The sequence below is a fragment of the Variovorax sp. GW821-FHT10C12 genome, assembly GCF_059415405.1.
Window position 1 is genome coordinate 1 of the sequence record NZ_JBWKNE010000015.1, and the last position, 54,447, is coordinate 54,447.

A 54,447-nucleotide genomic window follows, 5' to 3' on the forward strand; every position below is an offset into this window, starting at 1 on the left:
TCGCAGCAGAAGAAACGGACAGCGTGCGCGGCATCGACGACTTCCTTGGGAGGAAAACAGGTCGCGCAGTTTGCGAGTCGCCTCGCGATCACACTGATAACAATCGTCAAACTCCACGCATCGCCTTCGCCATGCGTGGGATTTTTCTCAGAGCGTCCCGGGTTTCGTTGCAGGCGCCGCCTGCCCCTGAATCAGCGCCATCTCCACGTTGGCAGCTTGCACCACCGCAATCTCCTCATAGCCCCTGCGAATCTATTGCCCCGCGCGCAAGGCATTCCCGCCGATGCCGAACCCCACCGACACGACGACAGAGAGCACGTTGAGCAATCCATCCGTGGCCGCCGTTCCGATGGCGTCTTCTCCAACGACGATGAGCGTCGCCACGCCCAATAGGCCCAGCCCCACCCACCACATGCGATGGAAAAGGGCCCAGAACGCCCCGAAGAAAAAACCCGGCCAACACCATCCGTCCTTGACGGCCTGCACATTGCCGAGGGGGTCCTTGAATATCTTGTAGGTCTTCATTGCGTGACTGTCTTTCCGATAGAGATCGTCGTTGTCAGATGCGGGCTCTCGCCCCATCCTCTCCCCGACGAGCAGCGCACAACGCACGAAGCCGCCCACAAGAGCGCCTTCGACGACAGCAGCCTTCACACGGAAAGAGGTCGCGCAGTGTGGAAGCCACCACGCGTTTGCATTGACAACAATGGTCGCCCGCCGCGACCTGCGTTCAGATACCCGCGCAAAGCGAGTGATTTGTCATGGGCACGGCCTGCGCGGGCCGTGCCTCAGCGGGATGCGCTCGACGCCTTGAGCGCCTCCACCTGCGCCGCATACGCCTTCTCGATCCGCTGCAGCCGCTGCTCCCGCGCCGCATCGTTGACCCACGCCGCCGACAACGCGCGCTGCCGCCCCAACTGGTATTCCAGCTTCGCTTCCGCCAGCAGCGCGCTGTCGTCCGCCGCGACGTAGCCGTACGCTGCGCGCAGGTTCTTCAGCACCTCGCGCTCGGCATCGGCACGCGTCCCCTTGCCTTTGCCGTAGCCGATCAGGAAGGCTTGCAGCTTCGCCTGGAACTCGGGCGGGTAGTCGCGACGCACCACCATCGGCGCGCCGGGCGGTGGCTCGGATTCCCAGATCACCTGCAGCCGCGCGGCCTCGACCGGGAACTGCTGGCGAAAGCGTTCGAGATCGGTGGTGTTGTTGGTGGCCACGTCGGCGTCGCCGTTGGCCACGGCCAGCGCGGTGGCCTGGTGGGTGCCGACGAACTCGCTGCGAAAACGCGTTTCCATCTCGATCTGGTTCGGCAGGAAGAGCTGGCTCTGCGGCACGATGAAGCCGGTGACCGAGCGGCTGTCGCCGCGCGCGAGCCGCCAGCGTTCGGGCTGGGCCAGCAGGCCTTCGAGCGTGTTGAGCGGACCGGTCTTGCGCGCGAGCAGCACGGCGCGGTGCTCGGGCATGCCGTCGCGGCGCGCGATCTGCGCCACCACCTTCATGCGCCGCTGCATGACGGCGTCCAGCGCCATCTTGGCCGAGAGAAAGGCCATGTCGATCTCGTCGCGGCCGATGGCACGGTCGAGCTCTTCGTACGACGGCACCGAGTACGCGCTGACGGGCAAGCCCAGTGCGCGGCTCATGTCGGCCATGAGCGGCGTCCACAACGCGCGCGACTCGACGGTGCCGCCCAGCGGCAGCACGCCGAAGCGCACCTCCTTGATCACCAGCGGGCCCTTCGCGGAGGGCGTCGGCGCAGGCTGCGCGCCCGCCAGCCATGGCGCCATCAGCGACGACACGGCCAGCGCGAGCATCGTGCGGCGGTTCAAGGGCTCACATCCTTCAAGACAGCCAACTGGTCGGCATAGCCGTTCTCCAGCCGCTGCAGCCGCGCCTGCCGCGCCGCGTCGTTGACCCACTGCGCGGTCTTCGCGTTCTGCATCGCGAGCTGGTAGGCGAGCTTGGCGGCGGGCAGCAGCGAGCTGTTGTCGGCAGCGACGAAGCCCGCCAGGTCGTGCAGCGACTTGAGCACCACGCGTTCGGCGTCGCCGCGCGCTCCCTTGCCGCGGCCGTAGGCAACCAGGAAGGCCTGCACGCGCAAACGCAGCTCGGACGCGTACTCGCGACGCACGACGATCTGCGCGTGCGGGATCAGCTCCGACTCCCACAGCACCTGCAGCCGCTGCGCCTCGGCCGGAAAGCGCAGCTTGAAGCGCTCGAAATCGGCCGAGTTGTTGGTGGCCACGTCGGCCTCGTTGTTGGCCACGGCCAGCGCATTGGCCTGGTGCGTGCCGACGACCTCGCTCAGGAAGCGCGTCTCCATGACGATGTGGTTCGGCAGGAAGAACTGCAGCTGCGGCACGATGAAGCCCGACACCGACTGCCGCTCGCCGCGCGCCAGGCGCCAGCGCTCGGGCTGGTCGATCAATTCCTTCAGCGTGTTGAAAGGTGGCGCCTTGCGCGTGAGCAGCAGCCCGCGGTAGCCGGGCAGGCCGTCGTGCCGCACGACCTGGGCCACGACCTTCATGCGCTGCTGGGTCACGGCGTCGAGCGCCATCTTTCCCGAGAGGAACGCCATGTCGACTTCTCCGCGCTGGATGGCCTGCTCCAGCGCTTCGTACGAATTGACGGACAGCACGCTCACCGGCCGCTGGATGGCGCGGCTGAGTTCGGCCAGCAGCGGGTCCCAGTCGCTGCGCGACTCGAAGGCACCGCCCAGCGGCAGGATGCCGAAGCGCACCGGTGCGTCCGCTGCGGGGGCCGGCGCCTGGGCTGCGGCCAGCAGCGGCAGCCCCACGGCAAAGGCCAGGGCCGCACGGCGGCCGGTCTGGAGGAATTTGCCGAAACGACGCAAGAAAGCCTGCATGAAGAAACCGGAAGACAAGGGCCCGCGGCGAACCGGCGGGGTCTGGCATGGGCAACGCGGACGCCATTACATCGCAAATGCCGCCGTCTTTCGTGCTGTTTTCCGCTCTTCCCTGTTCCGGGCCGCGGCCCTAAGCTCGCCCCCCATGTGCTCAAGGCCTTCATGAACTTGAACTTCCGCCTCCTGCGCGGGCTGGCCCGCCTCACCTTCGCCCAGCAGCTGATCCTGCTGGCGTTGCTGCCGGCCACGGCGGCCACGCTGGTGGCCATCGCGGTGCTCACGCGCCAGCACCTGGGCAACCTGACCGAGCTGATGCGCGCCAATGCGCAGACGGTGGCGCTGCAGGTGGCCACGGTGGCGCAGGCGCCGCTGTCGCGCATGGACCGCCGCGCGCTGGCGCGCACCGCGCAAACGGGCACCTACCAGCCGCACGTGCAGCAGGTGCAGATCTGGACGGAAGACGGCGAGATCGTCGCCAACTCCGAAACCGTCGACCGCCGCCGCGGCGAGGGCCTGCAGGTGGTGGTGCCGATCGTCAGCGACGACGGCCGGCACAACGGCAAGGTGATGGTCGAGATCGGGCTGGACGCCGTGCAGAGCGCGCGCCGCGCGGTCTGGCTCAACGTGGCGCTGGTGCTGGCCGTGAGCCTGCTGGGCGTGGGGCTGGCGGGCTGGTGGGCGGCGCGCCGCATCAGCGAGCCGATCCGCGCACTGGGCGAGGCGGTCGACCGGCTCGGCGCGGGCGAGGCCGCCAGCGTGGCGATCGAAGGCACCTCGGAGGTGCGCCACCTGCAGCACGGCTTCAACCAGGCGGCGCGCGCGCTCGCCGAAAGCCACCGGCTGCTGCAAAGCCGCATCAACGAGGCCACGGCCGAGCTGGCGCGCAAGAACCAGCTGCTCGAGGTGGCCAGCCAGGCCAAGACGCGGCTGCTGGCCGCCGCCAGCCACGACCTGCGCCAGCCGCTGCATGCGCTCACGCTCTTCTCGGACGGGCTGGCCAACGGCGAGACCGACCCGGTGAAGCTGCAGCGCATCGGCCACATCCGCGAATGCGTGGATTCGCTCGACCGGCTGTTCTCGGAGCTGCTGAACCTGTCGCAGCTCGACGCCGGCGTGCTGCAGCCGCAGTGGGCCGACTTTCCGCTGGACCGGCTGTTCGACGAGATCAGCCGCAACTTCCGCCCCGTGGCCGAGCAGCAGGGCCTGCGGCTGGTGGTGCGCAAGACCGAGCTGTGGGTGCGCTGCGACTACGTGATGCTCTCGCGCATCCTGAACAACCTGGTGTCGAACTCGCTGCGCCACACGGTCGAGGGCGGCGTGCTGATCGGTGCGCGCGCCCGCGGCAAGGGCGTGCGCATCGACGTGGTCGACACCGGCGTGGGCATTGCCGCGCAGCACCAGGCGCGGGTGTTCGAGGAGTTCTACCAGGTCGAGCCGGCCAGCCGCAGCAACGCGCCCGGCGGCGCGCGCGGCATGGGCCTGGGGCTGGCCACGGTGCAGCGGCTGGCCGAGCTGCTGAACACGCGCGTCGAACTCAGCTCGCGCCTGCACAAGGGCACCTGCGTGCGCGTGCAGGTGCGCGCCGCGCCCGCCGCGTTGCCGGCACCGGTGGCACCGGCGCCCACAGTGGTCACCGCCGCCGACGACAACGGCGCCAGCCTGGCGGACCTGCGCATCCTCGTCATCGACGACGAGCGCACGATCCTCGAAGGCCTGAGTGTGGTGCTCGGCAACTGGGGCGCCACGGTGCTGGCCGCGCAGACCCGCGCCGAAGCGCTGGCGCTGGCCGACGGCTGGGACACGCCGCCCGACGTGGTGGTCAGCGACCTGCTGCTGCAGGGCGGCGACAACGGCCTCGATGTGATCGCCGCGCTCGAGCGCCATCCGCGCGGCATCGGCGCCGGCACCGCGCGCCTGCTGGTCACCGGCGAAACCAAGCCCGACCGCCTGCGCGAGGTGGCCGCCGCCGGCATCGCCGTGCTCTACAAGCCGGTGTCGCCGCGCGTGCTGCGCCAGGCGATCCAGGCACAGCGCACCGCCGCGCTGATGATCGCGGCGGGCCTCTGACAGCCCTGCCCTCGGGGTAGGGGCCCGGGTAGACCGTCAGGCATAGACCAAGCAGCCTCCGCACTGTGATCTTCCTCACAGGTGCGGGCCGTCGCATGCGCGGACATAAGCCCTCTGCCTTATCGCGGGAAACAGGGCGCGTCTTTACATTGGACCATTGCCTCTCGCTGCACAAAGCAGTCCATGTCCGTCGCTGAGAACCTCCCCATTCCGCTTTTCTTCGGAAGAGTGCACCGTGCTGTCCACGCCCTGCTGGCCTGCGGCCTCGTGCTGTGCCTCGCCGCGGCGCCGCGCGGTGCATCGGCGGCCACGCTGACGGTGCTGGTCGGCGACGACCAGGCCGCGTCGGCGGAGTTCGTGCAGCAGCTGCGCACCGACCAGGCGGCCTCCGGCAAGTTCGAGCTGGTGCGCATCGGGCCGGGCACGGCCACGGCGGCTGCGGAACCCGCTGGCACCGACACCGAACCCGCCGCCAACGCCGGTGTGCGCACCCGCAGCCTGCGCACCGCGAGCGATGCGGGCCTCACCGTGGCGGTGGGCACCGCCGCCGCGCGCGCCGCCCTCGAGCGGCCCAGTACGGAGCCGCTGGTGCTGGCGATGCTGAGCCGGCTCGACTACGAGACCCTCAAGGCCGCCAGCCCCGTCGCCCTGCGGCGCGGCGACCGGCGCGTGGGCGTGCTGCTGCGCGACCCGGCCATGGCCGACCAGCTCGCGCTGGTGAACGCCGTGCTGCCGCAGAAGCGCCGCCTGGGCGTCATCGCCACGCCCGAATCCGAACCGCTGGTGCGCGAGCTGCAGCGCGCCGCGCAGAATGCCAACCCGCCCTGGGACCTGCAGGTCGAGATCGCGCCCGACGCCCGCTCGCTGGCCGCCGCGCTGCGCGCCCTCGTGCCGCGCAGCGACGCCCTCATGGTGCTGCCCGACCTCATCGGCGACAGCCAGGCCGCCACGCTCTCGGTGCTGCACGCCGGCGCCGGCGCGGGCCTGCCGGTGTTCGGCGCCAGCGAAGGGCTGGTGCGCTCGGGCGGCCTGGCGGCGGCGGTCTCCACGCCCGGCCAGCTGGCCCAGCAGGCGCGCCAGCTCGGACAGAAGGTGGCCAGCGCCGGCAGCACCGGCAGCGGCCCGCTGGTGGAGGCGGCCACGCCGGCCACCGTGCGGATCAACGCGACCGTGGCACGCGGGCTCGGCCTGCGTCCGCCGGAGGAACGGGAGCTCACCGAACGACTCGCAGCCCCGCGATGAGCACCACGCCGGTCCCCCCGAGCCCGCTGTCCCGCCCGACGGCGGCGGGAGCGGTCACGGCGACCGAATCCCCATCGCCCCCTCCACCACCGGCCACCACGTCGCTGGTGGTGCGCGGCAACCTGCAGCGCGACCTGTTCCGCCTGGGCGTCGTGCCCTGCGCGGCGGTGGCGTTGGCGCTCACCGGCTGGTTCACGCACAACCGGCTGCAGACACTCGAAGCCGCCTTCGATGCCGAAGGCCAGGCCGTGGCGAAACAGGTGGCGGCGATGTCCGACCTGAGCCTCTACGCGGGCGACCTGCCGGCGCTGCAGAACGTGGCTTCGGCGGCGCTGCGCGGCGGGCAGGTGACGCGGGTGGAGATCAGCAACAGCGCCGGCGTGTACGTCACGGCCGGGCCGAAGAACGAATCGCTCGCGCAGTTGCGCATGTTCAGCGCGCCGGTCACCTTGCGCGAAGCTTCGCGCGCCAGCGCCTTCGCGCCGGCCGGCTCCACCGCGGCGGGCGACACGCCCATCGGGCTGGTGCAGACCTTCCGCGACACCACCGCCTACACGCACGAGCGCAGCCGCTCGCTCATCGCCGGCATCGGCATCGCACTGGTCGCGCTGCTGGCGGCGTGGGCCTCGGTGCGCCACATGGCGCGCACGGTGGCGCGGCCGCTGCGGCGCGTGTCGCGCACGGTGGCGGCACTGGAGGCCGGCCACTTCGAAGTGCGCTGCGACGTGGTCGAAGGCGGCACGCGCGGCACGCACGAGCTGGCCGTGCTCGCACACGACATCGACCGCCTCGCCGAGCGCCTGCAATACAACCGCCAGGTGAGCGAGGAGCGCGTGCGCGAAGCCACCGCCGTCGCGCTGCAGCGCATGGCCGAAGCCGAGCAGGCGGCGCTGTCGCGCGCGCGCTTTCTCGCCGCCGCGAGCCACGACCTGCGCCAGCCGCTGCATGCCATGGGCCTGTTCATCGACGGCCTGCTGCCCAGCGCCACCGAGGCCCAGCGCCCGGCCGTGCTGCGGCTTCAGGAGAGCACCGGCTTCATGGGCGTGCTGCTCGACGACCTGCTCGAGATTTCGCGGCTCGACGCGCAGGTGCTCACGCCCGCCATCACGCGCGTCTCGCTGGCCGCGCTGTTCGACCAGCTCGACGCGCAGCACGCGCCCGCCGCCAGCGCGGCGCAGGTGCGGCTGCACTGGCGCGACCGCGGGCTGGCCGTGCGCAGCGACGCGGCGATGGTGCAGCGCATCGTCGGCAACCTCGTGGCCAACGCGCTGCGCCACGCGCCCGAAAGCGGCACCGTGCTGGTGGTTGCGCGCCGCAGCCGGGCCGGCGTGCGCATCGAGGTGCGCGACAACGGCGTGGGCATCGCGCCCATCCACCAGGGCCGCATCTTCGAAGAGTTCTACCAGGTGGCCAACACCGAGCGCGACCGCCGCCGCGGCTTCGGCCTGGGGCTGGCGATCTGCGCGCGCATCGCCACCCTGCTGGGCACCCGCATCACCGTGCGCTCGGCGCTGCAGGCCGGCAGCACCTTCGCGTTCACGCTGCCGCCCGCGCGCAAGGCCGACGTCGCGCCGCCCGAGCCCGCCCCGGTGGCACCGGCGCCGCTGGCGGGCCTGCGCTGCCTCGTGGTGGACGACGACCCCGCCATCCTCGACGGCACGCACGCGCTGCTCACGCAGTGGGGCTGCGAGGTCGAATGCGTCACCACCGGCGCCGAGGCGCTGGCGCGGCTGGGCACCGGCGACATCGTCTACGACGCCGTGCTGTGCGACCTGCAACTGGCCGGCGACGCCGACGGCGTGGAAGTGATCGATGCCGCCCGCCGCCTGCAGCCCGATGCGCTCGCCGTGCTGGTATCGGGCGCCACCGGGCCCGAGGTGCTGCAGCGGCTGCGCCACGGCGGCGTGACGCTGTTGACCAAACCGGTGGCGCCGGCCAAGCTGCGCGCACTGCTCACCACGCGGCGCCACGCGCCCGGCGCCTGAACCTGCATGCCCACTGCCGTCGACCTGAAGAACGTCCGCCCCTTCGTCGCCACGCCCTGCCACGGCGGCGCGGTCGGCACCGAGTGCGCGCGCAGCCTGCTCGGCCTGGTCAACCTCGCGTGGACCCACGGCTTCGCGATGCAGACGCGCTTCCTGGACGGCGACAGCCTCGTCACGCGCGCGCGCAACCGGCTGGCCGCCGAGTTCCTGGCCGACCCGCGCTGGACGCACCTGTTCTGGATCGATGCCGACATCGGCTTCGAGCCCGAGGCCGCGCTGCGGTTGCTGGGCGCGGGCCGCGACGTGGTGGCCGGCGTGTACCCGCACAAGAGCGACGGCTGGCCCGAAGGCGGCCTGCGCGCGCCGCTGCCGGCCGGCACCACGCGCGCCGACTTCGAGGCGCTGCATGCGGCGTTCCCGGTCAACGTGAACGATGCGAGGGCCCGCGTGGACGCCGACGGTTTTCTCGAAGTGCTGGACGCGCCCACCGGCTTCATGCTGATCGCGCGCCGCGTGCTCGAGCAGATGGCGCAGGCGCTGCCCGAGCTGCGCTACACGCCCGACCGCATGGACGACCCGGTCGCCGCGGCGCGCCCGCACTACCGCTTCTTCGACGTGTTCGCCGAGCCGAACAACGGGCGCTATCTCAGCGAGGACTACGGCTTCTGCCGCCGCTGGCAATCGATCGGCGGACGCGTGCACGTCGACACGCGCTCACAGCTGTCGCACCAGGGCCTGCGCACCTACCGCGGCGACTTCGCGAGGACGCTGGGGCTGGGCAGCTGAGCCGGTTCTTGCAGGTCAGACGGCAAGGTGCGGCGGTCGTAGTCGCGGTCGGGCTCGATGCGCCTCAGCTGCAACGTCGGACCTTCTTGCGCGAGGTAGTCGTAGCCGATGGCCTGGAACTGACGCGCCGGATCGAGCCGCGTATACAGGTCGCGCCGCGCCACGCGGTCGGCGTGACGGATGCTCTTCAGGTGGTAGAGCCGGTAGCGGCTGTAGAACATCAGGCCGTGGCGCTGCGCGTCGTCGGGCAGCCAGGGGCCGTGGAGTTCCGAACTCAGCTCAAACGAGATCTGCTGCGGCAACCGGAACAGCCGCACGCGCGACTTGCGCCCCCACGGTCCGTCGCTGCGCCAGGCATCGGGCGAATTCCAGAGCTCGCAGGACACGAGCGACAGGCTGGCGAGCTGGTTGTCGGGCAGCGAATCGACGGTCGCGTGCAGGTGGCGCAGGAACAGCTGCTCGTAACGCTCGTCGGCATCGCACACCAGCACCCAGCCTGCGCCGTGGCGGCGCGCGGCTTCGAGCAGGCGGCGCTTGTTCTCGTTCTCGTGCCAGACGTGTGCGCCGTCGTCGCACGGCGGGTTCGACAGCAGCTCCAGCAGCATCGGTTCGCGCCGCAGGATCTCGGCGGTGCCGTCGGTCGAGCCGTCGTCGAGCGCGACGATGCCGTCCACATGGCCGCGCAGGTGGTCGAGGCAGCCCGGCAGACAGCGCGCCTCGTTGCGCAGCTGCAGCACGCAGACGATGCGCAGCCGCGACGTGAGACGCGGTGCAATCGGTAGGGGCGCGCACCGCGGGCAATGAAAGGCGCTGGGCTCGTGGTGCAGCAGGCGCGCGCAGACCTCGCACTGGCGGCGCGAACCCATCGGCACCGCCGGTGCGGCGACCAGCCAGTCCGGCACTTCGGCGGGCCATGCGCTGGCGCCGTCGTCGCGCGCGATGCGCTCGAAATCGCGGCCCCAGCCGGCATCGCCTGCGCGCGCCTCATGCGGCGTGCATTTGATCCAGTCGACGTCGCGGTCGAACTGCTCGCCACCCGTGCGCGTCTCGGCCGACAGGTGCAGGAGGTGCGCGTCCGGGCAGGCCAGCAGTTGCCAGCCCGCCATCTCGAGGCGCACGCGCAGGTTGTCGTCGTCGCCGCCCCATTCTTCGAACGATTCGTCGTAGCCGTGCACCGCATCGAAGGCTTCGCGCGCGCAGCACAGCGAGCCGTAGAAGGTCTGCAGCAGCAGCTCGGGCGGCACCTGGCGCGCAAAGACGGCCTCGAGGGTGTCCGTGAGTTCGTCGAAGCGCGCGAAGCCGACGCGGCCGACCGCCACGCCGCGCGCGTGGCTCATCGCGGCGTGCAGCAAAAAGGCCGGCGCATCGCCCACGTAGGCGGACTCGGGCGAATGGACCAGCACGAAGCGCCCCGCGCTGCAACGCACGCCGGCGTTGATGGCCTTGCACGGCGGGCGCCATGCATGGGCCACGTCGTTCACCAGCACCTTCCAGCGGATCTGCGGAAAACGGGCGATCAGCGCCAGCACACCGGCTTCCTCGCCGGGCTCATCGAGCGCGAGCACAACCTCGATGCCCGGTCGCGCCCAATACCCGGCGTTCAGCGGCAGCACGCGCTCGAACTCGGTCAGCTTGCGGTAGAAAGGCAGCACGACGCTGAGCCAGGGACGGCCCGTGTCAGCTTCCCGACCCTCAAACGTCTTGATGTTCACTGCATCGCTCCTTCAGCGATGATGCTCCGGAGATGCCCATGCAAGGCTGCTACATCAACCTCGAGCGAAGCACCGAGCGCCGCGCCGCGATGGACGCGCAGCTGCAGCGGCTCGGGCTGACGAATGTCAGGCGGCACGCAGCCATCGATGCGTTGACGCTCGCGCCCGACAACACGGCGATCACACCCGGCGAGCGCGCCTGCTTTCTCTCGCACACCGAAGCCCTCACCCGCGCGACCCCCGGCGAAGCGCTGCTGGTGCTCGAAGACGACGCACAGCTCAGCGAGGCCCTGCCGGCCGTGCTGCGCAGTGGCGCACTCGCGCAACTGGAAGCCGAAGGCTGCGAGATCGCGTTCCTCGAATGCCAGCCCGTGACCTCGACGCAGCACCTGCTCGCGCTCTGGCACAGCCTGCAACGGCGCCTGCCGCCGCAAGGAAGCGGCGCGCCGCGTCACGCGCTGTCGGGCATCGACTTCCTCGACGCACACACACTCTACAACTGGGGCGCGGTCGCCTACGTCGTCACGCCGAAGGGTCTGCGCGTGCTGCCCGCACTGCTGCAGGAGGCGCTCGCGAGCGGCCCACTGCAACCCTACGACCTGACGCTGGGCAGCTTCCTGCGCGACGGCCGCCTGCAAGGCGTGGTGCTCTCGCCTTTCCTCGCCACACCGGCATGGGGCAGCCATGCCGACAGCACCCTCGGCAGCCCGACAGAATCGGCGGCGCACGACGTGCTCGGCGGTGCGTTGCGGCGCCTGTTCTTCGCCGGGCCACTCGACGGCCTCGAAGCCCACGTTGCACCGTGGCGCCACGCGCCGCTCACCGACGACCCGCAGCTGCGGCTGCTCACGGACCTGATGGCGCAGCTCTTCGTGCTCACGGCCCGCGATCACGCGCCGCGCTGACACGCGTGCGGTCTCAGAAATCCGAACAGCCGTTGCGCCGCTCGGTGTTCACGCAACTCAGCAGGTTGGGCCGCGAGCGCACGCGTGACCATTCGCGCGCCAGCACGTCGGCGCCCTGTTGCGCGCGGTCGCCGTCCAACGGCCCGGTGGCCAGGCAGATCGGCGCCTGGCCGATGTTCCGGTCGTACAGGTACGAGGTCAACGGCTCGCGCACCACGTCCACCGACGGCAGCAACGGCAGGCCGCTCACGCGCAGCTGGCCCGGCACCACGCGCACGGCGTAGCCCTCGGCCGAGGTGAAGGTGCCGTTGATCGGGTACAGGCCCGTCGGGCTGCCCGGCAGCGCCGGCGAGAACATCGAGCCGCTGAAGCCCGCCCCGGTGTCGCCCAGGATCAGGCCGGTGATGCTGTAGATGAAGAACGGGTTGGGCGCGCCCACCGTGCGCGACGCGTCGGCGATCACCACCGTGGCCGTCGGCTGCTGCGCGTAGATGAAGTGGTTGTCGCCCGGCGTCACGGTCACGGTGCACAGGCCCAGGTAGGCGCAGTGGTAGAAGTTCGGCAGCGGGCCCGAGCCGGCCAGGCCGCCGCGCGTTTCGCCGACCCAGGTGTCGGCCCACACGCGCCACAGCGCGCCCGCGATGCCGTAGCCGCCCGGGTTCTGGAAGCGCGCCGCCGCCACGAGGTCGGTGCCGCTGGTGCTGCTGACCGGCTCGCCCAACGTGAGGTCGCCGCTCAGCGTGCGCACGAACACGGTGTTGGCGGCCATCGAGTCTGCCGAGGTCACCTGCGGCAGGTTGCCCGCCGCGTCGAAGCCCGTGACCGACACCGGCCCGATGGTGACCGCGTTCGCGTCCACGTAGGCAAAGCCGCCGGCCGCACCGCCGCCGACCGTGGCCACGTCGTTGGCCGGGTTGCGCAGATCGACGCTGCCGTTGCGCGAGCGTGCGAGCAGCGCACCCGCCGTGATCGTGCCCGCGCCCGACTGGCTCACGTTGCCGCCCGACAGCAGCCCCAGCGTCGCGGCCGAGACCGGCGCGTTGAGCGCGATGCCGCCGCCACCGCCTTCGTTCTGCAAAGTGAGCGCGCCCGAGGTCGTGAGCGCGCCCGCCACCGTGATGGCACCCGCGTGCGTGGTGCTGCCCGCGACGATGGTCGGCGCCGACAGCTGCGCGAACTCCGCGCCCGACACCGAGAAGCCGTTGACCGTCGGGCCGCCCAGCACGATGGGCGTGGCCGTGTCGTCCGATGCGACCATGTTGACATCGACCCCGCCCGGGCGCAGGTCGATGGTGCCGGCCGCGACCACCGGCGCTTCGATCACGATCGAATCGCCGCTGCCGTCGTTGCTCGCGCGCAGCAGCACATTGCCGCTGCTGCGGATGCCGGGCAGCGCGCTGGGTGCTGTCGGCGAGCCGCCGGCCTGCAGCACGACGCCGCGCCCGCCGTTCTGCGAGCGGCCCGTGACCTCGATGTTGCCGCCGCCCGTGGTGACGAGCTGCGCGCCGTTTTCCAGCCGCACGCCGCTGTCTTCGGTCACGCCCGGCGCCGAGGGGTCGTTGTTGAAGTTGTAGCCGCGCACCGCGATGTTGCCGCTGCCGGTGGTGATGCTGCTGCCGCCGTTGATCAGCACGCCGTGCGCCGCCGCGAAGGTCGACGAGGCCTGGCGCCGCGCCACGCCCTGCACCGTGACGTTGCCGCTGGTGGTGCCGATGGTGCTCGCGCCGGTCTGGCCGTCGGTGATGACCACGCCGCTGTCCCAGGTGGTCGAGGTGCCGCGGATGTCGACGTTGCCGGTGGCGGTGGCGATGCGCGCGCCCTGCAGCAGCACGTCGCCGCCTTCGATGCGCACGTTGCCGCCCGCGCCCGCATTGCTCTGGCCGACGCGCGTGTCGATCTGCACGTCCCGCGCCACGACGGTGCCGGTGGGCGCGCCGGGCTGGCCGCTGAACAGCGACACGTTGCCGCCGTCGGTGATGACCTGCCCGCCGTCCAGCCGGATGAAGCCGCTGCCGGGCGTGCCCGTGCCCACCGCGTTCATGGTCACGCTGCCGCCCTGCGTGAGGATGTTGCCGGCGAAGTCGATGAAGCCGCTGTTGCCCGAGGGTGTGCCGTCGGGGTTGACGCCCGCGTTCATCACCACGTTCAGGTCGTCACCGCCGGTCGCGCGGATGGTCGTGCCCGGCGCGCGGGTCTGGATGCTGCTGGCGGCGTCCAGCTGGAGCGTGAGCGGGCCCTTCGAGCCGGTGTAGTTGATGTCCACATCGGGTTCGAGCGTGATGATGCCGCTGCCGCCCGTGCCGGTTCCGGTGGAGATCCGCACGCTGGTGCCGCCGTTGAGCGCGGTGTTGATGTCGCCGTCCTCGATGGTGGAGTTGGCGAGCGCGTCGTACGGGTTGGTGGGCAGCGTGCCGCCGGTCGTGCCGTGGCTGATGGTGAGGTCGAAGGGATCGATGAACCACTGGCCCGCCGCACCCGCGGACGCGGAAGCATCGACGCGCGCCCCGCGCAGGTCGAAGCGCCCGGCCGAGGTCTCGATGCGCCCGCCGTCGCCGCCGGCCGTGCCGCCGCGCGCCGAGAGCTGGCCGTAGGCGCGCAGCGTCTCGGTCGCCACCACCTTGATGCTGCCGCCGTTGCCCGTGCCCGCACCGACGTTGGCTTCGAGGCTGGTGTTCTTTCCGAGGGCGATGGCGTTGCTGGCCGCAATGTCGATGCTGCCGCCGCCGGTCGCGCCGCCGGCGTCCAGGCGCGCCACCGCGGGCGAGCCGTCGGAGTTCGTGGCGCCGTCGATCAGCACGTTGCGCCCTTGCACCGAGATGCTGCCGCCCTTGCCGCTGTCGCTGGCCACCGAAGCCAGCGTGCCGACGCTGGTGCCCACGCTGGAGATGAAGGTGACCAGGCGCATCGAGACGTCGGTGCCCTGGGCGTCGATGGCGATGGTGCCGCCGTCGGTGCGCAGCGCCATCGGCCGGTCGACGTCGGTGGTGACGGCCACGCCGTAGGTGGGCGTGGTGGACGGCGTGATGATGATGTCGGGACTGCCCAGCGTGGCGCTGAAGCCTTCGCTGCCCGCGTGGCCGATCACGTCGATGCGCCGGCCCGCGCCGGCCGAGACCGCGCCGCGGATGGCCACGCCGTTGCCGCCGCCGGCCGACATGTTCCCCGCCGCGAAGCCCGTGTCGGTGCGCAGGCCGTCGAGGTTGGCGCCCTGGCCTTCGATGCGCACGTCGCGCTCGCCGGCGACGGTGGCGTCGTCGATGACGACCGCCGTGCTGGCGCCCACCGCGGCCCCGCCGATGTTGGAAGTCCAGGTCGGGCCCTGGCCCTTGATGCCGATGTCGCCCACCGACTTCAGCACCGCGCCGCTGCCGATGGCCACGCCGCTGCGCCCGTAGCCCGCGAGGCCGTCGAGCTGCAGGCCGCCGGCGCCGGCTTCGACCGTGCCGCCCGTGATCGACACGCCGTTGCTGCCGCGGAAGATGAAGTCGCTGTTGTTCTGGTCGTCGATCCAGGTGCGGCCCTGGCCGCGCATCGTGACGCGGCCGTCGCCGCCGGTCGTGACCTGGCTGCCGGCCAGCGTCACGCCGTCGCGCCACACGTAGGCGCCGGTGTCGCCGCCGAGCGGGACGATGCCGCCGATGGCGCGGCCGTTCTGCGCGTCGCCCTGGCCGAAGAAGCGCACGTCGCCGCCGTTGGCCGTGATGGTCGCGCCGGTCAGCACGATGGCGCCGGCATAGTCGGTCTCCGCAGAAGGGTTGCCGCTGCTGTTGTTGATGTTCTTCGCGTTGGTGGCGACGCGGCCGGTCGCGTCGGCGTTGAAGTCGACGTGCAGCGCGCCTTGCTGCGATGTGATGGCCGAGCCCTCGTTCATCACGATGCTGCCGGCCGAATCGACGCGCAGTCGCGCCGTACCGCCCTCGCTCTTGACGACCTGCACACCGGGCGCAAAGGTCACGCCCGCGCCGAGGCCGGTGCGCCCGCTCGCCAGCGTCACGTCGGTGCCGCGGCCCAGCGTGTCGCCGATGCTGCCGGCACTCACGGTGCCGCCGGTGAAGGCCGGCAGTTTGCTGTCATACGCCGGCACGTTGGCGGCCTCGACGATGCCCAGGTCCGACTGTTTCGCGTTCACCGTCCAGCTGCCGTTGGCGCCGCCCTGCGCGCCGCCGCCCGCGTCCACGCGCACGGCCTGCACGCGCACCGCATCGGCCTCGTTCGAGATCGCGCCGCCCTTGCCGTCGCCCGCGCCGCGCGCGGTCATCTCGCCGTAGGCCTGCAGCCGCGACTCGCGCTCGGGCGCCGGGTCGGCCTCGCCGACCAGGGTCTGGCCCTGGGCACTGGCCGTGGTGACGGTGCCGCCGGCGCCGCCCGTGGTGGCGTCGGCGCGCAGCACCGAGGTGGACGACAGCGCCACGTCGTAGCCACGCACCGACACGCTGCCGCCGCCGGCCTGCCCGCTGGCGTCGATCACCGCGCGCTGGTCGCCGCCGCCCGTGCCTTCGATGCGCACCTGCCCCGCCGCGATGCGGATGCTGCCGCCGTGCTGCCCCGCGCCCATGCCGGTGGCGTCGAGCGTGCCGCCGTTCATCTCGATGCGGTTGTTGCTGCCAGCGCCGAGCACGATCTCGCCGTTGACGTTCTCCAGCGTGCGCGCGCGCACCGTGCCCGACTGGTTCACCACCAGCTCGCCCGCGGTGTTGGAACTGCCGATGAGCATCACGCGCCCGCCGTCGGCCTGCAAGGTGGCGCCTGCGGCGTTCACCACCTTGGCGCTGGTGGCCATCGCGTCGGCCGCGACCACGAGGTTGGTGAGCCCGTCGTTGCCCAGGTCGAAGCTGATCCTGCGGCCCGAAGCCAGTGCCACGGTGCTGCGGTCGGCGACGATGCGGCCGGTGTTGGTCACCTCGGCGCCCATCAGCACCACGGGGCCACCGGTGGCGGTGAGCACGCCGGCGTTGCTCACGACCGTGCTCTTGTTGTCGTCGCGCAGGAAATCGAGCTTGGTGCTGGCAGCAGTGAGGAAGTCGTTGTCGGTGGTGTTCAGTGCCAGCGTGGACGCCACGAGGCCGCCCACGTTGACCGTCGCGCCTTGGCTGAACACCACGCCGTTCGGGTTGACGAGGAACACGCGCCCGGGCGACGTGAGCTGTCCGGCAATCGTCGAGATGTCATTGCCCGTCACGCGGTTGAGCAGGATGCTGGCAGCCGCCTGCGACGGGTTGGTGTGGCTGATGTTGACCGCGTCCTTCGCGCCGATGGAGAAGGCGTTCCAGTTGATGATCGCGCGCAGCGACGACTGCGAGATCGCCAGCGCCTGCCCGCCCAGCGGCGAGACCGTGGTCGAGCCCGCCACGCTCACGCCGCCCTGCGTCGTGTACTGGCCGGGCAGGTAGCTCGGCAGGATGCTCTGCGCCAGCGCCGGGGCCAGGCCCATGCAGGCGATCGAAAGCGCCAGCGGGCGCAGCGGATGCCGGGGTTGGAAGGTGGTGCGGGGCTTCATGGTCAGAACGCCTTCTGCAGCTGCACGTACAGCCGCGGGTTGCGCCCGCCGCCGTCGGTCTGCGCGGGCGGTGTGCCGGCGCGCCAGGCGAGCGTGGCGTTGATCGAGAAGTTGCCCGGTCGCGACCAGCTCAGGCCGATGCCGTAGCCGCGCAGGCTGTGGGAGTTCTCGCCGTCGAAGGGCGAGGGATGGCGCGCGATGCGTCCGCGCGCCGCGTCGTAGAAAAGGTAGGGCGTGATCTCGTCGGTGGCGGCCCAGCGGTATTCGAAGGTGCCGATCAGGCCCTGGTCCACCAGCAGTTCGCCCGAGGGGTAGGCGCGCACCGCGCGCGCGCCGCCGAGCGCGAGCTTTTCGGAGGCGTCGAGGTTCTTGCTGGCCCACTGGCCGCCGACCGAGAAGTACAGCGAGTGGCGCGGCACGATGGCCTGCAGGCGCGACACCTGGAAGCTCAGCTTGGTGAAGCCGCCTTCGGTGTGGCGCCCGCCGAACTGCTGGTCGGACTGGAAGCTCTGCGCGTCGCGGATCGACAGGTCGCCGTGGTACAGCGTGCCCGAGCTGGCCCAGTAGCCGCCGCCCAGCACCTCGTCGCGCCGCTCCCAGGCCCAGCCGATGCCGAAGCCCTGCACGCGTTTCTTGGCCGTGAAGTCGACGCCGCGCAGCTCGTCGGTGAGGTCCTTCACGTCGGCCGTGAGGCGCAGGAACAGGTTCTGCTGGCGCTGGCGGATCAGCGGGTAGTTGAGCGACACGTCGAGCACGTCGGCACGGCCGCGCGCGTCGAGGTCGACGAACTTGCCGCCCAGGTCGTAGCTCACGCGCGAGATGCCGATGCCCGCGCGCAGGCCGCTGGTGCCCAGCGGTGCCTCGTACGACACACGGCCGTACTGCAGCGCGTTGCTGTTGGACAGCAGCAGGCGCGCATCGAGGTTGTCGCCGATGCCGAAAGGGCTGAGCCAGCGCGCCGTACCGCCCACGCGGTAGCGCCCCGCCTCCTTGGTGCCGTGGTTGTCGGCCTCGGCCGAGAAGGCCCAGCGCGCGCCGGCCTCGACCTCCACCGACAGGTCGGTGGTGCCCGCCTGCGCGCCCTCTTGCAGGCTGGACGACACCTTGAGGCCGGGCTGGTCCGACAGCAGCAGCATCGCGCGCTCGTAAGCCGGCGCGTTCACAGCCTCGCCCGGCTGCAGCGCCGCCAGGAAGCCGCGCACGCGCGCCTCGCTGATCGGCGCCTCGGGCGCCACCAGCACCTCGACCTTGCCGAGCCGGCCTTCGATGATGCTGATCTCGACGATGCCGTCGCGCACGGTCTGCACCGGCACCACGGCCTGCGCGAGGAAGTAGCCGCGCTCCTTGTAGCGCGTGGTGATGGCCTGCGCGAGGCCTTCGAGGTCACCGAGCGTGACGTTGCGGCCGATGTACGGCGCGGTGATGGTCTGCAGCTCTTCGTTGCTCAGCGCCTTCACGCCGTTCAGGCGCAGGTCGGTGAGCTTGAAGCTGCCTGCGGCGGCGGGCTGTGGCGGCGCGGGCAGGGTTTGCGGGGCGACGGCACCGGTGGCCTGCGCCACGGGACGGTCGCAGCTGCCGCACGGGTCCTTGGTGGGCAGCAGCGTGGTGGCTTCTTGCGCATGGGCGCGGGGCATGGCGACCCACAGCGTGGCACCGACGAGTGCCGTTGCCGCGATGGCGATCGGCGTCGGTCGTGGACGAAGGCGGATCGCAGGGGCCATGGCAGTGCTTCTTTGCAGGAGGGAGCGTGGCGAAGACATGGTCAGCTTCCCACGGTGAGGCGCCAGTTGCCGATCAGGTTGAACGGCGCCCAGAAGAAGGGATGCGACATCTTGGGGTCCTTCAGCACGGCCAGTTGTCCGGCCTGCATGGCCTTCTGGATGTCGCGGCCCTTGGCGAGTTCGCCATAGAGCGTGCCCATGAGCACGGCCGTGGCGTCGTCCGACACGGGCCACAGCGAGGCGATGAGGCTGGAGCTGCCGGCCGACAGGAACGAGCGCGTGAAGCCCAGCACTTCGTCGCCCTGCGCGATGCGCCCCAGGCCCGACTCGCAGGCCGACAGCGTGACCAGCGCCGTGCCGTCCATCGGCAGCGCCAGGATCTCGTGCGCCTCGAGAAAGTTCTGCTTGCCGCCTTCGTTGGCCAGCAGGATGCGCGAGTACAGCGGATCGACCTCGTCGGCCTCGGCGTGCGCCGCCACGTGCATCAGCGGCGAGCGCGAGGCCACGTCGCGGAACTGCGTCTTGGTGGCGGCGGCGCCCATGTACACCGTGTTGCGCGGGAAGAGTTGCGCGAGCTGCTTCACTTCGGTCTCGGCGCCGGGCAGGTCGTACTTGTCCTCGATGCGCGGATTGCCGAAGGCCGTGAGCGAGGCGTTCACGCGCGGCGTGCGCTGCGCCAGCTGCACCGCGATGCTGATCGACGGCGCCACCGACACCGGGTGCGTCTCGATGAGGTAACGCCCGTCCAGGCGCAGCGCCTGGAACGGCAGGTAGTGCAGCGGCCCGTGCGGCACCACCACCACGCGCTGCCCCGGCACCAGGCCCAGCGGCCCGAGCAGCGCGGCACCCAGCTTGTCGGCGTTGGTGATGGCCGCGCGGCGACCGCGCACGATCGAGTTGCGGAAGGTCTCGACGAGTTCGGTGAGTTCGTCGCGCTTCACGGGGATGCGCTTCTCGGTGATGCCGTCCGGCCCCACGACCCAGACCATCAGGCGGTCGGGCAGTGCGTGGTACTGCACCACGCGCTCGTCGGCCGCCAGCGCGCGCTGCAGCGCGGCCACGCCGACCATGCCGGCCGACGACTCGCTGAGCTTCGCGCGGCCACGCACCGCATCGAGCAGCGCGCGCGAGCGGCTGTGCTCGCTGACCTCGAAGGCGCGCTGCGGATCGCCGGCCTCGCTGTACACCGCCACGCCGCGCTCGAACACCGACTGCAGGTCGGAGAACAGGCCCATCTTCACTTCTTCGCTGCGAAAGCGCGCGCGCACCTGGTCGACGTCGGCCAGCGCGCGGCCCGCGGCGTCGGCCGCGGCCTGCTTCTGGCCCAGCGCGAGTTCGCTGCGCGCCACGCCGTCCCAGGCCCAGAGCCGGTAGTAAGCGGTGTCGGTGCCGACCTGGCGCGTGGTGAGCGCGCGGTACTTGTCGCGCGCCTCGGCCGGCTTGTTCTCGGCCAGCAGCAAGCGGGCGCGTGTGCGCTCGAGCTGCGCGGCCAGTGGCGCCTCGCGCGGCTCGGCCATGTCGCCGAGCACCTGGCGTGCGCGTGCCGCGTCACCCGATTCGATGAGCGCGTTGACCAGCGAGGCCTGCACCAGCGGTGCGTAACGCGGCGAGCTGTTGGCCAGTGCCTCGTCGTAGCTGAGCACCGCGCCGGCGAAGTCGCCGCGCCGCGTGCGCACGTCGCCGATCACCTTCTGCACCGGACCGACCACCAGCTTGGGGTCGCGCGCGGGATGGCGCAGCGCTTCGCGCGCGAACTCCTCGGCCTTTTCGAGCTGGCCCGAGTAGCTGTAGACGATCGCCAGGTCGCGGTTGGCCACGGCGCGCAGGTTCGGGTCGCTGGTGGCGTTGGCCAGGTGCAGCGCCTTGCTCGCGGCGCGCACGCTCTGGCGGAACTCGCCCGCCTCGGCCAGCGCGACCGCCTGGCTGCAGTACTGATAGCCCGAGAGCTTGACCGCGTCCTGCCCGTAGAGCACCGCGCCTTCGCTGGTCAGGGCCAGCAGCGTGTCGGTATCGGCCAGCCGCGCCTGCGCCATCCGGTCGGCCGCGGCCTCGGCATTCGGGCCACCCGCCGCAGCGGCGGGAGCAGACGGTGGTGGCGCGGGTCGTTGCGCCAGGGCTGAAGGACCGCCGGGGCCCAGAAGCAAGACACCCACCAGGCCGACCGCGCCGGCGAGACCGGCACGGCGACGCGCCGGATGCGCACATCCCCAACTCGAAAACCACGCCATTGAACCCCCTCGACCCATGCACTCGCTGCCGCGAACGCTCGACGCCGCGGGAGTGCGCGCCGTTCAGGCCTCGTGGGAAAGTCTAGGAGCGGGTGTTCACCTCGCCTATTCGCAATACGGTCTAGCGCAAATGGACTAGCGCTAGGCGGGGACGCTGTCGATGTTGAGCCGGTCCCAATGCCGGTGCTTCGCAATCGCCGCAATGAAATCCTGCGCGATCTTGCTCGCGGCGCTCGCGTCGCCCAGGTTGGTGACAGGCGTTTCGGCCACCACCACGCCGGCCGGCGCCTCGCCCTCGACCGTGACGCCGAGCGTCGCCAGCAACTGCACACCCTCGCCCACCGCGCAGATCGCCTTGCAGTGCTTGTAGGCCTCGAGCACGAAGTGCACGGCATCGCCCTGCGCCGCGAGCGCGGCGGCGCCCTCGGCACCGGCGGGCACGAGCACGGCATCGAACATCACCGAGGCGGTGTTCGTGAAGGTCATGTCGATGTCGATCTGGCGCTTCGATGCGCTGGCCACGGTGCCGAGCTTCGGGCCCACCACCTTGCACAGCACGCCCACCTGCTCGAGCGCATCGCGGATCGGCTTGAGCGAGGCCGAGTCGACGCCGTCGGCCACGAGGATCGCGACCTTGCGCGTGCGCACCACGCCATCGGCGCTGCCGTCGCTCATGCGCAATGCGGGCGATTCGTCGATGGGCATTTCGATGCGGTATTCGCGAAAGCCCGCGTACCCTGCGGCCGCCTTCGCATCGGGCTCGCCGATGCCCAGCGGCTCGGCCACGCGGCGCGCGAGTTTTTCATCGACGTGCGCGAGGTTGTCGACCATGCGCTGGCGGATGGCGGGCACTTCGAGCTTCGACAGTTCGAAGCGGAAGGCCGCGACGATGTGTTCCTTCTCGGCCATGCTCTGGCTGTTGAAGAACAGGCGCGCCTGCGTGAAATGGTCGTCGAACGACGGGCTGCGGCGCCGCACCTTGGGCGATTCGATCTCTTCGGGAAACGACTGGAAGCCGTGGCTGCCGCCGTCGACACGGAACTCGGTGCCGCTGCCCAGCGTGTTGGGCTCGTAGGCGACCTGGCCGCGCGCGATGGTCTGGCGGTGCATGCCGTCGCGCTGCATGTTGTGGAACGGGCACACGGCCTTGTTGATCGGCAGCTCGTGGAAGTTGGCGCCGCCCAGGCGCGAGATCTGCGTGTCGGTGTAGCTGAACAGGCGCCCCTGCAGCAGCGGGTCGTTGCTGAAGTCGATGCCAGGCACGACGTGGCCCGGGTGGAAGGCCACCTGCTCGGTCTCGGCGAAGAAGTTGTCGGGGTTGCGGTTGAGCACCAGCTTGCCGATGCGCTGCACGGGCACCATCTCTTCGGGGATCAGCTTGGTCGGGTCGAGCAGGTCGAAGCCCAGCGACTCGGCCCGGTCGGGCGCGATGAGCTGCACGCCCAGCTCCCACTCGGGGAAGTGGCCCTGCTCGATGGCCTCCCAGAGGTCGCGGCGATGGAAGTCGGGGTCCTTGCCGGCGATCTTCTGCGCCTCGTCCCACACGAGGCCGTGCACGCCGAGCCTGGGCTTCCAGTGGAACTTCACGAAGTGGCTCTCGCCGCGCGCGTTGACGAAGCGGAAGGTATGAACGCCGAAGCCTTCCATCATGCGAAGGCTGCGCGGAAGGGCGCGGTCGCTCATGGCCCACATCAGCATGTGGGTGCTCTCGGGCATGAGCGAGGCGAAGTCCCAGAAGGTGTCGTGCGCGCTCGCGGCCTGCGGCATCTCGTGGTGCGGCTCGGGCTTGACGGCGTGGATGAGGTCGGGGAACTTCATCGCGTCCTGGATGAAGAACACGGGGATGTTGTTGCCTACGAGGTCGTAGTTGCCCTCGCGCGTGTAGAACTTGACGGCGAAGCCGCGCACGTCGCGCACGGTGTCGGCCGAGCCGCGCGAGCCGGCCACGGTGGAAAAGCGCACGAACACGGGCGTCTTGGCGTCGGGGTCCTGCAGGAAGTGGGCGCAGGTGTACTGCGACATCGACTGGTAGACCTGGAAGTAGCCGTGCGCCGCCGAGCCGCGCGCGTGCACGGCGCGCTCGGGAATGCGCTCGTGGTCGAAGTGCGTGATCTTCTCGCGCAGGATGAAGTCTTCGAGCAGCGTCGGCCCGCGCACGCCCGCCTTGAGCGAGTTGTGGTTGTCGGGAACCTGCAGGCCCTGGTTGGTCGTCAGGTGCGTGGGGTGCTCGGTGGTGAAACCCTCGAGCTGCAGCTGCTTGGCGTTGGCGCCGTCACCGGTCTTGGCGGTGCTGGCGCGGCGGCCTGCGGCGGCCTTGTTCTGGGGGGACATCGGGGTTCTGGGCATCGATGCGGGCCGGCTCAGCCGGCCTCGTTGCTGTTGCCGCTGCCGATGAAGATGTCGAGCACGTTCACCACGGCGATCAGGCCGATGCAGGCGGTCACGGCGGCCACCGCCCAGATCAGGATGTCGTCGCCCCAGGTGCCCATGAGCGAGTCAAACAGTGCCGAGATTTCCATGGTGTTTTTTTCCTCCGAGAAGCGCGGGGCCGCAGGCCGGCGAGTCCGCAAAGAGGAAGCTTAGGTGGGGCCCGGTGCGCGGGCCGTAGTGGCCGCCCCTCCCCGTCTGTGGGAGAAGGTGGGCGCCCCCGGTAGGAGGGCGCCGACAGGCGCGAACCTCAGGCGCTCGGGTCGAGCACGCGCTCGCTGGGCCGCGCGAAGTAGAACCACTCGGCGCCCGGCAGCGCCAGGGCGTTGGGGAACACGATGAAGCCGTCGTCGGGCGCGCTGACCAGCGTGCCGTCGTGCCGCATGCCCACGGGTTCGCCGCGCTGCACGGGGTCGAAGGTGGCCCAGTCGCGCACGAAGCTGTCGTCCTCATGCAGGCGGTCGGTCACGCTCGCCAGGCGCAGCAGCTGGGGCGGCTGCACGGGCGCGGCCGACAGGCCCGGCGGCAGCGCCGCCATGCCCAGCAGCGCGAGCGTGCGGCGGATGGCCGCCCACGCCACTTCGGGCGCTTGCGGGTCCTGGTGCTGGCCGCATTCGAGGGTGACGCCGTAGCCGCCGCAGCTGCGGATGTATTCGTTGGTGCCGCGGCCGAAGTCGATGGCGGCCTCGTCGACCGCCGCGCCGCGCTGCGCGAGGCCGGCGGCGTAGATGTCGAGCCAGCCCTCGACGACGATGGGCGTGCCGATGTGCAGCGCGAGCCGGCCTTCTTCCTGCGCGCGCGCAAAGGGCTCGAGGCTGCCGCTGTTGTCGCGCGGGCCGATCATCGCGAAGGCCTCGCCCTCGCTCTGGAAGGAATGCAGGTCGAGCAGCACGTCGTGGCGCGCGATGACGGGGGCCAGCCGGTTGGTGATGCGGCCTTCGTAGTCGGCGGGCGTGTCGCTCGGGCGAAACAGGCGGTTGAGGTTGCGCTCGCCCTCGCGCTGCAGACGCCGCCGCGCGAGCGGGTTGGCGACCGGCACGAGCGTGAGTTCGCCGCGCAGCAATTTCAGTTCGCCGGCATCGAAGTCGGCCAGCACGCGCTGGATGCCCTCGGTGCCGCAGGTCTCGTCGCCATGCACCCCGCCGATCACGAGCAGGCGCGGGCCGGGGTTCAGCGATGCGAACGCGTGGAGGCTCAGGCTGTCTGTCGCCATGCCGGCAAAAGGATCGGAGGACATGCGGGGATTATTGCTGCGGCTCTTCTCCTGGCGCAAAAAGGCCCTTGTTCAGGGCGTGTGCACAGGCCTCAGGCGCCGACCGTGGCCAGCTGCTGGCGCATGTCGCCGATCACCGCGCCGTAGTCCTTGGCGTTGAAGATCGCGCTGCCCGCCACGAAGGTGTCGGCGCCGGCCGAGGCCACGCGGGCGATGTTGTCGGCCTTGATGCCGCCGTCCACTTCGAGGCGGATGTCGCGCCCGCTCTGCTCGATGCGCTTGCGCGCCTGCTCGATCTTGCGCAGCGCCGAGTCGATGAAGCTCTGGCCGCCGAAGCCGGGGTTGACGCTCATGATGAGGATGAGGTCGATGTCGTCGATGGCCCAGTCCAGCGCCTCGAGGCCGGCGCCGGGATTGAACACCAGGCCGGGCTTGCAGCCTGCGGCCTTGATGGCCTGGATGCTGCGGTGCACATGGGTCGAGGCGTCGGGGTGGAAGCTGATGTAGTCAGCGCCCGCTTGCGCGAAAGCCGCGGCCAGCGCGTCGACTGGCTGGATCATCAGGTGCACGTCGATGGGCACGGGCGTGCCGTCGGCGGTCTTGGCGTAGGGCTTGAGGGCCTGGCAGATCATGGGGCCGAAGGTCAGGTTCGGCACGTAATGGTTGTCCATCACGTCGAAGTGGATCCAGTCGGCGCCGGCCGCGATCACGTCGGTCAGTTCCTGGCCGAGGTGCGCGAAGTCGGCGGAAAGAATGGAGGGCGCAATGCGGAACGGGGTGCTGCTCATAACCCTGGATTCTCGCAGCCGACGGAAGTCCGAGGAAAGGCCTCCGTTACCATGCGCCCCATGTCACACAGCCCCTTCAGCGTACAGGTCGAACCGCGTTACCTGGCCGACCAGTCCTCGCCCAAGGACAACGTCTACACCTTCTCCTACACGATCACCGTCACCAATGTGGGCACGGTGGGCGCGCAATTGATCGCACGCCACTGGCTCATCAACGACGCCTCGGGCCATCCGCAGGAGGTCAAGGGCCTCGGCGTGATCGGCCAGCAGCCGCTGCTGGCGCCCGGCGAATCGTTCCGCTACACCAGCGGCTGCCGCCTGCAGGCGCCCAGCGGCACGATGCACGGCAGCTTCTTCGTGGTGACCGAGGAAGGCGAGCGTTTCGACGTGCCGGTTCCCATGTTCGTGCTCGAAGCCGACATCGGCGGTGCCCCGGTCTCCCGCGTGCTTCACTAGGTACTCCCCCAGGCTTCGCGCACTTCGTGTCGCTTCTCCTTCCCCCTCGCCGGGGGCAACACCAGCGGCCCGGCTGAGCCGGTTGCGCGGTGTTCCCCGCACTGATCCGTTACGAATTCATCATGGCTGCTGCATCTCGCGACTTGCAGGGGCTGCTTGCCGGCCTCGACCCCACGGCCGATGTGGCGCAGCGCCACATCTGGCTCATCAACCTCTTCGACTGGCTGCGCGGCGACCGCGCCTCGCCGCAGGCCGCCATCGGCCGCGTGCAGTTGCTGCTCGACGCCGTCGAGGCACGCCCCGAGCTGTGCGAGCGGCTGCGCGCCTGGTGGCGCGCCTTCACGCAGTCGGTCGACCTCACGGCGCTGCTGGCCGACTACGGCTTTGCGCCGCGCACCGCCTTCCTGAGCGAATTCGGCGAGCGCATGCGCCGCAAGATATTGCCCGGCACGCCCGAGACCACCGACGCCTCGGACCTGTTCCGGCTGGTGCTGCCGGGCGTGTTCGACGCCGGCTGGATCGCGCTGCTCGACGACACCCAGCTCGCGCGCATCGGCGCGCTGCTGGCCGACGCCGCGCCCATGCCCGACGGCTCGGCGCGCTGGCGCCACACGGTGATGGACGCCGTCACCTACTGCTGCAGCCAGGTGGTGGCGACGGGCTTTTCGCCCGAGCTGCGGCTGCGCATCAGCCCCGAAGCGGGCGAGGCGCGCCCTTTCCACGCCCTCATGGCCGACCTGGACGCGCTGCGCGAGCAGATGTTCGCCCTGCCGCGCGACGAGGACTCGCTGCAGGCCGCCTTCGTGGCCTTCCGCGACCGGCTCGATGCCTGCCGCTCCAGCGCCTCGTCGGTCTACACGCACCTGGAAGACAACGGCATCTCGGTCGGCCTGGTGTTCCGGCTGCGCCAGCTGCGCGAGCGCGTGCTGCGCATCCGCGAGCTGCTCGACTGCCTGATGTCGCCCGTGCCGGGGCCCAGCATGGCGCGGCTGGTCGGCAAGCTGGTGCTGGCGGGCGGCGAGCGCAACAGCATCCGCGCACTGATCGCCTCCAACTCGTCGATGCTCGCGGCCAAGGTGACCGAGCGCAGCGCCGAGACGGGCGAGCACTACATCACCCGCGACCGCCGCAGCTACCTGCAGATGGTGAAGAAGGCCGCCGGCGGCGGCGCCTTCACGGCGCTGACGGTGCTGGCCAAGTTCGGCATCTACGCGCTGGCGCTGTCGGCCTTCTGGAGCGGGCTGGCCGCGGGCCTCATGTATGCGGCCAGCTTCGTGGCGATCCAGCTGCTGCACCTCACGCTGGCCACCAAGCAGCCGGCCATGACCGCGCCCGCCATGGCGGCGCGGCTGCGCGACATCAAGTCGGACGAGGCCGTGGACCAGTTCGTCGACGAGGTGGCCAACCTCGTGCGCTCGCAGGTGGCGGCCGTGCTGGGCAACGTGCTGCTGGTGGTGCCGGCGGTGGGCCTGCTGGTGCTGGGCTGGCAGGCCGCGCTGGGCCGGCCGCTGCTGGACGCGGCGCATGCGGCCTCCACGCTGCATTCGCTGTCGCTGCTCGGACCGACCGTGCTTTTTGCGGCAATCACCGGCATCCTGCTGTTTTCGTCCAGCATCATCGCCGGATGGACAGAAAACGCCTTTGTCCTGCATCGCCTGGACTCCGCCATGCGTTACAACCCTCGCATCGGCGCCTTTCTCGGTGCCGCCCGGGCCCGTCGCTGGGCCGCCTTCATGCGCACACACATCTCAGGCTTCGCCTCCAACATCTCGCTGGGACTCATGCTCGGACTGCTGCCTGCGTTCGCGGGCTTCTTCGGGCTCGGGCTGGATGTGCGCCATGTCACGCTGTCGGCCGGCCAGATCGCGGCCGCGGCGGCATCCATGGGCCTGCCGGCCTTGCACCAGCCGGCCCTGTGGTGGGCGGTTGCGGCGATCCCGGTGATCGGCGCGCTCAATGTGAGCGTGAGTTTCTATTTCGCTTTCCGGCTGGCGCTGCGCGCGCACAGCGTGAGCCTCGGTGACCGCGCCCGCATCCGCAGCGCGATCTGGGCCCGCTGGCGCAGCCGGCCGGTGAGCTTCTTCCTGCCTACATGAACCTGACCACCTTCCTCGCCGAACTCCAGGGCTTCTGGGCCGAATGGGCGCGCCCCTCGGCCGGCCTGCCCACCGTGCTCTGGGCCCTGCTGGTGGCCGTCGCCGCGGCCTCCGGCCACCTGGTGCAGCGCTACCTGGGGATGCCGAAGGTCATCGGTTACTCGGTGGTGGGCGCGGTGGTGGGTTTTGCGGGCTTCGAGGGCGCGATCTGGCCGCTGCGTGGCATCAGCCTCTTCTTGCTGGAACTGGGCGCGGCCGTGGTGCTGTTCGAGGCGGGCGGGCGACTGCCGCTGCGCTGGTTCCGCCACAACCCGATGGTGCTGGTGCAAAGCCTGCTCGAAGCGACGCTGACCTACTTCGGCGTGTACTGGGTCTTGATTCTGCTGGGCCTGCCCGAGCCGGTGGCCAACCCCATCGCGCTGATGGCGATCGTCGCCTCGCCCGCCGTGCTCAGCCGCGTGATCATGGACACCCGCGCCGCCGGCCCGGTGACCGAGCGCGCCATGACGCTGGCCACGCTCAACACCTTCTACGCGCTCACGCTGGGCTACGCGCAAGCGGGTCTGATCGAGCGCGCGCCGCAGTCGCTGATGCTCAAGCTCTACCCGGTGGCGGTGGTGCTCGGCATGTCGTTCGTGGTCGGCGCGATCATGGCGCTGGCGCTGCGCTCGGCGCTGCGCGTGATGAGCCCGAACAGCGAGAACACGTCGATCCTGCTGCTGGCGATCATCGCGGCGGGTGCGGCGCTCACGGCGCACATCGGCGGCTCGGCACCGCTGGCGGCGCTCATCGGCGGCGTGCTGCTCAAGACGCTCAACCCCAAGCCCTGGGCCTGGCAGCGCCAGCTCGGCACCGCCTCGTCGCTGCTCACCATGCTGATGTTCGTGCTGGTGTCGATGGTGGCGGCCCAGGCCGACTGGACGCTGCCCGTGGCCAGCGTGGTGCTGGCCGTGATCGGCGTGCGCTTGGTCACCAAGATCTCGGGCGTGGCCATTGCCAACCCGGGCAGCGGCGCCAGCTGGAAGCAGGCCTTCTGGGTCGGCTGCGCGATGACGCCGCTGTCGTCGATCGCCCTGCTGATCGCCTCCAATTTCGCCTCGGCCTCGCCGCTGCTGGGCACCATGATCACGCAGGTCGCCCTGCCCTCGATTTTGCTGATGGAAGTGATGGGCGCCGTGCTCGCCACCGTGGCGATCCACGCCGTGGGCGAGAGTTCGGTCCCCTGGACGCCGCAGGCCTTCAGCACCACGGAAGACACGCAGCGATGAGCAGCAACAGCAACCCCACCTCCGTCCTCCCGATCGACCCGGACAGCGACGACGTCCGCTCTGCGCCGCTGCCTGCCGATCCGGCCAGCCGCGCCGTCAAGCTCGAGCCCTTCAACAAGTCGGAGGCGCTGTCGCTCGGCGTGGAGCTCGAGTTGCAGCTCGTGAACACGCACGACTACGACCTCGCGCCGTATGCCGAAGACATGCTGCGCCTGATGGCCCAGACGCCGCTGCCCGGCAGCGTGGTGCCCGAGATGACCTCGAGCATGATCGAGATCTCGACCGACATCTGCCATTCGGCGCAGGACGTGATCACGCAGCTGTCGCCGATCCGCGAGGCGCTGATCAAGAACGCCGACAAGCTCAACATCGCCGTGGTCGGCGGCGGCACGCATGCGTTCCAGCAGTGGCACGAGCGGCGCATCTACGACAAGCCGCGCTTTCGCGAGCTGTCGGAGCTGTACGGCTACCTGAGCAAGCAGTTCACCATCTTCGGCCAGCACGTGCACATCGGCTGCCCCGACGCCGATTCGGCGCTGCTGATGCTGCACCGCATGTCGCGCTACATCCCGCACTTCATCGCGCTGTCGGCCTCGTCGCCGTTCGTGCAGGGGCAGGACACGCAGTTCGACTCGGCACGCCTGAACTCGGTGTTCGCGTTCCCGCTCTCGGGCCGCGCGCCCTTCACCACGAGCTGGAAGGAATTCGAGGCCTACTTCGAGCGCATGACCCGCACCGGCGTCGTGCGCAGCATGAAAGACTTTTATTGGGACATCCGTCCCAAGCCCGAGTTCGGCACCATCGAGATCCGCGTGTTCGACACGCCGCTCACCATCGAGCGCGCCGCCGCGCTCGCGGGCTACGTGCAGTCGCTGGCCGCATGGTTCCTGCAGGAGCAGCCCTTCGAGCCGTGCGAGGACGACTACCTCGTCTACACCTACAACCGCTTCCAGGCCTGCCGCTTCGGGCTGGACGCGGTGTATGTCGACCCGGCCACCGGCCAGCACATGCCGCTGCGCGACCACATCCTGATGACCATGACGCAACTCGAATGGCACAGCGAGGCGCTCAACGCCACGCAGGCGCTGGGCGAGCTGCGCACCAGCGTCGAGGCCAACCGCAACGACGCGCGCTGGCTGCGCGAGAAGCAGGGCAAGGAACGGCTGCTGGCCGAGGTCGTGCGCCAGGCCTCGCTGCGTTTTCGCGGCGCGGCCTGAGTTCGCGGCTCAGGCCGCCACGGCCTCCTGCGAGAACTGTCGGCGATACACCGTCGGCGACACCTTGAACGCCGTGGCGAAGTGCTTGCGCAGCAGCACCGCCGAGCCGAAGCCCGCATCGGCCGCCACGCGCTCCACGGAGCGGTCGGTCGTTTCGAGCAGCCGCTGCGCCAGCGCCAGGCGCTGGTTCTGCAGCCACTGGCCGACCGTCGTGCCCGTCGATTCGCGAAAGCGCCGCGTGAAGGTGCGCCGGCTCATGAGCGCGCGGCGCGCAAGGTCGTCGAGTTCGTGCGGCACCTGCAGATGCCGCCCCAGCCATTCGAGCAGCGGCGTGAGCCGATCGCGTTCCGCCGCCGCCGGCACGGGCTGCTGGATGTACTGCGCCTGGCCGCCCTGCCGGTGCGGCGCGACGACCATGCGCCGCGCGGCGCGGTTCGCGGTGTCGGCGCCGTAGCGCACACGCAGCAGGTGCAGGCAGCAGTCGATGCCCGCGGCCGTGCCCGCCGAGGTGAGCACGTTGCCGTCGTCCACGTACAGCACCTCGGGCTGCAGCACGACCTGTGGGTACTGTTTGGCGAAGGCTGCGGCCAGGTGCCAGTGCGTGGTGGCGGGCCGCCCGTCGAGCAGGCCGGCCTCGGCCAGCACGAACGCGCCCAGGCACAGCCCGACCACGGTCGCGCCGCGGCGGTGTGCCGCCTGCAGCGCACGGATGAGCGCGGGCGGCGCGGGCCGGCCGTCGTCGCGCCAGGACGGCACCACCACGATCTGCGCGCGGCGGATCGCCTCCAGGCCGTGCGGCACCACGAGCGTGAAACCCGCGTTGGTGGCCAGCGGCCCGGGCTCGGGCGCGCAGACCTGCACGCGAAAGCGCGGCGCGCCGGTGTCGGTGCGGTCTTCGCCGAACACCATGCAGGGCACGGAGAGGTGGAAGGGGCTGATGCCGTCGAAGGCGACCACGGCAATGGTCTCGGCGATGGTTTTGGCGGCAGATGAGCGCATGGCCCGATCTTATCGATGAATGGCTTTCGGGCCACTGTCGCAAAACCCGCGGTGCGCGAAGAATCGAGCCATTCCAGACACAACCACCACCGAAGGAGAGACCCCATGAGCCAGTCCGCACCGCGCCGCGCCCTCGTCGTCATCGACGTGCAGAACGAATACTTCGAAGGCGGCGGCCTGCCCATCGAATACCCGCCGGTCGAGCGCTCGCTGCCGAAGATCGCGCAGGCCATGGACGCAGCCCGCGCGGCCGGCGTGCCGGTGGTGGTGGTGCAGCACCACGCGCCGAAGGGCGCACCGGTCTTCCAGGCCGACAACTTCCACGGCCAGCTGCACCCCGAGATCGCGAAGCGCCCACGCGACCACCTCATCACCAAGGCCTTCCCGAGCGTCTTCACCGGCACCGACTTCGCCGACTGGCTCGCGCGCCACGAGATCGACACGCTGAGTGTGACCGGCTACATGACGCAGAACTGCGACGCGTCCACCGTGTTCGAAGCCATGCACCGCGGACTGAACGTGGAGTTCCTGTCGGACGCGACCGGCGCGTTGCCCTACGAGAACGCGGCCGGCCGCGTGAGCGCCGAAGAGATCCACCGCGTCTTCAGCGTCGTGTTCCACAGCAACTTCGCCGCCGTGGCGACGACCGACGCGTGGGTCGCTGCACTGAAGAGCGGCACGGCGATCGAGAAGGACAACGTGGTCATGTCCAACCGCCGCGCGCGCGGTGTCTGAACTTCTCGCTCAGGCCAGGTTCAACGGCTGCAGCAGCGGCTTCCAGCGCTGCACGGCGATCTTCTCGAAGCCGCGGCCGTTGGGGTGCAGCTCGTTGGCCCAGTCGGTCGGGCCCAACGTGCCCCGGCTGTCCACCACGTGCAGGTGCTGCGGATCGCCCGCGGCGATGTTCTGCAGCATGCCGTGGAAGCCGTCGATCAGGTGGTCGACGCAGGGCTTGAACAACTCCGGCGCCACGCCCGCATCGACCAGCGCTGGGCGCAGCCAGCCTTCGCGCCCGAACAGCGCCTTGCCGGTGGGCGGCGCGTAGTCGTAGCTGTGCATGACGATGTGGCAGTCGACGCTGGTGCGGGTGTAGATGAGGCCGATGAGCGCGCGGTACTGCTCGTCCATGTCGACGAGGAACTGGTCGAAGCCGCCCTTGCCGTTGCGAAAGCACTGCGCGGCCTGCGTCTCGCCCGTGCAATCGGCCTTGAGCAGCGGGCGCAGGTCGTTGAAGCCCGCGAAGTCGTTGCCGCCGCCGCTGATGAACACCGCCGACAGCGTCGGCCCGTACAGGCGCAATGACTCGCGCACGGCGTTGCGGTACTTGCCGTCGACATAGTCGTGCGTTTCCGCGCCGTTCATGCCCTTGGCCAGGATCACGTGGCCGCGCGCGCCGACCACGTCGCCCAGGTAGTTCAGCAGGCAGCCGCCCGGCAGCGGGTACCAGAACCACGAATCGCCGAAGGCGAGGATGGTCGCAGTGCCGTGCGGGCCCATCTGCATCTTGGTCTCGTCCCAGTAGACAGCCATGGCGAACTCCTCGTGTAGGGAGCGTCATGGTTCTCGCAACCGCCGCGCGGCGCCATCCCCCGTTCGCAGTAGAACCTTCTCGCCTGCTCAGTCCCGCAGCGACTGCACCAGCAGCACCAGCTCCGCCTGCCGGTGGCAGTCGGTCTTGCGCATCACATTGCGCAGGTGGCTGCGCGCCGTGTGTTCGGAGCAGGACTGCGCGGCGGCGAAGTCCTTCACGGTCTTGCCGCTCGCCAGGAGCAGCGCGAGCCGCGCCTCGGTCGGGCTCAGGCCGAGCAGGCTTTCCAGCTGCCGCGGCTCCACGGGCGCCGCCTCGGCCGGATGGGCGAAGACCACGAGCGCGCGGTGGCGCTGGCGCAGCACAGCCAGCGGGTGCGAGGGCTTCAGCGGCAGCACCGTGATGCGGACCGCGCCGCCGGCCATGGGCAGGTGCAGCACGCCGGCACGCGCGCCGCCAGCCGGGGCGCAGGCCTCGCGCACCCGCTGCTCGAAGGCCGACTGCAGCGCGGACGACGCGAGCCGCAATCGCCCTTGCGCGCTGTCGAACAGGCCGCCGCGGCCCGCACAGGCCGTCGCTCGGGCGTTCAGGTGGTCGATGCGGCAGGCCTCGTCGACCACGGCGATGCCCTGCGGCAGCGCGTCGAGCGCCGACAACCCGGTCGCCGCGTGCTCGCCCAACTGCATCATGCGGGCGCGCAGCTCGCTGGCGCGCACGAGGTGCGGCGACAGGCGCCGGCAGAAGGCCTCGCTTTCGGGGCCGTAAGGCGCCTCGGCCCGGGGGCGGATGAAGCCGAGCACTTCGCGCGTGTCGTCGTCGGCGCGCAGCCCCATCGCCAGCGTGTGGCGCAGGCCGAGCGGCGCAAGCCAGTCGACATAGATCGGGCTGCGCGACAGCGTGCGCGCGCCGAAGTAGACGTGGTCGGTCACCGGCGTGCCCAGCGGGGCGTTCACCGGCATCTGCATGCGGATGTCGTCGCGCGCCAGGTGCTGCTCGTACTCGCGCACCTTGTCGGGCGGGCTCTCCAGGTTGGCGAGCCCCGCGCCCACCACCGAGCAGTCGGTGCGGCGCACCGTGAGCGTGTGGAAGCAGGCGGCGCCGAGCACCTCGCGCATGGCATCGAGCGCGTCGTACCAGTCGCCGGGACAGGTGATCCCGTCGTACAGCAAGGCAACGATCCGGTCGGTGTCGGCCTCGGCGGACACGCCTCCCTGCACGATGGCTGTCATGGCGGCCTCCTCCTGTTTGGACTTTCGGTGTATCCGCTTGCATGACGGTATTACAAAATGCTTCCAGTGTCAGCCCCCCTTTCCCGCGGGCGCCGCGGCGAGCGGCCCCGCGCCAGGTCGTTATGCTCTCGCACCCATGGGTGAATTCGACCTGATCACACGCTATTTCAAACGTCCCGCCACGCGCTCGCCGCTGGGCGTGGGCGACGACTGCGCCTTGCTCGCGCCGGCCGCGGGCATGCAGCTCGCCGTGTCCTCCGACATGCTGGTGGAGGGGCGGCACTTTCTCTCGACCGTGGAGCCGGCCCGGCTCGGCCACAAGGCGCTGGCCGTGAACCTCAGCGACTTGGCCGCCTGCGGCGCGAAGCCGCTGGCCTTCACGCTGGCGCTGGCATTGCCCGGCGTGGACGAGCCCTGGCTCGAAGGTTTTTCGCGCGGCCTGTTCGCGCTGGCCGACGCCCACGGCTGCGAGCTGGTGGGCGGCGACACCACGCGCGGCCCGCTCAACATCTGCATCACCGTGTTCGGCGAAGTGCCGGCCGGCGCCGCGCTGCTGCGCTCGGGCGCACGCGCGGGCGACGACCTGTGGGTGAGCGGCTCGCTCGGCGATGCGCGGCTGGCGCTCGAGGTGTTCCGCGGCACGCTGAGCCTGCCCGCCGAGGCCTTCGCACAGGCCCGCGCACGCATGGAACAACCCACGCCGCGCGTGGCGCTGGGCCAGGCGCTGCGCGGCATCGCCACCTCGGCGGTGGACGTGAGCGACGGCCTCATCGGCGACCTGGGCCACATCCTCGCGGCCAGCGGCGTGGGCGCCACGCTCGATGCCGATGCCACCACCGCGCTGATCGCGGTCGACACGGCCGGCCTGCCCACCGAGGCGCTGCGCACCTGCGCGCTCTCGGGCGGCGACGACTACGAGCTGGTGTTCACTGCGCCGGCCTCGGGGCGTGCGGCAGTGGAGCAGGCCGGGCAAGCCAGCGCCACGCGCGTGACGCGCATCGGCCGCATCGAAGCGGCCGCGGGGCTGCGCATCGTGGATGCGAGCGGCGCGCCGGTGTCACAGCGCTTCGGCTCGTTCGACCACTTCGTCTGATCAAGAGCCGCGCATCACCGCGCGCATCTTGTCCTGCGCGGTGTTGATCGCCGCCGACTGCTTGCCCATTTGCTTCGCCATCTTGTTGAGTTCATCCCCCACGGCCGGGTCGGTCACGGTGAGTGTGCCGCCGGAAACCCGAAGCTTCGACTTGTTCTTCTCCATGAAATCGGCGATGGCCAACGCACTGTCGATCACGGCGTCGACCGGAGGGAACACCTCCTTGAACGTGGTGGCGGGCGTGGTCACGGTCTTCTCGTAGGCCTTGGCATAGACCTGCTTCAGGTCGTCGGGCTGCTTGAGTTGCGCGCGTGCCGCATCGGCCTTGGCCAACTGCTGATCGAGCGCGGTGCGAAGGCCGCCCAGGCCCTCCTTGGCGGCCTTGAGATCGTCACGGCGTGCCGGCAGATCGACGAACGAGCGCAGCGCGCCCTTGGCCATGACCTGCGTCATCGGCTGGCTCACCGACTTGTTCATGCCTTCGTTGAAATCGGTGATCACCGCGTAGTGCTGCGCGTAGTCGCCGAACGATGCCTTTTCTTCGGCGGTGGGCGTGGGCACGCGCAAGCCGGGCTTGTCGAGCACGCGGGTCTGCAGGTAGGCGATGAAGGCGGTGCGCTGTTCGGCCTCCTTGTTGCCGCAGGCCACGAGCAGCATCGACAGCATCAGGCCGAATGCCAGGACCAGCCATGCGGAAGAGAAACGGGACCGTGTGGTTGTTGTCATGGGGCACCTGCTTTCGCGCAAAGAAAAAGACCGGCCAGCATACGACTGGCCCGCCCCCGCGGCTACTGCAGGCTCTGCTTCAGCGCCTCGACGAACGCCCGCGCCGCCGCCGACAGCGAATGGCCGCGCTTGGTGACGATGGAGATGTCGCGCGCCACGCGCGGCGCGCTGAGCACCTTCACCACGAGCACCGGGTTCTTCTCGGCGCGCGCAAAGGCCGACGGCATGATCGACGCGCCCATGCCGGCCGCCGTCATCCACAGCGCGGTGGACAGGAAGGACACCTCGTTCACCACGTCGAGTGTCACGCCAGCCTCCGCCGCCGTGCCGTCGATCAGCGGGCGCACGCCGTAGCCGGGGCGCACGGTGATGACGGGGTGGCGGCCCAGGTCCGACCAGCGCACCACGCGCGCCTTGGCCAGCGGGTGGTCGGTGCGGCACACCACGGCGAGGTGATCGCGCATGAGGCGCTGCACCTCGACCTCGGGCCCGGGCCGCTCGGGCGTGCCGATGCCGAAGTCGACATGCTCGCCGAGGATGCGCGACAGGAACTGGTCGGGCGCACAGTCGTTCACCAGCACGCGAACTTTCGGGTGCTGCTCGCCGAAGGCGCGCAGCGCATCGGGCAATAAAAACCCGGCCAGCGTGGGCGTGATGGCCAGCGTCACGCGCCCCCGTTCCAGCGTGGCGAGTTCGCGGAAATCGGCCGACAGCGAATCGACGTCGCGCAGCACGCGCTCGACCGTGGAAATCATCTGTTCGGCTGCGGCCGTGGGCTTGAGCGCGCGCGTGGTGCGGTCGAACAGGCGCGTGCCCAGGCCCTCTTCGAGCTGGCGGATCAGCATGCTCACCGCCGACTGCGTGACGAACAGCCGCGTGGCCGCGGCGCCGAGCTTGCGCAGCTGGTAGACCGCGAGGAACGCACGCAGCTGGCGCATCGTAGGACTGAAGTTCGTATTCATCAGAAAATTTGAAAAATCATTCGGAATTTCTTGATTTACGAATGAATCCTGCCATCGTTCAATCTCCGATCAAAGCACCGAATTCAAGGAGAGGCCCGAATGACAGCACCCATCGCCCGCGGCATGCGCGCATTTCGTGAGCGACGCAGGCAACTGCTGTGGGCCGCGGCCGGTGCGCTGCTGGCGGGCAATGCCCTGGCCCAAGCCCCCGCGGGCGACTTCCCCACCAAGCCGATCCGCATGGTCGTGACCTTCCCGCCCGGCGGCAGCGCCGACGGCGTGGTGCGCATGCTGGTGCCGCGCCTGAACGAGAAGCTGGGCCAGCAGGTGGTGGTCGACAACCGCCCCGGCGCGGGCGGCAACGTGGGGCTGACGCTGGTGGCCAAGGCGCCGGGCGACGGCTACACGCTGGGCGTGGGCGCGGCGGGCGCGCTGGCGGCCAACGTGAGCCTGTACCCGCAGATGCCCTTCGATCCGCAGAAAGACCTCAAGCCGGTGGGCATGCTGGCGGCCATTCCCTTCGTGCTGGTCGGCCATCCCTCGGTGGCCGCGAAGACGCAGCGTGAACTCATCGCGCTGGCCAAGGCGAAGCCGGCCACGCTGTCGATCGGCCATGGCGGCAACGGCACGGCCATGCACCTGTCGGCGGCGCTGTTCAACCAGATGGCGGGCACGCGGCTGGTCGAGGTGCCCTACCGCGGCTCGGGCCCGGCGGCGCTCGACGTGCTGGGCGGGCAGATTCCGCTGGCGGTGGTCGACCTGCCCTCGTCGCTGCAGCAGATCCGCGCCGGCAAGCTGATCGCCTTCGCCGTGACCAGCCCGCAGCGCCTGCCGATGCTGCCCGAGGTGCCGACGGTGGCCGAGGCCGGCCTGCCCGGCTACGACTCGACCGGCTGGTTCGGCGTGGTCGCGCCGGCCGGCACGCCCGCGCCGGTGGTGGCGCGGCTCAATGCCGAGCTCAACGCCGCGCTCGGCGACGAGCAGGTGAAGACCGCCATGCGCGCGCTCGGCGTGGAGCCGGCGCCGGGCTCGGTCGAATCCTTCGACAGCTACATCCGCGCCGAGACGAAGAAGTGGGCCCAGGTGATCCAGGACGCCCACATCAAGCTCGACTGAACGACAAGCCAACACAGAGATATGACGAAGACCGCCGACACCTCGATGCAAGCCGACGTGCTGATCGTCGGCGCCGGCCCCGTGGGCCTCACGCTGGCGATGGACCTGGCCTCGCGCGGCGTCTCGGTGATCCTGTGCGAGACGCGCCGCTTCGCCGAGCCGCCGAACGTGAAGTGCAACCACGTGGCCTCGCGCACCATGGAGCAGTTCCGCCGCCTGGGCGTGGCGCAGCAGCTGCGCGATGCCGGGCTGCCGGCCGACCACCCGAACGACGTGGTGTTCCGCACCACGGTGACGGGCACCGAGCTCACGCGCATTCCCATTCCGTGCCGGCGCGACCGCTACACCGAGACCGAGGGCCCCGACGCATGGTGGCCCACGCCGGAGCCGCCGCACCGCATCAACCAGATCTACCTCGAGCCGATTCTGCTGAAGCACACGGCCGCGCTGCCGGGCGTGACGCTGCTCAACCGCACGCGCTTCGAACGCTTCACGCAGGATGCCGACGGCGTGAGCGCCATCGTCACCGACATGGACAGCGGCGCCACGCGCAGCATCCGCTGCCGCTACATGGTCGGCTGCGACGGCGGCAGCTCGCCGGTGCGCAAGCAGATCGGCGCCAAGCTCGAAGGCACGGCGGTCATCCAGCGCGTGCAGTCGACCTTCATCCGCGCGCCGCAGCTGCGCGCGCTGATTCCGGGCAAGCCCGCGTGGTCGTACTACGCGATGAACCCGCGCCGCTGCGGCACGATGTTCGCCATCGACGGCCACGAGACCTGGCTGGTGCACAACCACCTGAACGCCGAAGAGCCCGAGTTCGACTCGGTCGACCGCGACACCTCGATCCGCGAGATCCTGGGCGTGGGGCCCGACTTCCACTACGACATCATCAGCAAGGAAGACTGGATCGGCCGGCGCCTCGTGGCCACGCGCTTCCGTGAAGGCCGCGTGTTCCTCGCGGGCGACGCCGCGCACCTGTGGGTGCCCTACGCGGGCTACGGCATGAACGCCGGCATCGCCGACGCGCTCAACCTCTCGTGGCTGCTGGGCGCCTGCGTGCAGGGCTGGGGCGACGAGGCCATCCTCGACGCCTACGAGGCCGAGCGGCTGCCGATCACCGAGCAGGTGTCGCAGTTCGCGATGGACCATGCGCAGAAGATGATCCGCGCGCGCCGCGCCGTGCCGCCCGACATCGAGGCGCCCGGCCCGGCGGGCGACGCGCAGCGTGCCGAGATCGGCCGCGAGGCCTATGCGCTCAACGTGCAGCAGTTCTGCTGCGGCGGGCTCAACTTCGGCTACTTCTACACCGGCTCGCCGATCATCGTGCCCGACGGCGAGCACCGCGCGCCGCCGTACTCGATGGGCGAGTTCACGCCCTCCACCGTGCCCGGCTGCCGCGCGCCGCATTTCTGGCTGGCCGACGGGCGCTCGCTGTACGACGCCTTCGGCCCGGGCTACACACTGCTGCGCTTCGACCGCAGCGTGGACGTGCGCCCGCTGGAGCGCGCCGCCGCCGCGTACCGCATGCCGCTCACGGTGCTCGACATCGAGACCGCGAGCCTGCCCAAGGCCTATGCGCACCGGCTCGTGATGTGCCGCACCGACCAGCACATCGCGTGGCGCGGTGCACACCTGCCGGCCGACGTGTACGGCCTGGTGGCGACGCTGCGCGGCGAATCGCTGCGCGAGCGTGGCCGCCGCCGCGCATTGGCCTGGGAAGGCGTGCTCGCTTAACGGGGGCGCCGCGCCACCGCGCGCCAGGCCAGCCAGGCGGCGACTGCGGGGGCCAGCGCAAAGGCCGTGAACAACCAGATCGCGGCCGAACGCGCACCGTCCACGCCGCCGGGCACCGTGAGCCCCGCCGCATTCGCCACCAGCCCGGCCACGGCCGCGCCGACGGCCATGCCGTAGAGCTGCACGGTGGTGATCGAGGCGGACGCCAATCCTTCTTCACCACGAGGCGCCAGCGCCATCACGCGCGTCAGCAAGTGCGGCCAGCCGATGCCCACACCGAAGCCGACGGCCGCCAGCGCGAGGGCCACGAACGCGGTCTCGACGCTGGCCCCGAGCGCGCCCGGCGACGGCAGCAGCCACGCAAGCGCCAGCAGACCTGCGGTGCAGACCACCGGCCCGGCGCGCAGCATGCGGTCGGCGCCCGCGCCATTGCGGCCCGACGAGGTCAGCGAGCCGATGCTCCAGCCGCCCGCCATCGCCGCCGTGAGGTAGCCCGCCATGAGCGGCGTGTGGCCGTGCAGCAGCTGCAAAAAGTAGGGCACGAAGATTTCGGTGGTGGTGCCGATCAGCAGCAGCGCGACGCTCGCGTAGATCGCGCCCAGCGGTGTGCCGAGGGCGTAGGCACCGGTCGGCAGCAGGCGCACGGCACCGGCGCGGCGGTCGATGCGGGTGGCGGCGAAGCCGATGGCCAGGCCCAGCGCCACGCCCACGGCCTGACCCGCGAGGCCGGGCCAGAAGCCGCTGGCCGCAATCACCAGCACCGACAGCGCCAGCAGCGCGATCTGCGGCGCCGGCACGCGCGGCATCTGCGCCGGGCGGTCATGCCGGATGCCGGCCGCGGGCCGCAGCTGCACCGCCACCAGCAGGACCTGCGCCGCCGCCACCGGCAGCAGCGCCCAGAAGGCCCAGCGCCAGTGGCCAGCCTGCGCGAACAGCCCGCCCACGGCCGGCCCGCACAGCGTGGCCACGCCCCACATGCCCGACACCAGCGCCACCGCGCGCGGCCACAGCCGGGGTTCGAACACGCGCTGGATCAGCCCGTAGCTCAGCGCCGCCAGCAACCCGCCGCCCAGACCCTGCACCGTGCGCCCCGTGAGCAGCCACGGCATGGCCGGCGCCAGCGCGCAGCCCACCGAGCCGGCGGTGAACACGGCCAGCGCCGTGAGGCAGGCGCCGCGCGGCCCGCGCGCGGCCAGCAGCCGCACCGAGAGCGTGGCGCCGAGGATCGAGCCGACCACGAACAGGGTCGTGCTCCAGGCGTACCAGTCGAGCCCGCCGATCTCGCGCACCACCGAGGGCAGCACGGTGGTCACGATGTGGACGTTGACCGCGTGCAGCGCGACGCCGCCGGTCAGTGCCAGCGCGCGCCAGCCGTTGCGCCCGCTGAACAGCTCGCGCCAGGCGGCGGTGGGCGGCGGCGCGCCAACGGCGGCGGCATCGAGGGAAGAGGAGGAGGACGACATGAGAACGAAGGAGAACGCCAAAGGAGCCTGGATACTAGGCGGCGCCCCTCAATTAAACAAGCTATTGCTTTGATAAATAGAAACTTCGGCACGCAGCCGTCGCACAGGATGCGCGACACTTCGAAACCGATGCACGCCGTTTCTTCTTCCCCTTCTTCCTCGATGGATTCCTCTTCCGCCACCACCGGCGCCCTGCCCCGTCCCCCGATGCGTCGCCCCACCCTGCGTTTCCTGCTCTCGCACCCCGCGCACTTCATCGCGCTGGGCTTCGGCTCGGGGTTGTCGCCCTTCGCGCCCGGCACCGTGGGCACGCTGTGGGCCTGGGCCGCGTTCGTGGTGATGCAGCTGTGGTTCTCGCCCGCGACCATCGGCTGGATCATCCTCGCCGGCCTGCCGATCGGCTGGTGGGCCTGCACGGTGGCCGCACGGAACATGAACGTGTCCGACCCCGGCGCCGTCGTGTGGGACGAAATCGTCGCCTTCTGGCTCGTGCTCTGGCTGGTGACGCCGGCCGGCCTGTGGGCGCAGGTCGCGGCCTTTGCGCTGTTCCGTTATTTCGACGCCGCCAAGCCCGGCCCGGTGGGCTGGGCCGACGCCGCCTTCAAACCGGGCGACCCCGCGCGCGTGCAGTGGTGGCGCGCCGGCTTCGGCATTCTTCTGGACGACCTGGTGGCGGCCTTCTGCACGCTGCTGGTCATTGCGCTGTGGCGCGCATGGTGAACCCGATGGAACCCTCCACTTCCCCGGCCTTGGCCGAACAGGACGTCCCCGCGCTCGTCGCGACGCTGGCCGAACGGCTGCAGGCCCGGGGCTGGATGATGGCCACCGCCGAAAGCTGCACCGGCGGCCTGATCGCCGGCGCCTGCACCGACCTGGCGGGCTCCAGCGCGTGGTTCGAGCGCGGCTTCGTCACCTACTCGAACGCCGCCAAGACCGAGATGCTGGGCGTGGACGCCGCGCTCATCGAGGCCCACGGCGCCGTCAGCGAGCCCGTGGCGCGCGCGATGGCCGAAGGCGCCATTGCCCGCGGCGCCCCGGCGCGCGCGGCCGTGGCCGTGACCGGCGTGGCCGGCCCCGCGGGCGGCTCGCCCGACAAGCCGGTGGGCACCGTGTGGTTCGGCTGGTCGGTCGACGGGCAGGTGCGCACCGAGCGCCGCCGCTTCGACGGCGACCGCGCCACGGTGCGCGCGGCCACGGTGCACTACGCACTGCAGACGCTGATCCAGCTGCTGCCGCGCTGATCGCGCGCGGGCTGTTCAGGCCTGCATGAAATCGCCGACCGGCCGGCGCGGCGCGGGCGGCACCGGCGCTGTCGGAAAGCCCAGGCGGCACATCATCTGCACGGTCGGGCTGCGCGCATGGCGCGACGGCGCGGCGCCGATCAGCATGTCGTGCGCCGCCGCGTAGTGCGGCGCCATCTCCGCAAACTCCTCGAGCGGCTGGCTCATCGGCTGCATGCCCAGGCCCAGGTCGGTGGCGCGCAGCTGCTGGCGCACGTAGGCGCGGCCCGCGGCGATCTGCTCGCTGCGGCTGTTGCCACTGGTGCTGATCCAGACGAAGCCCATCGCCGTGTGGGCCTGGTCCTCGAACATCTGCAGCGTCTGGCGGAACGACAGGCTGTCTTCGGCGGCCGGCACCTCGCGGTCGAAGCGCCCCAGCGCGACCGCCATGCGCAGCGCCGGGTCGTTGAGCGAGAAGCCGTCGCGGTGCGCCAGGATTTCCTGCGGCCCGATGCGCAGCAGGCGCAGGTTCTCGCGCGCGGTGTGGGGCGTGACCAGCTCCACGCGCGCCGCCGCCGCGCACAGCTTGCGCAGCGGCAGCACGCGGGCCATGTCGACCGTGCCGGCCGATTGCACGACCCCGCCCGCCCCCGAAGCCACGGCCGCGGTGAGCCCCTGCACCATGTCGGCCGACACCGCGCGGCCGGTGTCGAAGCGCTGCTTGGGCGTGCGCCGCCGCAGCACCTGTGCGAACAGCGGATCGGGCGTGCCGCCGCGCGACAGCGTGAGGCGCGCCACCGGCAGGTCGGGCCACTGTTGCGGCGCATCGCCCACCAGCTCGCCGTGCGGCCACAGCCGCACGCGCGCCTGCACGCCCTGCTGGGCCAGCGCCATCACCAGCAGCTCGATGAACGCGCCGTGGCCGATCATCAGCTGGCGGCCGAAGGGGTCGGTGGCGGGCTGCACGCGGGCGCGGTCGGTGTGCAGCACGATGGCGTCGGGCTCGCGCAGGTCGACCCGCCACGGCTGGCCGTTGTAGGCCGTGGGCGCGGTGACGGCATAGGCGACGGCGCGCTTGCGCACGTCGGGCTCGTCGCCCGGGCCGTTCCAGATCTCGAAGGCGGCGGCCGGCACGTCGGCGTGCAGCCACCAGGTGGCCAGGGCCGTGGCGCCCGCCGCCACCGCGAGGCCGCCGCCCAGCAGGCGCACGAAATTTCTGCGTTCTCTCATGGGCTCGATCGGTTGAAGCATCGGGCGCGTGACACACGGCCTGCCCGTGGCCGATTGCAGCACCGCCCCGTGCGGCGCCACGCAGCCCCCTGTCGTTTCCGACAGGGGTGAGCCGGCTCAGGGCATGAGCAGGCCCAGCGCCAGCGCCCGCGCACAGGTGGCGGTGCGGCCCTGCGTGTCGAGCTTGCGGGCGGCGCCCACGAGATGGAAGTACACGGTGCGCTCGCTGATGTGCAGGATCTCGGAGATTTCCCAGGTCGACTTGCCGACCGCCACCCAGTGCAGCACCTCGCGCTGGCGCGCGCTCAGCACCGGCACCTTCGCGTCGCCCTGCAGCCGGCGCACGGTCGAATGCAGGCAGGAGGCGAAGTAGTTCATCGGCGCCAACGTCGCACGCAGTTCGCGCAGGTCGGCGGTGGCGTCGGTGGTCAGGGTCATGAAGGCCCAGTCGATGCCGGGCGTCCACAGCGGCACGGTCAGCCCCGCCTTCAGCCCGTGCTCGCCCGCGCTGCGCAGCAGGCCGCGGGCGCGCTGCCCGATGTCCGCGCGCGTGTGGCTCACCTGACCGAGCCAGCTCCATGCGGTGGCCGGCATGCCGGCGCGCACATGCTGCACGCGGGCGTCGGCCTGTTCGCCGGCGCTGCTGCGCAGCGACTCGTAGCGGCTGCGGGCCCACTCGGCGGGCAGCTCGTGGAAGAACAGCAACGCGTCCTGCGCGGGCGCATCGGCACGGGGCGCGGGCACCGGGCGCTTGAGCACGTAGGCGCCGTGGTTGAAGCCCATCGCCCGCATCGCGCGGCGGTTGACCTGCGCGACCTCCTCGAGCGTGCGGGCGGCCATGACGGCCTCGACGAACTGCCAGTCGTTGATCACCTCGGCCATGGATGCGTCCCCTTGGGTTGTGTGCGCGGGGCGAGGCGACTGTTGGACTATTTTTTCTGCACCCACCGCCAGGGCGCCGGCCCTGCAAGGACCGGCATCGGGGCGCATGTTAATGCCGGGCACCCGGAATCACCCATGCGCTTCCTTGCGCGCCGCATCCCGGCGATGATCTGACACCATCACCGCGAGGCCCCATGACCGCAGCCACCCACGCCCCGACCATCGAGCGCTTCTACAGCGCGTTCTCGCAACTCGACGCCGCCACCATGGCGGCCTGCTACGCGCCCGACGCGGTGTTCGACGACGAGGCCTTTTCGCTGCGCGGGCGGCGCGAGATCGGCGGCATGTGGCGCATGCTCTGCGAGGCCACCAAGGCCAAGGGCGCCGACGTGTGGCGCCTGAGCTGGCGCGACGTGCAGGCCGACGCCCGCACGGGCAGCGCGCACTGGGACGCCCACTACCGCTTCAGCGCCACCGGCCGCCTGGTCGACAACAGCATCGACGCACGCTTCACCTTCACGCCCGAGGGCCTGATCGCCACGCACCGCGACAGCTTCCCGTTCTGGACCTGGTCGCGGCAGGCGCTGGGCACGCCGGGCCTGCTGCTGGGCTGGACGCCGATGCTGCGCAACAAGGTGCGCGCCACCGCCGCCGCCAACCTCGCCACTTTTCTTGCACGCCAACCCTCATGACCACTTCTTCCTCGACCGCCCTCACCTTCACGAACAACGAAGCGCAGCACCGCTACGAAGCCTCGCTCGACGGCAAGCTCGCGGCCTATGCCGAGTACAACCTGCTGACCGACGCGATCATGTTCACGCACACCGAGGTGCTGCCCGAGCATGAAGGCAAGGGCGTGGGCTCGGGCATCGCGAGGCACGTGCTCGACGAAGCGCGCGCCGCCGGGCGGCATGTGATTCCGGTGTGCCAGTTCATCGCGGGCTACATCCGCAAGCACCGCGAGTACGCCGACCTCGTGCGCCCGGACATCCAGCGCGCCTTCAAGATCTGACGGAAGCCGCCTTCGGCGCGGGCAGCCACGCGAAGGCGGCGATGCCGATCACCAGCAGCGCCGCAATGACGGCCAGCACGGCGGTCAGCGGATCGCCGCCGTGCGCCGCGGCCACCGAGGCCGCCACGCCCGTGCCCCACTGCATGAACGCGACACCCAGGAACATCGCCATGGTGAAGACCGCCATCGCGCGGCCCGTGAGCGCGGCCGGGTAGGCCACGCGCACGTCGGCGTACTGCCAGACGATGAAGCCCGAGAGCACGCCGATGAGCACCATGCCCGCGATGTCGAACCAGGCGGAATGCACCACGGCGATGAGCGCGAACAGGCCGGCGTAGAGAAGGCCGCAGGCCACGATCCAGCGGCGGCGCGCGGCGCCGTCGCGGTCGAAGCGGCCGAACAGCGGCGAGCCGAACAGCGCGATCACCGACACCACGAGCGCGACGTTGCCGCTTTGCACCAGCGAATAGCCGTGGCGCTCCATCATCAGCGGGCCCAGCCACAGCCCGCGCAGCGAGATGAAGGCCGCATAGGTCACCGCGCCCAGCACCATGATGCCGAGCGTGTGCGGCATGGCGAACAGCGCGCCGAACTGGCGCACGGCTTCGGGAATCGACTCTTTCTTCTGCGGCACCGCCGACGCGGGCTCGTGCACCCAGCGCCAGATCGCGAGCCAAGCCAGTGCCGATGCCAAGGCGAGCACCAGGAAGCCTGCGCGCCACGAATACGCCTGCACCAGCCACGCGAGCGGCGTGCCGGTGGCCAGCATGCCCAGGCCGCCGATGGCCAGCACCAGGCCCGACACGGTGGCGAAACGCGCCGCCGGAAAGTGCCGAGCGATGAACACGGTACACACCAGGAAGGCCGGCGCGCAGCCGACGCCGATCAGCGCCTGCCCGGCCACCAGCACGAGGTAGTTCGGCGACACGGCCGACAGCAGCGCGCCCGCGATCGCGACCGGAAAGGCCACGAGCACGGTGCGGCGCACGCCGTGCAGGTCGATGCCGATGCCCATGAAGAGCTGCATCGCACCGAACGCGAAGTGGAAGGCGCCCGAGAAGATGCCGAGGGCCTGGGCGGAGAGATGAAAGTCCGACTGCAGCGGGCTCGCCATGATGGCGCCGACGGTGCGGAAGGCCTGGCTGAGCGCAACCCCTGCGCAGAGGGCGAGGACCATGACCCAGGCTGCCTGCGGCGTCAGGGGTTGCGCGGCAGGGCGCTGCGCCGGCGCGAGGGCACTCATGCCCCGTGGCACTTCTTGTACTTTTTTCCACTGCCGCAAGGGCACGGGTCGTTGCGGCCGGGTTCGGCTTCCTTGCGGATCGTCTCGACCTTCGGGCCCAGGCTCTTCCAGAGCTGGCGCAGGTCGTACACCGCCCAGATCGCGGCGCCGAAGTCGTCCAGGCGCTGCTGGCTCACGCTGGGCGGGCCGTTCTCGTCGTACATCGACAGCGTGGGCTTCGCGGTGTCGTCCTCGGTCAGCGCGACGATGTTGTCGAGCGCGTCGTCGAGCATCTGCGCGGCTTCCTTGTCGCGCGGGGCGGCCCAGTCTTCAGGCCAGTTCTCGACCGCGTACATGAAGCCCAGCGCCCAGACCTGGGCGAAGGAGGGAATCTCTTCGGCGGCCATCTCTGCGCGCTCTTCCTCGGGCAGCGAGGCGATGGCGCCGCGGGTGTCGAGCACCTCGGGCTGCCAGCTGCGCTCGTCCTCGAGCGATTCGACAGGCGCGTCCAGGCCTTCCTCGATCTCGCGCCAGCGGCGCTTCCAGTTCCAGACGAACTCCATGTGCTGGGCCGGCACGAAGTGGTCGCCCAGCAGCACGGGCCAGTATTCGGTGGGGTCGATGGGGCGGCGCGTGCAGATCAGCGCGGCCATGAAGCCTTCGCAGAACTCCCACTGGGGAATTTCCTCGTCATGCTCGCGCATGGCGTCGAGCGCGCTGTCGAGGGCGTCGAAATCGTCGGGCCCCAGGGCTTGCGAGGAGGCGGCCAGGGCGGTGTCAGGGGTATCGGGGGTGTCGGGTGTGGTCGTCATGGCAGCAGTCATGGCAGGTTGGGGGCAGCCCTCTATGATGCAGCAGGCTCCAGCCGACATCTGATGACTATGCCCACGATTATTCCGTTTCCCGCACGCTACAGCGCGTTCGTCCTGTGTGTGCTGGGTCTGGTCGCCTGCCTGGCGCTGGTTCTGGCCTCGCCGCACCTGTGGCTCGCGTGGATCGGCGTGGCCGCGTTCGCGGTGCTCACCGGCACCGGCGTGCACGACCTGCGCCAGGCGCGCCACGCCATCCTGCGCAACTACCCGGTCATCGGGCACCTGCGCTTTCTGCTCGAATTCATCCGCCCCGAGATCCGCCAGTACTTCATCGAGAGCGACGCCGAAGCCGCGCCCTTCTCGCGTGCCCAGCGCTCGCTGGTGTACCAGCGCGCCAAGGGCGAGCCCGACAACCGGCCCTTCGGCACGCAGCTGAACGTGTCGGCCGCGGGCTACGAGTGGATCAACCACTCGATGCAGCCCACCAAGCTGGCGAACCACGATTTCCGCATCGTGATCGGCGGCACGCCGCAGCCGGCCGATGCGAACCCGGCGCAGGTCTGCACGCAGCCGTACAGCGCGAGCGTGTTCAATATTTCGGCGATGAGCTTCGGCGCCCTGTCGGCCAACGCCATCCTCGCGCTCAACCAGGGCGCGCAGATGGGCGGCTTTGCGCACGACACCGGCGAGGGCTCGATCTCGCAGCACCACCGCGTGCACGGCGGCGACCTGATCTGGGAAATCGGCTCGGGCTACTTCGGCTGCCGCAACGACGACGGCACCTTCAACGCCGAGCGCTTCACCGCCAACGCGCGCGATCCGCAGGTGAAGATGATCGAGATCAAGCTCAGCCAGGGCGCCAAGCCGGGCCACGGCGGCGTGCTGCCGGCGGCCAAGGTCACGCCCGAGATCGCGGCGGCGCGCGGCGTGCCGGTGGGCGTGGACTGCGTCTCGCCCTCGTCGCACAGCGCGTTCTCCACGCCGACCGAGATGATGCATTTCGTCGCGAAGCTGCGCGAGCTCTCGGGCGGCAAGCCGACCGGCTTCAAGTTCTGCCTGGGCCATCCGTGGGAATGGTTCGGCATCGTCAAGGCGATGCAGGCCACCGGCATCACGCCCGACTTCATCGTGGTCGACGGCGCCGAGGGCGGCACGGGCGCGGCGCCGGTCGAGTTCAGCGACCACGTCGGCGCGCCGCTGCAGGAAGGCCTGCTGCTGGTGCACAACACGCTGATCGGCGTGAACCTGCGCCACCGCATCAAGATCGGCTGCGCGGCCAAGGTGATCACCGCCTTCGACGTGGCGCGCATGATGGCGCTGGGCGCCGACTGGTGCAACGCGGCGCGCGGTTTCATGATGGCGCTGGGCTGCATCCAGGCCCAGAGCTGCCACACCGGCCACTGCCCCACCGGCGTGACCACCCAAGACCCGGTGCGCCAGCAGGCGCTGGTGGTGCCGACCAAGGCCGACCGCGTGCGCAACTTCCACCGCAGCACGCTGCATGCGCTGCAGGAGCTGGTGCAGGCCGCGGGCCTGGACCACCCGCAGCAGATCACCGCGCACCACATCGTGCGCCGCATCTCCGACACCGAGGTGCGCCTGCTGAGCAACCTGGTGATGCAGGTGCAGCCCGGCGCGCTGCTCGGGCCGCTGGACAACCAGCACACCGTTTTCCGCACCTACTGGCCGCTGGCCAGTGCACAGAGCTTCCAGCCGGTGACGCAGGGCCCGCACGGGCTGCTGGCGCCGGGCTTCGCCATGGCCGCATGAATCCACTGAGACGAGGAGGCGCCGCGACGCGCCTGCACAGCCAACGGGGCGCCGCATCGGCGCCCGCGCCGCTCGAGGACGCCCCGGGCTCGGCGCCCGGCGACTACGCCGAGTTCCTGCGCGTCACCCTGCCCAGGCAGGCCAAGAACGTGGCCAGCCACCGCTTCGGCAGCGAGCGCGTCTGGCTCAAGAAGGCCGGCCCGCGCCACGGCAAGTGGGGCTACCGCGTGATGGCGCTGGCCGCACGGCTGGCCGGCCTCGACGTGATCAAGCCCGTGCCCAACCCGGGCGGCGAGGCTGCCATCGCCACCGAGGCACGGCGCCTGAAGCAACTGGCCGCCGCGGGCCTGCGCGTGCCGATCGTGTTGGCGCAGCAGGCCGACGGGCTGCTGATTTCCGACCTCGGCGAAAGCGGCCGTGCCACCGTGGTGTTGCAGGAGCGCATCGACCAGGCCGCCGCCGCCGGCCCCGCCGCCCTGCTCGCCGTGTGGCGCGAGGGCCTGGCCGCCATCGCCGCCGTGCACCTGTGCGGCCAGCACCTGAGCCAGGCCTTCGACCGCAACCTCGTGCAGTGCCCCGACGGCGTGATCGGCTACATCGATTTCGAGGATGACCCCTCCGAGGTCATGACCCTGGCCGAATGCCAGGCCCGCGACTGGCTGAGCTACCTGCACTCCACGGCCATGATGCTCGAGGCCGCCGCGCCGCAGGCGGCGGGGCAGCACTGGCACGCGGCGCTGGCGGAGGTGGACGGGGAAGTGCGCGAGCGCATCGCGAATGCGGCGCGGCGCATGAAGTGGGCGCAGAAGCTGCCGGCCAGCCGGCGCTGGGGGCGGGATACGCAGCGCGTGCGGGCCGTCGCGCGCTTGCTGGGGCAGTGGTACTTGGCGAACTCTTCGACCCACACCTAGCGCGTTGTCTTTGAATCAAGCACTGGGTCTCGTCAAGCGGGTTCGCTGAATGGGGGCATGCCGATCTTGTCTTCAGAACCCAGCTCCCTCCACATACATCTTTCGAAGCGCTACCGCGTCTGAGCGGCCTCGACGGTGCTCACTCGCACGGTTTCCACGCCTTCTCGCCGATGCGCTTTCTTCATCGCGTAAGACTGCCCGATTCAATGAGTGTTTCAGTCTGCGAGTAGAGGCTTCGCCACTGAAGAGTTGCCAGCACGACTCTCCGCTCAGATGTTCACGACGCTTCGCTAAGCATGCCGAAGGTATGCGACAAACCGGCGACTAGCTTAGAGGGCGATGCTAGTTGCAAGAGTACTCGGAGCTGACCCGAACAAAAAGCAGACGAGGCTCAAGCGAAATTTCCGCTCGTCAATTACTCTTCAGAGACGGTGCATTTTCTCCACACTCCCCCCTCCCTACTCACCCGACAAGAGAATAATTCATATTCTCTCGATTTTTCATTGAAGCCAAATTGACGTCTGAATTTACTCTCTCCAGAATTAGAAATTGAAACAATTCCGTACAACCCACCAGAAGCAATCGACTTATCAACCATAAAATCCGTCACCGCCCCAGATTTCCGGAAAAACAATATTTTTCAGACCTTTTGAGATATATCGTCGCCTGCAAATTTACAGCGCCAAGATATTCAGTCGCAATATATGCAAATTTATTTTTTGAAGAAACCTTCAATTTTGTAATCTTTATTGCATCAACGGCATCATATGGAATACGCTCCTCTCCAGGCATTTCCTCAAAGCATTGCGGCACTCCGGCCATGCTCAAGGAACTCCAATAAAAAATAGCCACGCCTACAAAAATCACATCCAGCTTTCTCATCTTTGATGTACGAAGTTAACATCCACCGACATCGATGCATTTGAAATTCTGCTCCCAATGATTTTTTCAACGCGTCTTCCATTGGAAATGACAACCTCCCTTTCAAATTCGATCTTTGAAAATGTCATTCTCTCAAGAACAGGAGTTGCCGGATAAATTACGTCATCCAACACTCGTTTGATAAAGAAAAAGTGGATATGGCGATGATCATAATGATTTCCTCCTCCGTTTATCCAGAGACATAATTTTCCTATCGAATCCGTTGCCACACCCTCATCTGCAATACGAGACAATCCAATTTTTGAAATTCTGCTCGGATCCTTATAAAACTTCGAGACCCAATAGAATCCCGAAGAATTCCCGGCATGGTATGAGTTCACTGCAATCAACTCCAAATCAAAAGCCCCCTCGCCACTTGGCGTGATTTTCGCGAATTCGTTGTAATTTTCATACTTGTCTCGCCAAGTTATTTGAATCAATCCTCGGCCAACATAAGGCGCATAGCGCGCATGGTCCGCATTTGCCTCCTTCATTAGACGCAAATAACCTGTCTCTGCCCAAACATGGGCCAACAGATGGTTCAACCGAACAATGCTGTCCATCCCAAATTTTCGCGTCATTCGATTGATCGAGGTGCTCCAGGTTGCGACTCTGGCTTTGGCAACACTTAACGAAACAGTCCCAGCTGGCGAATTTCTAGGAATACACTGAACCATTTCTGTTTGGCTTAGCCACCCACATTTGCGCATGTGCGCAATGAACATGCGCGGATGCAAGTGCCAGACCGCATCTTTGTATTCTTGTGGCAAGCCATCAAAACTGATCGATTCCGCATGGGCCTTGAACTCGTTCCAAGCCTGGCCGTCCTCCACCCTGAACTCATCGTCAGCCTTGAGCCAGTCATATCGCTGGGCGATGGTGGTCCGGTCCCATTCCGTCGGAAATTTGCAGATGGCGCGCCAGAGCTTCTTGCGCACTTCGGGCACTCCCAGGCGCCTTGCCAGCACTTTGCGTTCGCGGGTGGTCTCCGGCGTCCTGGGATCGCTCAGCAACCGCTTCATGTGTTGTGAGTCGCAGCGCTGGTTGTCGTGCGTGGGATCGTCGTCAAAGCACTGCCAGCCCATGAAGCCGGGAAAGTCTGCATCACTGAACTTGAACGTTCCAGGAGCATTGAGATCTGCCCAGACCGTGCCGCTTGAAGTGGGAATCTCTCTCCAATGTGCCGCGTTGGCCGGTAGTCGATCCGGCCCCAGATTGCGCCCGAAGCGCAGCAGTTCGTACCATCCACTGGGGCTGCTGACCGCCTGAATGGCTGCACCGAGGCTGTTGTGGCGAGCGCAGGCCTCGGTGTACATGTTGTATTCGAACTCTGGCTCGTCATGCACAGCGCCGATGGGCTCGGCGGGTTGCACACCATCGGCCCGATAGCTGCGGACGCTGCCACGACCGCCGTGGTATTGAATCTCCACCCACTGAGCATTGGAGAGAACGCCGAGCGATGGATTCGCCGCAGCGCTCGTCGCTACGGCCGCGGTCCCGCGAAGATGGCTGATCGGCCTGCTGCTGCTCGTGGGCGTGCCCGCTGGAAGATAAATGTAGACGCTGCCGAAGACGCTGTCGCTACGTCCATCGGACCGAGGTGCCACGGCGGGATCAGTCCAAGTGGTGGGCCGCGCCGTGCCCAGAAGGTTCTGTAGTTGTGCCGGGGATATGCATATCTCGAAATGCAGATGGTTCTCGCGTCCGAGGATGCGGCCGGCGATCCCGAGGGCATCCTTGCGCCAGACGGGCTGCCTCTCCACGACGGAAGCCTCGATGCGGGACAGGTGCATGTAGACGCTGTAGTAGATCAGCGTCGAAGGTGTCACGTCTGTTGCGCCGACCTCGGTCGTGTGGCGGACGATGACGATGCCGTTGTCGGTCCACGCGGGTTCCTGTCCGTAGGGGTTGTAGTTCTGTGGATCATTTGCTGCGCCGTTGGGCGTGCGAGGTTCACGTTTGAAGATGACCGTGCCGTCGGCTATCGCACGCACCGGCAAGGGTTGATTCTGCGCATCGCGCGGCGCACGGATGTGCAGGCCGTTGTGCCACGTGAGTGCCGTGGTCAGCGGATACGAGCCAAGCGGAGCATTGCTGGAGTTGGGGGCGATATCGACGCCATCGGGCATGGCCGAGGCAACGAAGGCCTCGTCGTCGGCCAGCGGAGCCGGCAGGAAGGGAGGACTGATCAGCATGGGTGTGTCCTTTGCCGTTCAGGCCGACGGGGAGAACTTGTGGATCGACTTGTCGGTCTTGCCGTTGAACTGCCCTTGCGCAAACTCCGGCAGACTCACGGGCCTGCTCATGGGCCCGACCTGCGCATGCAGCGCCGCATGCTCCTGCCAGGTACCGGCCGTGCCGTGCTTGATGCCGCTCTCGCTCCACTCCGAGTAGCTGCCCCCGCCGATGATCACGACCTTCTTCTTGGCGGTGATGTGCAGCTCACCCTCCACGCTCTTGATGACGACATCCTTGTGGGCAACCAGAATCAGCTCGTCGCGATGCGCCTGGATCTCGATCGGGTCTTCGCTCGCGATGAGCTTGATGCCCTTCTTGTGCGTGAACGTGCGGATGCCCTCGGCTGCACTGGCCAGCCAGCGCTTGGCTGTGCTGATGGAGGTGTGCCCCTGGCTTGTGAAGGCCGCGTGCTCTCCGGTGTGCAGGTGGATGCTGCCGGGCGTGCTGGCCTCGATGCCCGCAGGGCTGGCGAGCACGAGGTGAGGCTCGTTCAATTCAGGGAAGCGACCGTCCTCGTCCTGTCCCTCCTTGCCCTGGATGGCATCGTTCTGCGCTTTCAAGGCCTTCTGCACGATGTCTTGATCGGTACCTTGCTCTTGCGCCTTGTGCACCTGCGCTGCTTCGGCCAGCGCGTCGTGCTGGTCCTGAGCCGCCTTCAACCGCTGGGTTGTCTCCCCCATGTCCTTGGCATGGTTCGCAGCATTGCCCCTTGCTTCAGTGGTGATGAGCATCCCGTCCTGCGCCCTGAGCACGCCATGGGCGTCCGTGCGCAACTCGAAGCCATCACCCCTGGGGTCCTTGCGCCCCACGTTGTCCTCGATGCGCGTGATCGCCCCCAGGCTCAGGCTGCTGGATTGGTGATCACTCTTGAGCTGCGCCTGGATTTTCTCGGCCGTGTCGTCCAGGATCAG

43 protein-coding genes are annotated in these 54,447 nt (G+C 69.6%); 19 read left to right on the plus strand and 24 right to left on the minus strand.

From position 1 onward, the window contains the following. Window positions 1-252 precede the first annotated feature (252 nt). From AC07OH_RS31250 to phnD (AC07OH_RS31260), 3 genes are all read right to left on the minus strand, one after another. Complete coding sequence (locus tag AC07OH_RS31250; protein WP_495303268.1) at window positions 253-525, minus strand: DUF2628 domain-containing protein; 273 nt, start codon at window positions 523-525, stop codon at window positions 253-255. 263 nt (window positions 526-788) lie between these two features. After that, on the minus strand, window positions 789-1,808 hold the full coding sequence (gene phnD / locus AC07OH_RS31255; RefSeq protein ID WP_495303301.1) for a phosphate/phosphite/phosphonate ABC transporter substrate-binding protein: 1,020 nt from the start codon (window positions 1,806-1,808) through the stop codon (window positions 789-791). 11 nt (window positions 1,809-1,819) lie between these two features. Next, window positions 1,820-2,860, minus strand: coding sequence for a phosphate/phosphite/phosphonate ABC transporter substrate-binding protein (gene phnD, locus AC07OH_RS31260; protein ID WP_495303269.1), 1,041 nt, complete (start codon window positions 2,858-2,860; stop codon window positions 1,820-1,822). 162 nt (window positions 2,861-3,022) lie between these two features. Here phnD (AC07OH_RS31260) and AC07OH_RS31265 point away from each other — a divergent pair, with 162 nt between their 5' ends. From AC07OH_RS31265 to AC07OH_RS31280, 4 genes are all read left to right on the plus strand, one after another. Beyond that, a complete protein-coding gene (locus tag AC07OH_RS31265) occupies window positions 3,023-4,927 on the plus strand; it encodes an ATP-binding response regulator (RefSeq protein ID WP_495303270.1) in 1,905 nt (634 codons plus the stop codon). Window positions 4,928-5,155: 228 nt separating this feature from the next. Beyond that, on the plus strand, window positions 5,156-6,169 hold the full coding sequence (locus AC07OH_RS31270) for an ABC transporter substrate binding protein (protein WP_495303271.1): 1,014 nt from the start codon (window positions 5,156-5,158) through the stop codon (window positions 6,167-6,169). Next, window positions 6,166-8,154 (plus strand): hybrid sensor histidine kinase/response regulator, encoded by a 1,989-nt coding sequence (locus tag AC07OH_RS31275; RefSeq protein ID WP_495303272.1) that lies wholly within the window; start codon window positions 6,166-6,168, stop codon window positions 8,152-8,154. The genes AC07OH_RS31270 and AC07OH_RS31275 overlap by 4 nt, the downstream gene beginning before the upstream one ends. Window positions 8,155-8,160: 6 nt before the next feature. Then, the gene (locus tag AC07OH_RS31280; RefSeq protein WP_495303273.1) at window positions 8,161-8,940 is read left to right on the plus strand and encodes a hypothetical protein; all 780 of its coding nucleotides are present in this window, start codon (window positions 8,161-8,163) and stop codon (window positions 8,938-8,940) included. Here AC07OH_RS31280 and AC07OH_RS31285 read toward each other — a convergent pair. Further along, a complete protein-coding gene (locus AC07OH_RS31285) occupies window positions 8,898-10,652 on the minus strand; it encodes a galactosyltransferase-related protein (RefSeq protein ID WP_495303274.1) in 1,755 nt (584 codons plus the stop codon). The two genes, AC07OH_RS31280 and AC07OH_RS31285, sit on opposite strands and share 43 nt — an antisense overlap. Before the next feature lie 38 nt (window positions 10,653-10,690). Between AC07OH_RS31285 and AC07OH_RS31290 the strand changes: the two genes are divergently transcribed. Then, the gene (locus tag AC07OH_RS31290) at window positions 10,691-11,557 is read left to right on the plus strand and encodes a glycosyltransferase family 25 protein (protein WP_495303275.1); all 867 of its coding nucleotides are present in this window, start codon (window positions 10,691-10,693) and stop codon (window positions 11,555-11,557) included. Between the two features lie 13 nt (window positions 11,558-11,570). Here the strand turns inward: AC07OH_RS31290 and AC07OH_RS31295 are convergent, their stop codons facing one another. The 7 genes from AC07OH_RS31295 to rpe all read right to left on the minus strand — a co-directional run bounded on the left by AC07OH_RS31295 (window position 11,571) and on the right by rpe (window position 25,431). After that, window positions 11,571-17,054 carry a two-partner secretion domain-containing protein gene (locus tag AC07OH_RS31295; RefSeq protein ID WP_495303276.1) on the minus strand — a complete coding sequence of 1,828 codons (5,484 nt, stop codon included), beginning with the start codon at window positions 17,052-17,054 and terminating at the stop codon, window positions 11,571-11,573. Window positions 17,055-17,056: 2 nt separating this feature from the next. Further along, window positions 17,057-18,775: a ShlB/FhaC/HecB family hemolysin secretion/activation protein gene (locus AC07OH_RS31300; protein WP_495303277.1), complete on the minus strand. Its 1,719-nt coding sequence runs from the start codon at window positions 18,773-18,775 to the stop codon at window positions 17,057-17,059. 41 nt (window positions 18,776-18,816) lie between these two features. After that, complete coding sequence (locus AC07OH_RS31305; RefSeq protein WP_495303278.1) at window positions 18,817-20,928, minus strand: CHAT domain-containing protein; 2,112 nt, start codon at window positions 20,926-20,928, stop codon at window positions 18,817-18,819. A gap of 216 nt (window positions 20,929-21,144) precedes the next feature. Continuing rightward, the gene (locus AC07OH_RS31310; protein WP_495303279.1) at window positions 21,145-23,334 is read right to left on the minus strand and encodes a catalase; all 2,190 of its coding nucleotides are present in this window, start codon (window positions 23,332-23,334) and stop codon (window positions 21,145-21,147) included. A 29-nt stretch (window positions 23,335-23,363) separates the two neighbouring features. Continuing rightward, window positions 23,364-23,522, minus strand: a complete 159-nt coding sequence (locus AC07OH_RS31315) for a hypothetical protein (protein WP_167394958.1) — start codon at window positions 23,520-23,522, stop codon at window positions 23,364-23,366. Between the two features lie 158 nt (window positions 23,523-23,680). Further along, the gene (locus AC07OH_RS31320) at window positions 23,681-24,667 is read right to left on the minus strand and encodes a succinylglutamate desuccinylase/aspartoacylase family protein (RefSeq protein ID WP_495303280.1); all 987 of its coding nucleotides are present in this window, start codon (window positions 24,665-24,667) and stop codon (window positions 23,681-23,683) included. A 68-nt stretch (window positions 24,668-24,735) separates the two neighbouring features. Further along, a complete protein-coding gene (gene rpe, locus AC07OH_RS31325) occupies window positions 24,736-25,431 on the minus strand; it encodes a ribulose-phosphate 3-epimerase (RefSeq protein WP_489062672.1) in 696 nt (231 codons plus the stop codon). 60 nt (window positions 25,432-25,491) lie between these two features. Here rpe and apaG point away from each other — a divergent pair, with 60 nt between their 5' ends. The 4 genes from apaG (at window position 25,492) to AC07OH_RS31345 (ending at window position 30,468) form a co-directional block, all read left to right on the plus strand. After that, window positions 25,492-25,887 carry a Co2+/Mg2+ efflux facilitator ApaG/CorD gene (gene apaG / locus AC07OH_RS31330; protein ID WP_489062670.1) on the plus strand — a complete coding sequence of 132 codons (396 nt, stop codon included), beginning with the start codon at window positions 25,492-25,494 and terminating at the stop codon, window positions 25,885-25,887. 122 nt (window positions 25,888-26,009) lie between these two features. Beyond that, window positions 26,010-27,983 (plus strand): transporter-like protein TlpB, encoded by a 1,974-nt coding sequence (gene tlpB / locus AC07OH_RS31335; protein WP_495303281.1) that lies wholly within the window; start codon window positions 26,010-26,012, stop codon window positions 27,981-27,983. Continuing rightward, window positions 27,980-29,251, plus strand: a complete 1,272-nt coding sequence (locus AC07OH_RS31340; RefSeq protein ID WP_495303282.1) for a cation:proton antiporter — start codon at window positions 27,980-27,982, stop codon at window positions 29,249-29,251. Before tlpB ends, AC07OH_RS31340 begins: the two co-directional genes overlap by 4 nt. Beyond that, window positions 29,248-30,468, plus strand: coding sequence for a YbdK family carboxylate-amine ligase (locus AC07OH_RS31345; protein ID WP_139702150.1), 1,221 nt, complete (start codon window positions 29,248-29,250; stop codon window positions 30,466-30,468). The genes AC07OH_RS31340 and AC07OH_RS31345 overlap by 4 nt, the downstream gene beginning before the upstream one ends. Window positions 30,469-30,477: 9 nt before the next feature. Here the strand turns inward: AC07OH_RS31345 and AC07OH_RS31350 are convergent, their stop codons facing one another. Beyond that, window positions 30,478-31,467: a GlxA family transcriptional regulator gene (locus AC07OH_RS31350; RefSeq protein WP_492687374.1), complete on the minus strand. Its 990-nt coding sequence runs from the start codon at window positions 31,465-31,467 to the stop codon at window positions 30,478-30,480. A gap of 105 nt (window positions 31,468-31,572) precedes the next feature. Between AC07OH_RS31350 and AC07OH_RS31355 the strand changes: the two genes are divergently transcribed. Further along, window positions 31,573-32,202: an isochorismatase family protein gene (locus AC07OH_RS31355; protein WP_495303283.1), complete on the plus strand. Its 630-nt coding sequence runs from the start codon at window positions 31,573-31,575 to the stop codon at window positions 32,200-32,202. Window positions 32,203-32,211: 9 nt separating this feature from the next. Here AC07OH_RS31355 and AC07OH_RS31360 read toward each other — a convergent pair whose 3' ends face one another. Together AC07OH_RS31360 and AC07OH_RS31365 are read right to left on the minus strand one after the other, a co-directional pair. Then, window positions 32,212-32,997 carry an SGNH/GDSL hydrolase family protein gene (locus tag AC07OH_RS31360; protein ID WP_495303284.1) on the minus strand — a complete coding sequence of 262 codons (786 nt, stop codon included), beginning with the start codon at window positions 32,995-32,997 and terminating at the stop codon, window positions 32,212-32,214. Window positions 32,998-33,084: 87 nt separating this feature from the next. Then, window positions 33,085-34,224: a helix-turn-helix transcriptional regulator gene (locus tag AC07OH_RS31365; RefSeq protein WP_495303285.1), complete on the minus strand. Its 1,140-nt coding sequence runs from the start codon at window positions 34,222-34,224 to the stop codon at window positions 33,085-33,087. 136 nt (window positions 34,225-34,360) lie between these two features. On the opposite strand from AC07OH_RS31365, the gene thiL reads away from it, so the two are divergent. Then, window positions 34,361-35,317, plus strand: coding sequence for a thiamine-phosphate kinase (thiL, locus tag AC07OH_RS31370; RefSeq protein WP_495303286.1), 957 nt, complete (start codon window positions 34,361-34,363; stop codon window positions 35,315-35,317). On the opposite strand, the gene AC07OH_RS31375 is transcribed toward thiL, so the two are convergent. Together AC07OH_RS31375 and AC07OH_RS31380 are read right to left on the minus strand one after the other, a co-directional pair. Beyond that, entirely contained in the window at window positions 35,318-36,043 is a 726-nt protein-coding gene (locus AC07OH_RS31375; protein WP_495303287.1) for a DUF3053 domain-containing protein, read from the minus strand. A gap of 62 nt (window positions 36,044-36,105) precedes the next feature. Next, window positions 36,106-37,005 carry a LysR family transcriptional regulator gene (locus AC07OH_RS31380; RefSeq protein WP_495303288.1) on the minus strand — a complete coding sequence of 300 codons (900 nt, stop codon included), beginning with the start codon at window positions 37,003-37,005 and terminating at the stop codon, window positions 36,106-36,108. A gap of 99 nt (window positions 37,006-37,104) precedes the next feature. On the opposite strand from AC07OH_RS31380, the gene AC07OH_RS31385 reads away from it, so the two are divergent. Continuing rightward, entirely contained in the window at window positions 37,105-38,121 is a 1,017-nt protein-coding gene (locus AC07OH_RS31385) for a Bug family tripartite tricarboxylate transporter substrate binding protein (protein WP_495303289.1), read from the plus strand. 21 nt (window positions 38,122-38,142) lie between these two features. Continuing rightward, window positions 38,143-39,855 (plus strand): FAD-dependent oxidoreductase, encoded by a 1,713-nt coding sequence (locus tag AC07OH_RS31390; RefSeq protein WP_495303290.1) that lies wholly within the window; start codon window positions 38,143-38,145, stop codon window positions 39,853-39,855. Here AC07OH_RS31390 and AC07OH_RS31395 read toward each other — a convergent pair. Further along, entirely contained in the window at window positions 39,852-41,318 is a 1,467-nt protein-coding gene (locus AC07OH_RS31395; protein WP_495303291.1) for an MFS transporter, read from the minus strand. The genes AC07OH_RS31390 and AC07OH_RS31395 overlap by 4 nt on opposite strands. Window positions 41,319-41,480: 162 nt before the next feature. On the opposite strand from AC07OH_RS31395, the gene AC07OH_RS31400 reads away from it, so the two are divergent. Both AC07OH_RS31400 and AC07OH_RS31405 read left to right on the plus strand, forming a co-directional pair. Next, a complete protein-coding gene (locus tag AC07OH_RS31400; RefSeq protein WP_495303292.1) occupies window positions 41,481-42,038 on the plus strand; it encodes a phosphatidylglycerophosphatase A family protein in 558 nt (185 codons plus the stop codon). Beyond that, on the plus strand, window positions 42,032-42,559 hold the full coding sequence (locus tag AC07OH_RS31405; protein WP_495303293.1) for a CinA family protein: 528 nt from the start codon (window positions 42,032-42,034) through the stop codon (window positions 42,557-42,559). Before AC07OH_RS31400 ends, AC07OH_RS31405 begins: the two co-directional genes overlap by 7 nt. Before the next feature lie 15 nt (window positions 42,560-42,574). Here the strand turns inward: AC07OH_RS31405 and AC07OH_RS31410 are convergent, their stop codons facing one another. After that, window positions 42,575-43,768 (minus strand): Acg family FMN-binding oxidoreductase, encoded by a 1,194-nt coding sequence (locus tag AC07OH_RS31410; protein WP_492683584.1) that lies wholly within the window; start codon window positions 43,766-43,768, stop codon window positions 42,575-42,577. Window positions 43,769-43,885: 117 nt separating this feature from the next. Then, window positions 43,886-44,650: a helix-turn-helix transcriptional regulator gene (locus AC07OH_RS31415; protein ID WP_495303294.1), complete on the minus strand. Its 765-nt coding sequence runs from the start codon at window positions 44,648-44,650 to the stop codon at window positions 43,886-43,888. Between the two features lie 194 nt (window positions 44,651-44,844). Between AC07OH_RS31415 and AC07OH_RS31420 the strand changes: the two genes are divergently transcribed. Both AC07OH_RS31420 and AC07OH_RS31425 read left to right on the plus strand, forming a co-directional pair. After that, the gene (locus AC07OH_RS31420) at window positions 44,845-45,342 is read left to right on the plus strand and encodes a nuclear transport factor 2 family protein (protein ID WP_495303295.1); all 498 of its coding nucleotides are present in this window, start codon (window positions 44,845-44,847) and stop codon (window positions 45,340-45,342) included. Continuing rightward, entirely contained in the window at window positions 45,339-45,662 is a 324-nt protein-coding gene (locus AC07OH_RS31425) for a GNAT family N-acetyltransferase (RefSeq protein WP_095949686.1), read from the plus strand. The genes AC07OH_RS31420 and AC07OH_RS31425 overlap by 4 nt, the downstream gene beginning before the upstream one ends. Here the strand turns inward: AC07OH_RS31425 and AC07OH_RS31430 are convergent. Continuing rightward, a complete protein-coding gene (locus tag AC07OH_RS31430; protein WP_495303302.1) occupies window positions 45,652-46,839 on the minus strand; it encodes an MFS transporter in 1,188 nt (395 codons plus the stop codon). The two genes, AC07OH_RS31425 and AC07OH_RS31430, sit on opposite strands and share 11 nt — an antisense overlap. A gap of 62 nt (window positions 46,840-46,901) precedes the next feature. Then, entirely contained in the window at window positions 46,902-47,696 is a 795-nt protein-coding gene (locus AC07OH_RS31435) for a YecA/YgfB family protein (RefSeq protein ID WP_139702165.1), read from the minus strand. Between the two features lie 69 nt (window positions 47,697-47,765). Here AC07OH_RS31435 and AC07OH_RS31440 point away from each other — a divergent pair, with 69 nt between their 5' ends. Together AC07OH_RS31440 and AC07OH_RS31445 are read left to right on the plus strand one after the other, a co-directional pair. Beyond that, window positions 47,766-49,466 carry an FMN-binding glutamate synthase family protein gene (locus AC07OH_RS31440; protein WP_495303296.1) on the plus strand — a complete coding sequence of 567 codons (1,701 nt, stop codon included), beginning with the start codon at window positions 47,766-47,768 and terminating at the stop codon, window positions 49,464-49,466. Next, a complete protein-coding gene (locus AC07OH_RS31445; RefSeq protein WP_495303297.1) occupies window positions 49,463-50,377 on the plus strand; it encodes a BUD32 family EKC/KEOPS complex subunit in 915 nt (304 codons plus the stop codon). The genes AC07OH_RS31440 and AC07OH_RS31445 overlap by 4 nt, the downstream gene beginning before the upstream one ends. A 606-nt stretch (window positions 50,378-50,983) precedes the next feature. On the opposite strand, the gene AC07OH_RS31450 is transcribed toward AC07OH_RS31445, so the two are convergent. From AC07OH_RS31450 to AC07OH_RS31460, 3 genes are all read right to left on the minus strand, one after another. Continuing rightward, window positions 50,984-51,259, minus strand: coding sequence for a hypothetical protein (locus tag AC07OH_RS31450; protein WP_495303298.1), 276 nt, complete (start codon window positions 51,257-51,259; stop codon window positions 50,984-50,986). Further along, a complete protein-coding gene (locus AC07OH_RS31455; protein WP_495303299.1) occupies window positions 51,256-53,493 on the minus strand; it encodes a hypothetical protein in 2,238 nt (745 codons plus the stop codon). Before AC07OH_RS31455 ends, AC07OH_RS31450 begins: the two co-directional genes overlap by 4 nt. An 18-nt stretch (window positions 53,494-53,511) precedes the next feature. Next, a partial coding sequence (locus AC07OH_RS31460; protein ID WP_495303300.1) for a DUF2345 domain-containing protein occupies window positions 53,512-54,447 on the minus strand: 936 nt, incomplete at its 5' end.

Bases quoted from the DNA above. Each gene is read 5' to 3' on its own strand.
- AC07OH_RS31250 (WP_495303268.1), bottom strand. From the start codon at position 525: ATGAAGACCTACAAGATATTCAAGGACCCCCTCGGCAATGTGCAGGCC.
- phnD (WP_495303301.1), bottom strand. From the start codon at position 1,808: ATGCTCGCGCTGGCCGTGTCGTCGCTGATGGCGCCATGGCTGGCGGGC.
- phnD (WP_495303269.1), bottom strand. From the start codon at position 2,860: ATGCAGGCTTTCTTGCGTCGTTTCGGCAAATTCCTCCAGACCGGCCGC.
- AC07OH_RS31265 (WP_495303270.1), top strand. From the start codon at position 3,023: ATGAACTTGAACTTCCGCCTCCTGCGCGGGCTGGCCCGCCTCACCTTC.
- AC07OH_RS31275 (WP_495303272.1), top strand. From the start codon at position 6,166: ATGAGCACCACGCCGGTCCCCCCGAGCCCGCTGTCCCGCCCGACGGCG.
- AC07OH_RS31280 (WP_495303273.1), top strand. From the start codon at position 8,161: ATGCCCACTGCCGTCGACCTGAAGAACGTCCGCCCCTTCGTCGCCACG.
- AC07OH_RS31290 (WP_495303275.1), top strand. From the start codon at position 10,691: ATGCAAGGCTGCTACATCAACCTCGAGCGAAGCACCGAGCGCCGCGCC.
- AC07OH_RS31295 (WP_495303276.1), bottom strand. From the start codon at position 17,054: ATGAAGCCCCGCACCACCTTCCAACCCCGGCATCCGCTGCGCCCGCTG.
- AC07OH_RS31300 (WP_495303277.1), bottom strand. From the start codon at position 18,775: ATGGCCCCTGCGATCCGCCTTCGTCCACGACCGACGCCGATCGCCATC.
- AC07OH_RS31310 (WP_495303279.1), bottom strand. From the start codon at position 23,334: ATGTCCCCCCAGAACAAGGCCGCCGCAGGCCGCCGCGCCAGCACCGCC.
- AC07OH_RS31315 (WP_167394958.1), bottom strand. From the start codon at position 23,522: ATGGAAATCTCGGCACTGTTTGACTCGCTCATGGGCACCTGGGGCGAC.
- AC07OH_RS31320 (WP_495303280.1), bottom strand. From the start codon at position 24,667: ATGTCCTCCGATCCTTTTGCCGGCATGGCGACAGACAGCCTGAGCCTC.
- rpe (WP_489062672.1), bottom strand. From the start codon at position 25,431: ATGAGCAGCACCCCGTTCCGCATTGCGCCCTCCATTCTTTCCGCCGAC.
- apaG (WP_489062670.1), top strand. From the start codon at position 25,492: ATGTCACACAGCCCCTTCAGCGTACAGGTCGAACCGCGTTACCTGGCC.
- tlpB (WP_495303281.1), top strand. From the start codon at position 26,010: ATGGCTGCTGCATCTCGCGACTTGCAGGGGCTGCTTGCCGGCCTCGAC.
- AC07OH_RS31340 (WP_495303282.1), top strand. From the start codon at position 27,980: ATGAACCTGACCACCTTCCTCGCCGAACTCCAGGGCTTCTGGGCCGAA.
- AC07OH_RS31345 (WP_139702150.1), top strand. From the start codon at position 29,248: ATGAGCAGCAACAGCAACCCCACCTCCGTCCTCCCGATCGACCCGGAC.
- AC07OH_RS31350 (WP_492687374.1), bottom strand. From the start codon at position 31,467: ATGCGCTCATCTGCCGCCAAAACCATCGCCGAGACCATTGCCGTGGTC.
- AC07OH_RS31355 (WP_495303283.1), top strand. From the start codon at position 31,573: ATGAGCCAGTCCGCACCGCGCCGCGCCCTCGTCGTCATCGACGTGCAG.
- AC07OH_RS31360 (WP_495303284.1), bottom strand. From the start codon at position 32,997: ATGGCTGTCTACTGGGACGAGACCAAGATGCAGATGGGCCCGCACGGC.
- AC07OH_RS31365 (WP_495303285.1), bottom strand. From the start codon at position 34,224: ATGACAGCCATCGTGCAGGGAGGCGTGTCCGCCGAGGCCGACACCGAC.
- thiL (WP_495303286.1), top strand. From the start codon at position 34,361: ATGGGTGAATTCGACCTGATCACACGCTATTTCAAACGTCCCGCCACG.
- AC07OH_RS31375 (WP_495303287.1), bottom strand. From the start codon at position 36,043: ATGACAACAACCACACGGTCCCGTTTCTCTTCCGCATGGCTGGTCCTG.
- AC07OH_RS31380 (WP_495303288.1), bottom strand. From the start codon at position 37,005: ATGAATACGAACTTCAGTCCTACGATGCGCCAGCTGCGTGCGTTCCTC.
- AC07OH_RS31385 (WP_495303289.1), top strand. From the start codon at position 37,105: ATGACAGCACCCATCGCCCGCGGCATGCGCGCATTTCGTGAGCGACGC.
- AC07OH_RS31390 (WP_495303290.1), top strand. From the start codon at position 38,143: ATGACGAAGACCGCCGACACCTCGATGCAAGCCGACGTGCTGATCGTC.
- AC07OH_RS31395 (WP_495303291.1), bottom strand. From the start codon at position 41,318: ATGTCGTCCTCCTCCTCTTCCCTCGATGCCGCCGCCGTTGGCGCGCCG.
- AC07OH_RS31400 (WP_495303292.1), top strand. From the start codon at position 41,481: ATGGATTCCTCTTCCGCCACCACCGGCGCCCTGCCCCGTCCCCCGATG.
- AC07OH_RS31405 (WP_495303293.1), top strand. From the start codon at position 42,032: ATGGTGAACCCGATGGAACCCTCCACTTCCCCGGCCTTGGCCGAACAG.
- AC07OH_RS31410 (WP_492683584.1), bottom strand. From the start codon at position 43,768: ATGAGAGAACGCAGAAATTTCGTGCGCCTGCTGGGCGGCGGCCTCGCG.
- AC07OH_RS31415 (WP_495303294.1), bottom strand. From the start codon at position 44,650: ATGGCCGAGGTGATCAACGACTGGCAGTTCGTCGAGGCCGTCATGGCC.
- AC07OH_RS31420 (WP_495303295.1), top strand. From the start codon at position 44,845: ATGACCGCAGCCACCCACGCCCCGACCATCGAGCGCTTCTACAGCGCG.
- AC07OH_RS31425 (WP_095949686.1), top strand. From the start codon at position 45,339: ATGACCACTTCTTCCTCGACCGCCCTCACCTTCACGAACAACGAAGCG.
- AC07OH_RS31430 (WP_495303302.1), bottom strand. From the start codon at position 46,839: ATGGTCCTCGCCCTCTGCGCAGGGGTTGCGCTCAGCCAGGCCTTCCGC.
- AC07OH_RS31435 (WP_139702165.1), bottom strand. From the start codon at position 47,696: ATGACGACCACACCCGACACCCCCGATACCCCTGACACCGCCCTGGCC.
- AC07OH_RS31440 (WP_495303296.1), top strand. From the start codon at position 47,766: ATGCCCACGATTATTCCGTTTCCCGCACGCTACAGCGCGTTCGTCCTG.
- AC07OH_RS31445 (WP_495303297.1), top strand. From the start codon at position 49,463: ATGAATCCACTGAGACGAGGAGGCGCCGCGACGCGCCTGCACAGCCAA.
- AC07OH_RS31450 (WP_495303298.1), bottom strand. From the start codon at position 51,259: ATGAGAAAGCTGGATGTGATTTTTGTAGGCGTGGCTATTTTTTATTGG.
- AC07OH_RS31455 (WP_495303299.1), bottom strand. From the start codon at position 53,493: ATGCTGATCAGTCCTCCCTTCCTGCCGGCTCCGCTGGCCGACGACGAG.